At 57.7% G+C, this 53,655-nt stretch carries 43 protein-coding genes and 1 tRNA gene; 34 read left to right on the forward strand and 10 right to left on the reverse strand.

Features of this window, described 5'->3' with window-relative positions; translation table 11 throughout:
* The first annotated feature begins 488 nt into the window (after nucleotides 1–488).
* The 5 genes from QWJ34_RS25010 (at nucleotide 489) to QWJ34_RS25030 (ending at nucleotide 6,806) form a co-directional block, all read left to right on the forward strand.
* Complete coding sequence (locus QWJ34_RS25010) at nucleotides 489–2,261, forward strand: ABC transporter ATP-binding protein (protein WP_302731825.1); 1,773 nt, start codon at nucleotides 489–491, stop codon at nucleotides 2,259–2,261.
* Nucleotides 2,258–4,099, forward strand: coding sequence for an ABC transporter ATP-binding protein (locus QWJ34_RS25015; protein ID WP_483314303.1), 1,842 nt, complete (start codon nucleotides 2,258–2,260; stop codon nucleotides 4,097–4,099). Before QWJ34_RS25010 ends, QWJ34_RS25015 begins: the two co-directional genes overlap by 4 nt.
* Before the next feature lie 179 nt (nucleotides 4,100–4,278).
* Nucleotides 4,279–5,469 carry a formate-dependent phosphoribosylglycinamide formyltransferase gene (gene purT, locus QWJ34_RS25020; protein ID WP_302731826.1) on the forward strand — a complete coding sequence of 397 codons (1,191 nt, stop codon included), beginning with the start codon at nucleotides 4,279–4,281 and terminating at the stop codon, nucleotides 5,467–5,469.
* A complete protein-coding gene (locus tag QWJ34_RS25025) occupies nucleotides 5,459–5,914 on the forward strand; it encodes a GNAT family N-acetyltransferase (RefSeq protein ID WP_302731827.1) in 456 nt (151 codons plus the stop codon). The genes purT and QWJ34_RS25025 overlap by 11 nt, the downstream gene beginning before the upstream one ends.
* 361 nt (nucleotides 5,915–6,275) lie before the next feature.
* Nucleotides 6,276–6,806: a CAP domain-containing protein gene (locus tag QWJ34_RS25030; protein ID WP_483314304.1), complete on the forward strand. Its 531-nt coding sequence runs from the start codon at nucleotides 6,276–6,278 to the stop codon at nucleotides 6,804–6,806.
* Nucleotides 6,807–7,000: 194 nt separating this feature from the next.
* Here the strand turns inward: QWJ34_RS25030 and QWJ34_RS25035 are convergent.
* Nucleotides 7,001–7,073: transfer RNA gene (locus QWJ34_RS25035), tRNA-Lys, on the reverse strand.
* 205 nt (nucleotides 7,074–7,278) lie between these two features.
* On the opposite strand from QWJ34_RS25035, the gene QWJ34_RS25040 reads away from it, so the two are divergent.
* The 5 genes from QWJ34_RS25040 (at nucleotide 7,279) to gyrA (ending at nucleotide 14,672) form a co-directional block, all read left to right on the forward strand.
* On the forward strand, nucleotides 7,279–8,112 hold the full coding sequence (locus QWJ34_RS25040) for a GDSL-type esterase/lipase family protein (RefSeq protein ID WP_302731828.1): 834 nt from the start codon (nucleotides 7,279–7,281) through the stop codon (nucleotides 8,110–8,112).
* A 56-nt stretch (nucleotides 8,113–8,168) separates the two neighbouring features.
* A complete protein-coding gene (locus QWJ34_RS25045) occupies nucleotides 8,169–9,140 on the forward strand; it encodes an ABC transporter ATP-binding protein (protein ID WP_302731829.1) in 972 nt (323 codons plus the stop codon).
* 10 nt (nucleotides 9,141–9,150) lie between these two features.
* Nucleotides 9,151–10,122, forward strand: coding sequence for an ABC transporter permease (locus QWJ34_RS25050; RefSeq protein WP_302731866.1), 972 nt, complete (start codon nucleotides 9,151–9,153; stop codon nucleotides 10,120–10,122).
* Between the two features lie 95 nt (nucleotides 10,123–10,217).
* Nucleotides 10,218–12,191: a DNA topoisomerase IV subunit B gene (gene parE / locus QWJ34_RS25055; RefSeq protein WP_302731830.1), complete on the forward strand. Its 1,974-nt coding sequence runs from the start codon at nucleotides 10,218–10,220 to the stop codon at nucleotides 12,189–12,191.
* Between the two features lie 24 nt (nucleotides 12,192–12,215).
* Nucleotides 12,216–14,672 (forward strand): DNA gyrase subunit A, encoded by a 2,457-nt coding sequence (gyrA, locus tag QWJ34_RS25060; RefSeq protein ID WP_302731831.1) that lies wholly within the window; start codon nucleotides 12,216–12,218, stop codon nucleotides 14,670–14,672.
* A 207-nt stretch (nucleotides 14,673–14,879) separates the two neighbouring features.
* On the opposite strand, the gene QWJ34_RS25065 is transcribed toward gyrA, so the two are convergent.
* Both QWJ34_RS25065 and QWJ34_RS25070 read right to left on the reverse strand, forming a co-directional pair.
* Nucleotides 14,880–15,701, reverse strand: a complete 822-nt coding sequence (locus tag QWJ34_RS25065; RefSeq protein WP_302731832.1) for an RluA family pseudouridine synthase — start codon at nucleotides 15,699–15,701, stop codon at nucleotides 14,880–14,882.
* The gene (locus QWJ34_RS25070) at nucleotides 15,701–16,570 is read right to left on the reverse strand and encodes a class I SAM-dependent methyltransferase (protein ID WP_302731833.1); all 870 of its coding nucleotides are present in this window, start codon (nucleotides 16,568–16,570) and stop codon (nucleotides 15,701–15,703) included. Before QWJ34_RS25070 ends, QWJ34_RS25065 begins: the two co-directional genes overlap by 1 nt.
* Before the next feature lie 193 nt (nucleotides 16,571–16,763).
* Here QWJ34_RS25070 and QWJ34_RS25075 point away from each other — a divergent pair, with 193 nt between their 5' ends.
* Both QWJ34_RS25075 and QWJ34_RS25080 read left to right on the forward strand, forming a co-directional pair.
* Nucleotides 16,764–17,213 carry a flavodoxin gene (locus tag QWJ34_RS25075; protein ID WP_302731834.1) on the forward strand — a complete coding sequence of 150 codons (450 nt, stop codon included), beginning with the start codon at nucleotides 16,764–16,766 and terminating at the stop codon, nucleotides 17,211–17,213.
* The gene (locus tag QWJ34_RS25080) at nucleotides 17,210–18,037 is read left to right on the forward strand and encodes a hypothetical protein (RefSeq protein ID WP_302731835.1); all 828 of its coding nucleotides are present in this window, start codon (nucleotides 17,210–17,212) and stop codon (nucleotides 18,035–18,037) included. Before QWJ34_RS25075 ends, QWJ34_RS25080 begins: the two co-directional genes overlap by 4 nt.
* Nucleotides 18,038–18,137: 100 nt before the next feature.
* Here QWJ34_RS25080 and QWJ34_RS25085 read toward each other — a convergent pair whose 3' ends face one another.
* On the reverse strand, nucleotides 18,138–18,980 hold the full coding sequence (locus QWJ34_RS25085) for a GNAT family N-acetyltransferase (RefSeq protein WP_302731836.1): 843 nt from the start codon (nucleotides 18,978–18,980) through the stop codon (nucleotides 18,138–18,140).
* A 170-nt stretch (nucleotides 18,981–19,150) separates the two neighbouring features.
* Nucleotides 19,151–19,327, reverse strand: coding sequence for a YjfB family protein (locus QWJ34_RS25090; RefSeq protein ID WP_302731837.1), 177 nt, complete (start codon nucleotides 19,325–19,327; stop codon nucleotides 19,151–19,153).
* 693 nt (nucleotides 19,328–20,020) lie between these two features.
* Here QWJ34_RS25090 and QWJ34_RS25095 point away from each other — a divergent pair.
* The 3 genes from QWJ34_RS25095 (at nucleotide 20,021) to QWJ34_RS25105 (ending at nucleotide 22,840) form a co-directional block, all read left to right on the forward strand.
* Entirely contained in the window at nucleotides 20,021–20,416 is a 396-nt protein-coding gene (locus tag QWJ34_RS25095) for a Fur family transcriptional regulator (RefSeq protein WP_302731838.1), read from the forward strand.
* Nucleotides 20,392–21,165: a winged helix family transcriptional regulator gene (locus tag QWJ34_RS25100; RefSeq protein ID WP_302731839.1), complete on the forward strand. Its 774-nt coding sequence runs from the start codon at nucleotides 20,392–20,394 to the stop codon at nucleotides 21,163–21,165. The genes QWJ34_RS25095 and QWJ34_RS25100 overlap by 25 nt, the downstream gene beginning before the upstream one ends.
* Nucleotides 21,166–21,382: 217 nt before the next feature.
* Complete coding sequence (locus tag QWJ34_RS25105) at nucleotides 21,383–22,840, forward strand: catalase (protein WP_302731840.1); 1,458 nt, start codon at nucleotides 21,383–21,385, stop codon at nucleotides 22,838–22,840.
* 347 nt (nucleotides 22,841–23,187) lie between these two features.
* On the opposite strand, the gene QWJ34_RS25110 is transcribed toward QWJ34_RS25105, so the two are convergent.
* Together QWJ34_RS25110 and QWJ34_RS25115 are read right to left on the reverse strand one after the other, a co-directional pair.
* Nucleotides 23,188–24,174: a 3-oxoacyl-[acyl-carrier-protein] synthase III C-terminal domain-containing protein gene (locus QWJ34_RS25110; protein WP_302731841.1), complete on the reverse strand. Its 987-nt coding sequence runs from the start codon at nucleotides 24,172–24,174 to the stop codon at nucleotides 23,188–23,190.
* Between the two features lie 127 nt (nucleotides 24,175–24,301).
* Nucleotides 24,302–24,652 carry a hypothetical protein gene (locus QWJ34_RS25115; RefSeq protein ID WP_302731842.1) on the reverse strand — a complete coding sequence of 117 codons (351 nt, stop codon included), beginning with the start codon at nucleotides 24,650–24,652 and terminating at the stop codon, nucleotides 24,302–24,304.
* 253 nt (nucleotides 24,653–24,905) lie between these two features.
* On the opposite strand from QWJ34_RS25115, the gene QWJ34_RS25120 reads away from it, so the two are divergent.
* The 8 genes from QWJ34_RS25120 (at nucleotide 24,906) to QWJ34_RS25155 (ending at nucleotide 34,162) form a co-directional block, all read left to right on the forward strand.
* Nucleotides 24,906–25,814 carry an ArsR/SmtB family transcription factor gene (locus QWJ34_RS25120; protein ID WP_302731843.1) on the forward strand — a complete coding sequence of 303 codons (909 nt, stop codon included), beginning with the start codon at nucleotides 24,906–24,908 and terminating at the stop codon, nucleotides 25,812–25,814.
* Nucleotides 25,815–26,092: 278 nt separating this feature from the next.
* Entirely contained in the window at nucleotides 26,093–27,838 is a 1,746-nt protein-coding gene (locus QWJ34_RS25125; protein WP_302731844.1) for an ABC transporter substrate-binding protein, read from the forward strand.
* 89 nt (nucleotides 27,839–27,927) lie between these two features.
* Nucleotides 27,928–28,881 (forward strand): ABC transporter permease, encoded by a 954-nt coding sequence (locus tag QWJ34_RS25130; protein WP_302731845.1) that lies wholly within the window; start codon nucleotides 27,928–27,930, stop codon nucleotides 28,879–28,881.
* Nucleotides 28,882–28,896: 15 nt separating this feature from the next.
* Nucleotides 28,897–29,820 carry an oligopeptide ABC transporter permease gene (opp4C, locus tag QWJ34_RS25135; RefSeq protein ID WP_302731846.1) on the forward strand — a complete coding sequence of 308 codons (924 nt, stop codon included), beginning with the start codon at nucleotides 28,897–28,899 and terminating at the stop codon, nucleotides 29,818–29,820.
* A 13-nt stretch (nucleotides 29,821–29,833) separates the two neighbouring features.
* Nucleotides 29,834–30,820 carry an ABC transporter ATP-binding protein gene (locus QWJ34_RS25140; protein ID WP_302731847.1) on the forward strand — a complete coding sequence of 329 codons (987 nt, stop codon included), beginning with the start codon at nucleotides 29,834–29,836 and terminating at the stop codon, nucleotides 30,818–30,820.
* Entirely contained in the window at nucleotides 30,813–31,865 is a 1,053-nt protein-coding gene (locus tag QWJ34_RS25145) for an ABC transporter ATP-binding protein (protein ID WP_302731848.1), read from the forward strand. The genes QWJ34_RS25140 and QWJ34_RS25145 overlap by 8 nt, the downstream gene beginning before the upstream one ends.
* Before the next feature lie 307 nt (nucleotides 31,866–32,172).
* Nucleotides 32,173–33,516, forward strand: coding sequence for an MATE family efflux transporter (locus QWJ34_RS25150; protein WP_302731849.1), 1,344 nt, complete (start codon nucleotides 32,173–32,175; stop codon nucleotides 33,514–33,516).
* A gap of 16 nt (nucleotides 33,517–33,532) precedes the next feature.
* Nucleotides 33,533–34,162 (forward strand): DapH/DapD/GlmU-related protein, encoded by a 630-nt coding sequence (locus QWJ34_RS25155; RefSeq protein ID WP_302731850.1) that lies wholly within the window; start codon nucleotides 33,533–33,535, stop codon nucleotides 34,160–34,162.
* Between the two features lie 428 nt (nucleotides 34,163–34,590).
* Here the strand turns inward: QWJ34_RS25155 and QWJ34_RS25160 are convergent, their stop codons facing one another.
* Nucleotides 34,591–35,475: an AraC family transcriptional regulator gene (locus QWJ34_RS25160; protein ID WP_302731851.1), complete on the reverse strand. Its 885-nt coding sequence runs from the start codon at nucleotides 35,473–35,475 to the stop codon at nucleotides 34,591–34,593.
* A 190-nt stretch (nucleotides 35,476–35,665) separates the two neighbouring features.
* Between QWJ34_RS25160 and QWJ34_RS25165 the strand changes: the two genes are divergently transcribed.
* From QWJ34_RS25165 to QWJ34_RS25200, 8 genes are all read left to right on the forward strand, one after another.
* Nucleotides 35,666–37,510, forward strand: a complete 1,845-nt coding sequence (locus QWJ34_RS25165) for a UbiD family decarboxylase (protein ID WP_302731852.1) — start codon at nucleotides 35,666–35,668, stop codon at nucleotides 37,508–37,510.
* Nucleotides 37,511–37,824: 314 nt separating this feature from the next.
* Nucleotides 37,825–39,174, forward strand: coding sequence for an LLM class flavin-dependent oxidoreductase (locus QWJ34_RS25170; RefSeq protein ID WP_302731853.1), 1,350 nt, complete (start codon nucleotides 37,825–37,827; stop codon nucleotides 39,172–39,174).
* 85 nt (nucleotides 39,175–39,259) lie between these two features.
* Complete coding sequence (locus QWJ34_RS25175; RefSeq protein ID WP_302731854.1) at nucleotides 39,260–40,942, forward strand: ABC transporter substrate-binding protein; 1,683 nt, start codon at nucleotides 39,260–39,262, stop codon at nucleotides 40,940–40,942.
* Nucleotides 40,943–40,983: 41 nt separating this feature from the next.
* Nucleotides 40,984–41,913 carry an ABC transporter permease gene (locus QWJ34_RS25180; RefSeq protein ID WP_302731855.1) on the forward strand — a complete coding sequence of 310 codons (930 nt, stop codon included), beginning with the start codon at nucleotides 40,984–40,986 and terminating at the stop codon, nucleotides 41,911–41,913.
* A gap of 2 nt (nucleotides 41,914–41,915) precedes the next feature.
* Nucleotides 41,916–42,830: an ABC transporter permease gene (locus QWJ34_RS25185; RefSeq protein ID WP_302731856.1), complete on the forward strand. Its 915-nt coding sequence runs from the start codon at nucleotides 41,916–41,918 to the stop codon at nucleotides 42,828–42,830.
* Between the two features lie 62 nt (nucleotides 42,831–42,892).
* Nucleotides 42,893–44,971 carry an ABC transporter ATP-binding protein gene (locus QWJ34_RS25190; protein ID WP_302731857.1) on the forward strand — a complete coding sequence of 693 codons (2,079 nt, stop codon included), beginning with the start codon at nucleotides 42,893–42,895 and terminating at the stop codon, nucleotides 44,969–44,971.
* A gap of 71 nt (nucleotides 44,972–45,042) precedes the next feature.
* Entirely contained in the window at nucleotides 45,043–45,615 is a 573-nt protein-coding gene (ssuE, locus tag QWJ34_RS25195; protein WP_302731858.1) for an NADPH-dependent FMN reductase, read from the forward strand.
* Nucleotides 45,616–45,644: 29 nt separating this feature from the next.
* The gene (locus QWJ34_RS25200) at nucleotides 45,645–46,700 is read left to right on the forward strand and encodes an LLM class flavin-dependent oxidoreductase (RefSeq protein ID WP_302731859.1); all 1,056 of its coding nucleotides are present in this window, start codon (nucleotides 45,645–45,647) and stop codon (nucleotides 46,698–46,700) included.
* A gap of 1,003 nt (nucleotides 46,701–47,703) precedes the next feature.
* On the opposite strand, the gene QWJ34_RS25205 is transcribed toward QWJ34_RS25200, so the two are convergent.
* The gene (locus tag QWJ34_RS25205) at nucleotides 47,704–49,164 is read right to left on the reverse strand and encodes a HAMP domain-containing sensor histidine kinase (RefSeq protein ID WP_302731860.1); all 1,461 of its coding nucleotides are present in this window, start codon (nucleotides 49,162–49,164) and stop codon (nucleotides 47,704–47,706) included.
* On the reverse strand, nucleotides 49,149–49,832 hold the full coding sequence (locus QWJ34_RS25210) for a response regulator transcription factor (RefSeq protein ID WP_302731861.1): 684 nt from the start codon (nucleotides 49,830–49,832) through the stop codon (nucleotides 49,149–49,151). Before QWJ34_RS25210 ends, QWJ34_RS25205 begins: the two co-directional genes overlap by 16 nt.
* A 242-nt stretch (nucleotides 49,833–50,074) precedes the next feature.
* Between QWJ34_RS25210 and QWJ34_RS25215 the strand changes: the two genes are divergently transcribed.
* The 3 genes from QWJ34_RS25215 to QWJ34_RS25225 all read left to right on the forward strand — a co-directional run.
* Nucleotides 50,075–50,815, forward strand: coding sequence for a YceI family protein (locus QWJ34_RS25215; protein ID WP_302731862.1), 741 nt, complete (start codon nucleotides 50,075–50,077; stop codon nucleotides 50,813–50,815).
* A gap of 273 nt (nucleotides 50,816–51,088) precedes the next feature.
* Nucleotides 51,089–52,321 (forward strand): S-layer homology domain-containing protein, encoded by a 1,233-nt coding sequence (locus QWJ34_RS25220; protein ID WP_302731863.1) that lies wholly within the window; start codon nucleotides 51,089–51,091, stop codon nucleotides 52,319–52,321.
* A gap of 50 nt (nucleotides 52,322–52,371) precedes the next feature.
* On the forward strand, nucleotides 52,372–53,655 hold a 1,284-nt coding region (locus QWJ34_RS25225), incomplete at its 3' end, for a DUF5704 domain-containing protein (RefSeq protein ID WP_302731864.1).

Consider the following 53,655-nt stretch of genomic DNA (forward strand, 5'->3'; position numbering starts at 1 on the left):
CACCGGAAAGCCGTATGAGGGAAAACCTCACGTACGGTTTGATGAGGAGGGGCAGAAAAAAAATGGAGACGTTTTGATCTGCCTTTTACTCTAGTACGCTAACGAATTTCTTCCGCAGCTCTTAACCTGCTTTTCCGAATAGGAATTCTTTAAAAACCAGCCCCGGCGAATACAGCCCCGGGGCTTTTTCAACTGGCAAAAAGAAATATGCAACGTTTAAATTAAAGCGTTTTCGTATTTTTTTATAGCTAAAGTAGCAAAATCGTCCAAAATCGCCGAATACGGAAGGATACGCGACTATTTCATATGAACGATTGCGCTGACATCGTGAACGGATTGCTAAGCCGCTGCATTGCCTGAATACGCTTTTTTCCTCGCTTTGCCGGGATAAAGACAGGGTGATAAACTGCATTATGCTCAGGCTGTTGCTTCTTGAAAGGAAGAGGCGGCGCCCAAATTCGGCATCCCCGACAACAAGGAGGAAAGATATGAACGTTCTCAGGCGACTGCAGGACTATTACTGGGAGAAGAAGGCGTATATGTTCGTCTCGATTCTTTTTCTGGCAATCGCCACTGCCCTGGGGTTGGTGTACCCCAAACTGCTTCAAATCTTGATCGACGACGTCATTACACCCCGTCACTTCGAACGGGTACCGCAGCTTGCGCTGGCGGTAGTGGGCGTCGTGGCGCTCAAAGCGTGCATGCAGTTCCTGCACGGATTCTTCGGCGCGCGTCTTGGTAACTATCTCGCTTACCGGCTGCGCAACGCCTGTTACGAGAAACTGCAATTCCTGTCGTTCCGCTACTACGATACGGCCAAGACCGGCGACCTGATGTCCCGGCTGACGGGCGACCTCGAAGCGATCCGGAACTTTATCGGCTTCGGGTTCGCCCAGATCCTGAACGTGTTTATGATGGTGATCTTCGGCGCGATCATGATGCTGTCGATCAACTGGCAGCTGACGCTGTTTACCTTGATTACGATTCCGCCGCTCGTATTCGTGGCGCTGCGGTTCGAATCCCGGATTCATCCGGCTTTTCAGGAGATGCGTCTTGCCATGAGCTCGCTGACGACAGCCGTGCAGGAGAACGTAACCGGCGTGCGCACCGTCAAAGCTTTTGCGCGCGAACCGCACGAAGTCGGCAAATTCTCGCTTCGCAACGACCGCTACAAAGACAACCAGCTGCACGCTTCCGGGCTGTGGAGCCGCTACTTCCCGGCGATGGAACTGCTGGCTTCGGGCTGCGCGGTGCTGCTGCTCGGCGTCGGCGGCACGATGGTGGTCCGGGGCAGCCTGACGATCGGCGAGCTTGTCGCTTTTTTCAGCCTGATCTGGTACATTATCGGCCCGATGTGGGGCATGGGCTTCCATATCAACAACTATACGCAGTCTGAAGCCTCCGGCGAACGGGTGCTGCAAATCCTGAACCAGCCGATCGACGTGCGCGACAAAGAAAACGCCGTTTCGCTGACCGGGCAGGAGGCGCAGGGCCATGTAACGTTCGATAAAGTGTCGTTCGCCTACGGCAACAAACTGCGCGCCGTGCACGGAATCACGTTCGACGCGCCTCCGGGCAAAGTCGTCGGTTTCCTGGGCGGTACCGGTTCCGGCAAATCGACCATTATCCAGCTGCTGATGCGCGCCTACGATGTGACCGAAGGCTCGATCAAGCTGGACGGCGTCGATGTGCGCGATCTGCGGATCGAAGACCTGCGCGGACAGATCGCGACCGTGTTCCAGGAAACCTTCCTGTTTTCTTCGACGATCAAAGGCAATATCGCGTACGGCATCGGCGATGTGTCCATGGACGAGATTATCCGCGCGGCCAAGCTGGCCAAAGCGCACGATTTTATTATGGAAATGTCCGAAGGCTACGATACGATTGTCGGCGAGCGCGGAATGGGTCTCTCGGGCGGACAGAAGCAGCGGATCGCGATCGCGCGGGCGCTGCTCAAGAATCCGAAGATTCTGATTCTCGACGACGCCACCAGCGCCGTCGATATGGAGACCGAGCACGAGATCCAGGCCGGATTCCAGGAAGTCATGCGGGGGCGCACCACGTTTATTATCGCGCACCGGATCTCCTCGCTGCGCCATGCGGACGAAATCCTTGTGCTCGAAGAAGGAAAGATCGTCCAGCGCGGACGGCATGAAGAATTGACGCGGCAGTCCGGGCCTTACCGGGATGTGTACGAAATCCAGTACGCCGACCATATCGCCAAAAGGGAAGAAGAACGCGAAGGGGAGGCGAGACTGTGAGTACGCATACCGAAAAGCTGAAGTCGGATAAGCAGCAGCCGCAGGGCGGTCCCGGCAGCGAACGCTTTGTCTACAAAGACGACGACGTGATCGACAAAGCGTTTAACTGGAAGCAGTTTGCGCGGCTCTTCTCTTATATGAAGCCTTACGCGAAGCAGATGCTGCCGCTGATTATCGTCATGACGATTCTCGGCACCGTCACCAAGCTGACCGTGCCTTATCTGACCGGCGTGCTGGCGATCGACAAAGCGATCAAGCCCGGCAACCTGACACTGCTGTATATCGTAACCGCGGCCGTGCTCGGACTGTACGTGGTGCAGTGGGCGGCCAATGTATTCCGCATCAAGTACACCAATATTATCGGGCAGCGCGTTATCTACGATATCCGCTCCGCGCTGTTCACGCATATCCAGAAGCTGTCGTTCAATTTCTTCGACAAGCGTCCGGCGGGCTCCGTGCTGGTTCGGGTCACGAACGACGTCAACTCGCTGCAGGATCTGTTTACAAACGGCGCCGTCAACGTGATGATCGACTGCGTGCAGCTGGCCGGCATTATCGTTATTCTGCTGCTGATCAACTGGAAGCTGGGACTTGCCGTTATGCTGACGGTTCCCGTCATGTTCATTATTTCCACCAAGCTGCGCCAGAAGATCCGGATGGCCTGGCAGGACGTGCGGATGAAGAATTCGCGCATCAACTCCCACTTGAACGAAGCGATTCAGGGCATTCGGGTGACCCAGGCTTACACGCAGGAAAAAGAAAACATGAAGTTCTTCGACGGCATGAACGCCGACAGCCGCAAATCCTGGAACCGCGCTTCGACGATGAACCAATCGTTCGGTCCGATGATCGAAATCACCGGCGGCGTCGGATCGATGATCCTGTTCTGGTACGGCACGTTCCTGATCCAACAGGGAGAAGTAACCGTCGGCCTGCTGGTTACGTTCGCGAACTACGTCGGCAACTTCTGGGACCCGATCAACCGTTTGGGCCAGATGTACAACCAGCTGCTCGTCGCGATGGCTTCGTCCGAACGGATCTTCGAGTTTCTCGACGAGAAACCGAGCATCGACGACAAGCCGGGCGCGCAGCCGCTGCCGAAGATCGCAGGCAATGTCTCGCTGGAAAAAGTCGTTTTCGAATACGAGCCGGGACGACGCGCGCTGAAAGGCATCGATATCCAGGCGAACGCCGGACAGTCGATCGCGCTTGTCGGCCATACCGGTTCGGGCAAATCGACGATCATCAATCTGCTCAGCCGTTTCTACGACGTCACGGAAGGGGCGGTCAAGATCGACGGCATCGATGTGCGGGACGTCAAACTGGAAAGTTTGCGCTCGCAGATCGGCATCGTGCTGCAGGATACGTTTATATTCTCCGGCACGATTCGCGACAATATCCGCTTCGGGCGGCTCGGCGCGACGGACGGGGAGATCGAGGAAGTGGCGCGCGCGGTCAAAGCGCACGACTTCATCTCCGCCCTGCCGGGAGGCTACGATACCGAAGTCGAGGAACGCGGCAGCGCGTTGTCGATGGGGCAGCGCCAGCTGCTCTCGTTCGCCCGCGCTCTGCTGGCCGATCCGCGCATTCTGATCCTGGACGAAGCGACGGCCAGCATCGATACGGAGACCGAGCTCAGAATCCAGGAAGCGCTCAAAGTGCTGCTGCAGGGCCGGACTTCGTTTATCGTGGCGCACCGTTTGTCGACCATTCGCCATGCGGACAAGATCATCGTACTCGATCACGGCGAGATCAAAGAGCAGGGGACTCACGAAGAACTCGTCCGGCACGAAGGCATCTACAACGGACTGGTCGAAGCGCAATTCCGTTTTCTGTAAGAACGTCCTGTATTCGAAAGTTACTGAATAGGTAAGCTATGAATTCCGAAAACTCGCGACTTTTTTCGCGAGTTTTCGCCATTTTTTCATAAAAATTTGAGCGACCGGGGTTGCAATTCGGCGGCCGAGCACACAAAATAGAAAAGGACAAACCAAAAAGGCGTAGGAGTTGGTCAACGATGTGGGGGGCTCCATTATCCGCGGACGCGAGGAAGCTGATGCTTCTCGGAAGCGGGGAACTGGGCAAGGAAGTCGTGATTGAAGCGCAGCGCCTTGGAATCGAATGTATTGCGGTGGACCGCTACGAAGGCGCGCCGGCCATGCAGGTCGCGCATCGCAGCCATGTGATCGATATGCTGGACGCGCAGGCGCTGAGGGAATTGGTGCTGAGCGAACGGCCGGACCTGATTGTGCCGGAGATCGAAGCGATCGCAACGCCGATGCTGCAGCAGCTGGAGAAGGAAGGATTCCGCGTGATTCCGACCGCTACGGCGGCGCGGCTGACGATGGACCGCGAAGGCATCCGCCGTCTGGCGGCCGAAACGCTGGAGCTGCCGACGGCGGATTATCGCTTCGCGGACAGTCTGGACGAACTGAAATCGGCGGTGGCGGAGCTTGGCGCGCCGTGCGTAATCAAGCCGCTGATGAGTTCGTCGGGCAAAGGACAAAGCGTGCTGAAAACGGCGGAAGACGCGGACAAGTGCTGGCGGATCGCGCTGGAAGGCGCACGCGCCAAGAACAACACGCGAGTGATCGTGGAAGCGTTCGTGCCGTTCGAAAGCGAAATTACGCTGCTGACCGTCAGAAGCGTATCGGGAACGACGTTTTGTCCGCCGATCGGGCATATCCAGAAAGACGGGGATTATGTCGAATCGTGGCAGCCGCACGCTATGGACGAAGACAAGCTGGAAGAAGCCAAGCGCATCGCGGCGGCAATTACCGAGAAACTTGGCGGTTACGGGCTGTTCGGCGTCGAGCTGTTTCTGACAGCGGACGGCGTCGTATTCAGCGAAGTCTCGCCGCGTCCGCACGACACCGGCATGGTGACGATGGCGACGCAGGATCTGTCGGAGTTTGCGCTGCATGTCCGGGCGATCCTCGGACTGCCGGTGACCGGCGTCGAACTGCTGACGCCCGGCGCTTCCGCTACGCTGAAAGCGGGCCGGGCAAGCACGGCGTTCAAAGTCGGGGGCGTCGCGGAAGCGCTGCAAATTCCGCGCACGCAGGTACGGATATTCGGCAAGCCCGATTCGAAGCCGGGACGTAGAATGGCCGTCGCGCTCAGCGCGGCGGAAGATGTGGAAACTGCGCGCAGTCGCGCCCGTGAAGCGGCCGGCCTGCTAAAAGAGGAGTATTCGGATGACAACTAATGTACTGGAACGAACAGCCAATCTTCGCACAGCCACCTGCGGCGACGCCGCCGTTCTGACCGGGCTGATGCGTAAACTGTCGTATCCCACCACACCGAGCGTGATGCGGGAACAGCTGGAAACCCGCGAGAATAATCCGAATTACCGCACTTATTTGGCGGAGTGGGAAGGCCGGGCGGTCGGCATGATCGCGCTGCGCCTGATTCCCGCCCGCGGCAGCGAAGACAGCATGGTCCAGATTGCGGGACTGGTCGTCTCCGAAGAATGCCGGGGCCTGGGGCTGGGCAAGCAGCTGCTCGGCCGGGCGGAAGCCTGGGGCGCCGAATGCGGCAGCGGCCTGCTGTGCGTCACGAGCATCAACCGCGAAGAGCGGCTGCCCGCGCACGAATTCTATATGCATGCCGGATTCAAGAAATACGGCTGCCGGTTTATGAAGGCCCTGTAAATCTGCCGTTTCTGCCGTCCATAAGCTTTGCTTTCGGTTCCGCTCCCTGCGAGCGGGGCCTTTTTGTATGCTCTTCATTTGCGGGGTTTTTATACCGATAATGCTTATAGGAACGCAGCAGGCGGCGACTTGTTTCAATAATTGAGACAAGCTGCTGTATGACGTTTTTGTGAAAAGCAAAGGAATCCGGACGTGTCCGACGAAGCGATAGAGGGGGCTTTTTTGCCCGCAAGCTGGTTGTATGGTAAGATGGATAACGGTTCCATTTTGAATATTTATGCGTTTTGTAAACAGGCGGGAAGTCAAAAGGACTGACGGGGTTGGCTCCGGTCCATAATATGGGTGATCACAGGGGGATACTATGCGTAAATTGTACAATTCGGGGAAAATGGCAAAAAAAGCGGCGGCTATGGCTGTAGCCGTATCGCTTGCATTCGGTGGTGTATATGCGGGACTTCCGCCGGCATCTGCCCAGGCGGCGCAGACTTCTTATCAAACGGCTTATTCGACGGTGACGGTCGACAAAGCCAAGTTCAACGCTAAAGTCGTGTACCTGGTAAACCTGGAACGGCGTAAAGCCGGTCTCAAGCCGCTGACTATTAATACCCGGATTTCGAGTACGGCGAAACTCAAAGCGGCGGATATGTCGAAAAAAAATTATTTCGACCATACTTCGCCGACTTACGGATCGCCGTTTGCCATGATGAAGACGTATCAAATTACGTACCGCACGGCCGGCGAGAATATCGCCATGGGCCAGAAGTCGCCGGAAAGCGTAATGGTCGCCTGGATGAACAGCAATGGGCACCGGGCGAATATCCTGAATCCCGGGTTCAAATCGATCGGCGTCGCTTATTACAATGGATACTGGGTCCAGCAGTTTATCGGTTGAGCCTGCCGACGAACCGGCAGGAGCGATTCGGATACGGGCCGCCTTTGGCGGCCTGTCCGAGCCTGCGCGGTTGGCGGGAGCCGATGAACGGACGCATGGAGAATCCGGCGGAGGAGAGAAGGATGGAAACAGGGAAAAGGAACAGAAAACCCCATCCTCCCGGGAGGATGGGGTTTCTTCATTATATAAAGGAATGGGACATGTAGGAATCGAACCTACAACCTGTCGATTAAGAGTCGAATGCTCTGCCAATTGAGCTAATGTCCCATATTTACTCTAGCGGCCGCCCGGTTGTTAGAACATCTTGTCCCCGGCGACAAGAAATATCTTATCACATATCAGAACTATATGGCAAGCACTTTTTCGAAAAAAGTCCGAAAAAACTTTTAAGGCGTTTGCCAACAAGGCTATAGAACATGTATGTTAGTTAGTGCACGTTTTATAGAAGGAACTTTGCGGAAGCGGGGACTGAATGATGAATTCGTGGAAGTGGATATGGCGGCTCTCGGCTTCGCTGTCGGCCGCCGCGACGCTGGCGCTTGCGGCCGGCTTCGGGTACGGGGCGCGGGAAATGATGTTTCCCCGCTCGAACGGCATGGAGACCGCGTCTCCGGCCGAAGCTCCGCTTGCGCAGCGAGAGCCTTCGAAAGACGACGGCAGCTACCGGATCGCGGCGATCGGGGATTCGCTGGCCAAAGGCACCGGCGACGTGACGGGGCAAGGATTCGCCCGCCGCACGGCGGCGCTGCTGGAGCCTCAGAGCGATACCGAAAAGAACGGCAAAAACGTACATTTTCTGAACAATCTCGGTATCAACGGCATGACGACGCAGCAGCTGCTGGGCGAACTGGAAGAACCCGGCGTGCAGTATGTATTGAAAGAAGCCAACCTGATTCTGCTCTCGATCGGGGCGAACGATTTATTCCAGGGCGGGGCGGCGCTTCAGACGGGAACCGGCGCTCCCGCGGCGGATTCGATCGAGCGGGTGCTGCCGGAAGCGGAAAGCCGGTTGGAGCAGGCGCTGGATAAACTGCGGGAGATCAATCCTTCGGCCGATATCGTCTATGTGGGACTTTACAATCCGTTCGGCGATATCGACGCGCTGCGCGAGACCGGCAATGCGGGCATCTCGAAATGGAACGCCGCCGCCTCGGCTTTGATCGCCGTGCGCGCGGGCATGACGCTGACTCCGACATTCGATTTGTTCCAGCGCGATACCGCCGCTTATCTGTCGTTCGATCATTTTCACCCGAACGCGGCCGGCTACGAGCGCATCGCGGACCGGATCGTGCAGGGACTTCGGTAAAAAAGAACGCGGCCGGCCGCTTTTTACGGCACAGGGCATAGGGAGGCTGAACCAAGATGAAGCAGCAAACAAGCGGCTCCGTGCTGCACGTCCGCGATTTGAATAAACGGATCGGGCGCAAAACGATTATTCACAGCATCAGCTTCGATGTGCGCGAAGGCGAGATTTTCGGTTTTCTCGGCCCCAACGGAGCGGGCAAAACGACCACGATCCGCATGCTGGTCGGACTGATCAAGCCGACGGCCGGCACGGTGGAGATCTGCGGCTTCGACGTGCAGAAGCAGCCGGAGCAGGCGCTCAAGTACGTTGGTTCGATCGTGGAGAATCCGGAGATGTATCCGTATTTGACAGGCTGGGAGAACCTGATGCACTTTGCGCGCATGCAGGAAGAGATCGGGGAAGACCGTATTCGCGAAGTGACCGAACTGGTACATCTGGGCGGCCGGATTCATGAGAAAGTGCGCACATACTCGCTGGGCATGCGGCAGCGGCTGGGCATCGCCCAGGCGCTGCTGGCGCGGCCCAAGCTGCTTATTCTCGACGAGCCGACCAACGGTCTCGATCCGAAAGGAATCAAAGAAATGCGGGCTTTTATCCGGGAGCTTGCGGCGGGCGGGCTGGCCGTATTCGTATCGAGCCATCTGCTGAGCGAGATCCAGCTGCTGTGCGACCGGGTCGCCATCATCGGCGGCGGCCGCGAGCTTGCGGTCGGCTCCGTCGACGAACTGATGGGCGCCGGCCGGGGCATGGTGATCTGGGACGTCGAGCCCAGGGATAAAGCGCTGGACCTGCTGCGCGGATACGGCGATATCGTCGTGGTCGATTCGGCCGGGGCGGCTGCGCTGGAAGACGCGGCCGCGGCCATGATCAACGCGCGCAGCGTCGTGACCGAGACGCCGGAAGAACGGGTGCCGGAAGTGCTGGACCGCATGGTCCGTGAAGGCATCGCCGTACGGGGCGTGCACCGCGTCGCGCCGACGCTGGAGCGCCTGTTCCTGCAGATGACGGAGGGTGAGGGCATTGAATAGATTTTGGGCGATGGTGCAGAACGAAGTCGTCAAGATTGTCAAAAAGAAACGCTTCTATATCGTTCTGCTGATCCTGGCCGTGCTGGTGCCGATCTTCAGCTACGCCCAGATGCGCCAGTCGCTGGAGCGCCGCGAAAGCTACGGCAGCGACTGGCGGCTCGAAGTGCAGCAGGCGATTACCGATAACCAGAACTCGCTCAGCAGCGACAGGGTGCCGCAGGAATGGAAAGTCTACCGGCAGATTTATATCCAGCAGATGCAGTATTATCTCGATCACGACGTCAATCCGAACGAACCGGGCGGCGTGACGTTTACGCGCGAATTTATCGACAATTCGTCCACGCTGTTTATTCCGCTGATGATTATGACGATTGCGTCCGACCTGGTATCGTCCGAACGGACCGGGGGCACGATCAAGATGCTGCTGACGCGTCCCGTAAGGCGCTGGAAAGTGCTGCTCAGCAAAGTGACGGCGCTGCTGATGTTCGTGTCTTTGATCGTCGCAAGCGCTTATTTGATCTGCTATCTGATCTCCGGCCTCTTCTTCGGCTTCAAAGGCTGGACGATCCCGGTGTTTACCGGATTCGTGCTGAACGGCTCCGACGTCGATCTGAGCTTCGTGCAGGCGACGCCGCAGTGGCGGTATCTGCTGATGCAGGCGGGACTGGTCTGGTTCGTGGGCGTCGTCGTGGCGCTGCTGGCCTTTATGGTATCGGTGCTGGTGCGCAGCACGGCGGCGAGCATCGTCGTGATGATGGCCGCGCTGATCTCCGGCTCGATCCTGACCAATATGGCGTCCGCCTGGACCAGCGCCAAGTATCTTTTTATGGTCAATCTCGGACTCACCGAGTATCTGGCGGGCAATCCCGCGCCGATCCAGGGTATGACGCTGGGCTTTTCGCTGGCCGTTCTGGCGGCCTGGGCCGCGGTTTCGGTTATTATTTCGTTCCTGGTCTTTACGAGAAGGGACGTTTTGACTTAGAATAAAAAGAGCAAAAATGAAAACACTTGTTTGCATTTCGGCAAAAGAAAGATTCCGGAAGCAAAGAGCGAGCAAGAGAGAAAGAGGGAGAAATCATGGCCGAACAGATCGAGACGGCGGAACAAACGGCAGCCCTGGCAGCCGTCCAGGGATACGACGCGGACGACATTCAGGTGCTTGAGGGCCTTGTCGCCGTGCGCAAACGGCCCGGCATGTATATCGGCAGCACCAGCGCGTCGGGGCTGCACCATCTGGTATGGGAGATCGTCGACAACGCGGTCGACGAGCATCTGGCGAAATATTGCGACCGGATCGATGTGACATTGAACAAAGACGGATCGGTAACGGTCCGCGACAACGGCCGGGGCATTCCGACCGGCATGCACAAGAGCGGCGTGCCGACGCCGCAGGTCGTCTATACGGTCCTGCACGCGGGCGGCAAATTCGGCGGCGGGGGATACAAGAAATCCGGCGGCCTGCACGGCGTCGGCGCATCCGTGACCAACGCGCTGTCCGAATGGCTGGAAGTCGAGATTTACCGCGACGGCAAGATCCATCGTCAGCGGTTCGAATACCGCGTGGACAAGAAAGGCGCGGAGCATGTCGGCCAGCCGGTTACGGGACTGGAAGTGCTCGGCGGCACCCGGCAAAGCGGAACCAAAGTAACGTTCAAACCGGATATCCGCGTGTTCAAAGCGGGCATCTCGCTGAATTACAATACGCTGGCCGAGCGCCTGCAGGAGATCGCGTTCCTGAACTCCGGCCTGCGCATCGTGCTGACCGATCAGCGCACGGACGTGTCCGAAGAGTTTTATTATGAAGGCGGAGCCAAGCAGTTCGTGGAATTCCTGAACGAAGGCAAGGAAGTGCTGCACAGCGTGGTCCGCTTCTACGCCGAGAAAGAAGACATCGAAGTGGAAGTCGCGTTTCAATATAACGCCGGTTATACCGAAACGATCGCTTCGTTCGTCAACTCCATCCCGACCCGGGGCGGCGGTACGCACGAAACGGGCTTCAAAACGGCTTATACGCGCGTCTTGAACGAATATGCGCGCAAAACGGGCGTGCTGAAAGAAAAAGACAAAAACCTCGAAGGCGGCGATCTGCGCGAAGGCATGATGTCCGTCATCAGCGTCAAGATGGGCGACGTCGAATTCGTCGGCCAGACCAAAGACCAGCTCGGCAGCTCGTCCGCGCGCAGCGCCGTGGACGCGATCGTGTCCGACAAAACGGCGCAGTTCCTGGAAGAGAACCCGCAGGTGGCGCAGATCCTGATCCGCAAAGCGGTCCAGGCTTCCCGCGCGCGGGAAGCGGCCCGTAAAGCGCGCGACGAGATGCGCACCGGCAAGAAGCGCAGCGAAAGTTCCAACCTCGGCGGCAAGCTGACGCCGGCCCAGTCCAAAGACTTTACCAAGACCGAACTGTTTATCGTCGAAGGCGATTCCGCCGGCGGTTCGGCCAAGCAGGGCCGCGATTCGAAGATCCAGGCGATCCTGCCGCTCAAGGGCAAGCCGATGAATCCGGAGAAATCCAAGCTGGCCGATATCCTCAAGAACGAAGAATACCGGACGATCGTCTCGGCGATCGGCGCGGGCATCGGACCGGAATTCGCGGTCGAAGACAGCAACTTTTCGAAGATCGTCATTATGACGGACGCCGACACCGACGGCGCGCATATCCAGGTGCTGCTGCTGACGTTCTTTTACCGTTATATGAAGCCGCTGATCGACCAGGGGAAGGTCTATATCGCCCAGCCGCCGCTGTACAAGATTACGCGCAAAGGCTCGCGCAAAAGCGAGATCGTATACGCCTGGAGCGACGAGGAACTGGAGAAGCTGACCAAAGGCGGCAGGAACTTCGAGCTTCAGCGCTACAAAGGCCTGGGCGAGATGAATCCGGACCAGCTCTGGGAAACGACGATGGACCCGGCGACCCGCACGCTGCTCCAGGTGCAGATCGAAGACGCGGCCAAAGCCGAACGGCGCGTTTCCACGCTGATGGGCGACAAAGTCGATCCGCGCAAGCGCTGGATCGTGGAGCATGTGGACTTTACCGAGGTCGAAGAATAAGCGACAGAAGGGGATTTTGAAGCAATGAGCGTACCGGAAGAGAAATTTCAACCGGCTTTCCTTGAAGAAGTGGTCGGCGACCGCTTCGGCCGGTATTCCAAATATATTATCCAGGACCGGGCGATTCCCGATGTCCGCGACGGGCTGAAGCCCGTTCAGCGCCGGATTCTGTACGCGATGTACGAATCCGGCAACACGCCGGACAAAGGCTACCGCAAGTCGGCCAAAACGGTCGGCGACGTCATGGGCAACTACCATCCGCACGGCGACTCTTCGATCTACGAAGGCATGGTGCGGATGGCGCAGCCGTGGAAAATGGCGCATACGCTTGTGGACGGACACGGCAATTGGGGTTCGATCGACGACGATCCGGCCGCGGCGATGCGCTACACGGAAGCGCGGCTGTCGACGATCGCGATGGAGATGCTGCGCGATATCGACAAGCGTACCGTCCAGTTCAAAGACAACTTCGATAACACGGCCAAAGAACCGGTCGTGCTGCCGGCCCGCTATCCGAACCTGCTGGTTAACGGGGTCAGCGGGATTTCGTCCGGCTTTGCGACGGAAATTCCGACGCACAATCTGCGGGAAGTCATCGACGCCTGCATTGCGGTAATGGAGAATCCGGAGATCGACCTGGACGGCATTATGCAGCACATCAAAGGACCGGACTTCCCGACCGGCGGCATTGTGATGGGCGAAGCCGGCATCCGCGAAGCGTATGCGACGGGCCGGGGCAAGATCCAGGTCCGCTCCAAAACGGAGATCGAGAGCGTGCGCGGCGGCAAACAGCAGATCGTGATTACGGAAATCCCGTACCAGGTGGTCAAAGCCCGTCTGGTCACGGCGATGGAAAGCATCCGGCTGGAGAAAAAAGTCGAAGGCATCGCCGAAGTGCGGGACGAAAGCGGCCGCGAAGGCATGCGCATCGTCGTCGAGCTGAAGAAAGACGCCGACGCGACCGGCATTCTGGCTTATCTGCTCAAGAAGACCGATCTGCAGGTCAGCTACAATTTCAATATGGTCGCGATCGTTAACAAAGCGCCGCGCCAGCTTGGCGTCAAAGACATTCTCGAAGCCTACATCGGCCACCAGCGCGAAGTCATCACCAAGCGGACGACGCACGAGCTGGACAAAGCGCGCGACCGCGCCCATGTGCTCGAAGGTCTCGTCAAAGCGCTGAATATCCTCGACGATGTAGTCGCCGCGATCCGCGCTTCCAAGAACCGTCAGGATGCGCAGAACAATTTGCAGTGGATGTTCGGCTTCACCGAGCGCCAGGCGGATTCGATCCTGACCCTCCAGCTGTACCGGTTGACCAATCTGGAGATCACGCAGCTGGAGAAAGAGCACGCCGAGCTGGAGAAGCGCATCGTGACGCTCGAAGGGATTCTCGGCAGCAGCCGCAAGCTGGACAACGTGATCCGCAAAGAATTGACCGAGATCCGCGATAAATTCGGGATCGGCCGCCGTTCGGAACTCCAGAGCGAAGTCGAAGAAATCAAGCTCAACCTGGAGGTCATGGTGCCGCAGGAAGACGTGATGGTTTCGTTGTCGCAGGAAGGCTATATCAAGCGGACCGGCATGCCGTCGTTTACGCGCTCGGGTGGCGACCGCAGCGGCTCCGGCGCGCGCGAAGGCGACTATATCCGCCATCTGCTCGATGTGAGCACGCTCGACCGTCTGCTTGTGTTTACGCAAAAAGGCCAGTATTACCTGCTGCCGGTGCACCAGATTCCGGAGTTCAAATGGAAAGACAACGGCACGGCGATCGTCAACGTGATTCCGCTGGACCGCGAAGAGCGCATCGTATCGCTGATTCCGGTAAGAGAACTGGAAGAGTCGGAGCTGTCGCTGGTATTCACCACGCGCAAAGGCCAGGTCAAGCGCACAGCGCTGAAAGATTACGCCACCAAGCGGGCGGGCGGAGTCGCCGCCTGCAAACTGGGCGAAGGCGACGAAGTCGTTCAGGTCAATCTGAGCGACGGCGGCAAAGACATGCTGCTCGTTACGGCGCAGGGCATGAGCATCCGCTTCGGCGAACAGGAAGTATCCGCGATGGGCCGGGTATCGGCCGGCGTGCGCGGCATTCAGCTGAAAGAAGGCGACGAAGTAGCCGCGGCGCTGTTTGTCACCGGCGACGACGGGGAAGTGGTGGTCGTCAGCGACCTGGGCTACACGAAGCGCTCGATGCTGCTGGAATATCCGTCCCAGAGCCGGGGCGGCAAAGGCATCGCGACTTTCGAATTCAAGGAAGGCAAGCGGGTCAAGCCGAATGGAAACCGTCTGCTCGGCGCGTACAATACAAGCGGCGTCCTGCCGGCCGTAGCCGTGCTGTCGAGCGGCGAGCGGCTGGAATTCCCGGCGGCCAAAGCTCCGCTTACAGAGCGCAAACATATCGGCAAAGCGCTGGTGACGGTGGAGAAGCCGAATACCATCGCCGATCTGCTGCCGTCGTTTGTACGGGAATCCGGAGTTTAAGCCGGACCGGGGCAAGTTAAAACGAAGACGTTTCTTTCCGTGGTTCGCCGCGGAAAGAAACGTCTTTTTTTCTAGGGCAGCGGCGGCAAGAGCGCACGCCACGCCCAAAAAGCCGTTTGTCCGGCTGCGAAAGCAGCTTTCCAAACGGCTTTGTTATAGGTCCGATCCCGCGGCAATCTCCAGCGCCGAGCCGCGAAATCTCTTTATTTACTCCCCGTGTTCCAGCTCTTCGCGCAGCATCTTGTACACATGGCCCGACCACTGCGTCCAGGGCGCCGTATCCGGCGGCAGCGAGACCAGCAGCGTCGATTCTTTCGAGACCGGATGCGGAAAACGCAGCCGGACCGACCACAGCGCGATCTGCTCGCCGGGCCGGGTCTGCGATGCGCCGTACTTCTGGTCGCCGAACAGCGGGCAGCCGATCGTGCTCATCTGCACGCGGATCTGGTGCGAGCGGCCGGTATGCAGCTCGACCAGCACCAGCGCGCGCCGTCCGTCGTCCTCCAGCACCCGATAATCGAGAATCGCTTCTTTGGCGCCCGGCGTGCCTTTGCGCACCGAAGCGACGATGTTGGTGCGTTCGTTTTTGAGCAGGTAATGCACAAGCCGTCCTTCGCGTTCGCGCGGCACGCCGTTGGTGACGGCGGCGTACGTTTTGCGGATTGCATGCGTGCGTACGGAATCCGACAGGCGGGAAGCCGCTTTCGACGTTTTGGCGAAGATCATCGCGCCGCCGACGGGACGATCGAGCCGGTGCACCAGTCCAAGGAACACATTCCCGGGTTTGTCGTGCCGGATCTTGAGATCGCTTTTGAGCAGCGTCAGCATATCGGGATCGCCGCTGGCGTCTTCCTGTACCGGAATATTGACCGGCTTGACGACGCCGAGCAGATGGTTGTCCTCCAGCAGCACCGCAATACCCGAGAGGGACGCTTGAGCGGCCGCAGCCTCCGATTGGCGATCGGGCTCGCCGGACGCCGCGCTTCGTCTGGTCCGATCCGGGCGATCCGGTCCGCTGGGCCCGTTCATCAGTTCGACTCCCAGCGTCCGAGAATGCCGCACGGCAGCGTCAATTCGGAGCGCGTAATCGGCAGACCGATCTCGCCCGCGCTGATCTTGCCGCCGTAGCGCGGCTTCATCGTCATTTCCAGCATATTCGACAGCACAGTCGGCGAAATACCGGTCGTGTAGGAGTTGATCAGCAGGAACAGCGGATTGTCCGACAGGATTTGCAGGCACGATTCCAGGAACGGATACAGGCTGGATTCCAGCTTCCACGTCTCGCCGCTGGGTCCGCGTCCGTAGGAAGGCGGGTCCATGATAATCGCATCGTATTTGTTGCCCCGGCGCTGTTCGCGCTGCACGAATTTGAATACGTCGTCGGTCATAAAGCGGACATGGCGATCTTCGAGTCCCGACAGCTGGATATTTTCTTTCGCCCACTGCACCATGCCCTTGGCCGCGTCCACATGGACGACATCTGCGCCCGCGTAAGCGGAAGCGACTGTCGCGCCGCCCGTGTAGGCGAACAGGTTCAGTACTTTAATCGGCCGTCCGGCGTTTTGGATCTTCTCGATCATCCAGCTCCAGTTGGCCGCCTGCTCCGGAAACAGACCGGTATGCTTGAAGCTGGTCGGCTTGATGTAGAACTTCAATTTATCGTCGTACGTAATCGTCCAGCGTTCCGGCAGCTGCTTTTTCCACGACCAGCTTCCGCCGCCCGCCGAACTGCGGTGATAATGGCCGGCCGTATCGCGCCACGGTCCGCTTTCGTCGGCGATCGGCCAGATGATCTGCGGGTCCGGACGCCGCAGCAGTACGTCTCCCCAGCGCTCCAGCTTGTCGCCCGCGCCCGTATCGATCAGTTCGTAGTCTTTCCAGTTTTGAGCCATGTACATCAGTCTTAAACCACCCTTGTGTATAGTCGTTATGGTACCCGAATTTCACGAATCTCCAAGATTCAATTGTACCCGAGGACCGCGCAAAAATCCACAAATTCAAAAGAAGTTGACATTGATAATCATTATCATTTATGATGTGGCATAACGGTTTAACGAGTGGTTTTTCAAAACGAATCCTGGAGGTCTGATCATGAGCAAACTTGTTCTCATATATGCCAGCATGACCGGCAACACCGAAGAAATGTCCGAATTGATTACAAACGGCATCGAAGAAGCAGGCGGGGAAGTCACGATCAAGCTGGCCGAAGACTGCGAAGCGGATATTCTGCTCGATTACGACGGGATCATTCTGGGCGCGTATACCTGGGGAGACGGCGAACTTCCGGACGAATTCCTGGACTTTTACGAAGAGTTGGACGACCTGGATCTGGCGGGCAAAAAAGCGGCGGTATTCGGCAGCGGGGACACGGTGTACGAGCAGTTTGCGAAAGCGGTCGATCTCTTGCAGGAAAAGCTGGCCGAACGCGGCGCGGAAATGGTGCTGGAGCCGTTGAAGCTGGAGCTGAACCCGTCGGGCGACGAGCGCGAAGCGTGCCGGACATTCGGCAAAAGCTTTGTCGGCAGCACCGTCGGCGTATGAGCGAAGCCAGAGAACGCGAGACACCGGCGGAGGAGAGCAGACTGCTGGAAGACTTCCGGCTGGAACGCTGGCTGGCCTCGGCCCGAAGCGAGGGACGGCGTTACGGCGCGGCGGACACGGGGTTCGAAGATTGGACCGCAAACGGCGCGTCCGCCCGGTCCGGTGCAGGCACGGGGCATTTGTCCGCCGGAAGCGGTTATCATTGGACGCAGCGCGCACAGTATGCGGTCGGTCATGCGATCAACCGCTATTATGCGGCCGAACCCCGTTTTCGCGTCCACGCGGATATCGGGGAGCTGGTCGATTACCGCTGGCCGCGCCGGATCGAAGATTTCGATTCGGAAGAAAGCTACTGGGCGATCAAAGACCGCATTGCCGCAAATCTTGCGTCTTTTTTCGCTTCCAACGAATACGAAAGCGAACGGCCGGTCGTGCTGTACGAGCAGTTTGCCGTGCGCGTTCCGGAACTGGAAATGGATCTGTCGATGATTTTCCAGCTTGCCTGGCAGGGAAAAGACGGCGAAGGACTGCATCTGCAAAAATTCGTCGTCGAATACGATCCGGATGTGCTGGAAGGGTACCGCCATGCGGCCCGGGTATTCTGTTATCGCGCGTTCGGCGCGGAGCCGTCCCGGATCGAAGTGTATACCGTGCTCGGCGGAGAACGGATTCTGCTGGAGGCGGCGGAAGGTTCGTACGAGGACTCGCTGGATTATCTGCGGCTGGCTTACAGCGGCATGGAGGAAGCGGAGGAACAGCGTTCCTGCTCCTGCAGCCGCTGCCGGCAGGAATCGGAGCCGTCGCGCAGCGCCAATCTGTGCTGATCGAGCGGCGGGACGGACAAAGAACAACAGGTTTGCGAATTGAACAAACACCCCCGGCATAAACAGCGTTCGCCGGAGGTGTTTTTTTTAAAGTTCTTTTTCAAAGCTGGAGTTTGTAATAATCCTGTACCGCGTACGAGCGGAAGCCGCACGATTCGTAAAGATGCAGAGCGTTTTCGTTTTGCGTTTCGACGCCGATATAAATTTCCTGACCCCGTTCATGCTCGCTGCGGATAATCCGCTTCAGCATACTTCGCCCGATTCCCTGTCCGCGGCAGGATGGATCGACGACCAGACCGAATATTCCGCTTTGGCCGGCTGTATCGTAGTTCATGACAAGCGTTCCGACCGTCTCGCCTCGATGCACGATCATGCGGCGCGTATGGGCGGCTGTGCCGTTCTCTTCATCGAGCATCGCCAGCACGTCCGATTCGCTCATATCGAAGCCGTCCGCATACAGCCGAACGATCAATCCGCGGTCTTCCGGTTCAAACGGACGATACGAGACCGATATGTCCGATTCCCGTCGATTTTCTTGCGCTTCGTCTTCGTGCCATTTCATTTCGTGTTCGGAAAAAGAAAGCCGGCAGCGAATGGTTTTGAGCCACCGGGCCGCCGCGTTTGAATCCCTCGGAGCGTTCAGCAGAATCGACTCGGCATCGTTCAGCGCTCCCGAAGCGGCCGCTTCGTTCCATAAATTCGTGAAAATGCCCTGTCTGCGATAATCGGGATGCACCATGCCGCAGACTTCGAACTGGCTGCCGAAGCCGTAGAGCGCCAGGAATCCGACAAGCTTATCGTTTTTATGGCAAAAATAATTCAAGAGTTCCGAACGGTTGTCCATTTTGAGCAGTTCGTCGTTCAGCTTCAATTGGATGCCGTCCGTGCGCTCGCATAGACGCTGCAAATCTTTAATATCGTCGAGCTGCTTGGCGTTCAACAAAAAAATACCTCCGGATGTTGTATTGAAATGCGACATAACGCCATACAAAACCTCCAGCATTTTTCAAGTAGGCCTACTATAACATATCGAAAAGGAAGCGAGCAACGAATAGGCGCGCAAAAAAACCGGATAGGCGGCAGGCCGCGCTTCCGGTTTCTCGTCCGCGACGTTTACGCGCGAATATCGAGCGAACCGCCGAGGTGGGGCGAGACGCTCTGTTCCAGCATTTTGGCCAGCTGCTGACCCTGCTGCTCCGCCTGGTCTTTGGCGATGCTCATGACCTGAAGCGAAGCCTGCTGAGTCGTGGAAACCTGGCTCATTGCCACGGAGAGCGCAGCGATATCCATGATTATTTCCTCCTTTTCGGCTAAGGAATCTTTACATAGGCCTAAACGTGTTATCGGCCAGAGAACAAGCTGTTTCAATAGGGCTTTCGATGCCATTGACTTTATCAGGAAATTAAACTATACTAAAAGTTATGTGGACACTTGAATAACAATAATGCAGAACCAGCATACTTTGATTATCCGAATCGCACTGGCGCGGTCATCGGAGCCGCAAGGATGGAAGAGAGGTAGGGCTTTCGTTGTTTTAGATTTCAGAGAACGAAGCCTTTCACCGTAAAGTGACAGCTCGTAAAGTTTAACGATACGTTTTCGCCATAGAACGCTGCATGCAATCTGGCGGTTGCGCGCGGCGGGAGATTGACTTGGGAAGTGACAACGGACGATTCATCCATGAGAATCGGTTCCGGCTTAGCGGAATCGTTCGGTTTGGCAAGAGTGCCGACGAAGATCGTCGGCGAACGGTAAGAGGTTTCCCCGGTTATTCAAGTGAATTGCGGCGGCGGCGTACATCCATTACGCCCGGTAAGCCCGCGATAGAACGGTCGTCCTTCGGGACGGCCGTTTTTTTGTCGACTGCGTACTGAGAACGGTTCTTGATTCCTTCGACAAATAGATTTATACTTATTCTAAAATCAAACGTTCGACCGACCGCTGCGGCGGCCGGCATTCGACCCATAAATGAGGAATGACACCATGAAAACAATCAATTTAACGACCCAACGCCAAGCGGTATACGATATCGTCCGCGATTCCGAAGACCATCCGACGGCGGCGGACGTGATGAACCGGCTCGTCGAGCGCGGTCACAGCTTCGCTTACGGCACGGTATACAATTCGCTGCGCTATTTGAGCGACAAAGAGATGATCCGCGAGCTCAAACTGGGGGAAGCGGCCAGCCGTTACGACGCCAGAACCGACGACCACCAACATATCGTGTGCGAAGTCTGCGGCCGGGTCGACGAAGTCATGACGCCCGTTCCGGAAGAATGGATGTCGCGGATCGCGGAAGAGACGGGATACGAGGTGCACGGCGCCCATATCGTACTGGAAGGAGTGTGCGCGGAATGCCGAAGCAAGCGGAAGAAATAATGGCCGGAAGTTTATCCGGGACCATGCCCGAAGTGTGCGAAATGACGAAACGGATCATTATGGTCAGCCCGTTTCCCGGCCGGATGCACGAGCTGATGCGCACGCTGATGGAGTCTTGCTTCGACGTGCTCGTTTTCCATCGCTGGGAGCATACCGAAGCCGGGGCGCTGCAGGCCGATCTGCTAATCTTCGACGTGAGCGGTTCGGAAGCGGAAGACCCGGTAGGCGCGTTTCGCGAAAATTTGCATCCCGTACACGCGGAGGTACCGACGCTGTTCCTGGTGGACGAGCGGATGCTGGCCGGCGGAGTCGGAGACGGGGCGGAAGAACTGCTCGTCTGGCCGGCGCGGCCGCATGAAGGGCTGCATCATGTGCGGCGTATTCTGCGCAGCGTTTCGGCGCGGGAAGCGGAAGGACTCGAGTCTCCGCCGCCTGCCGAATCTTCGCGCGACCGGCTGATCTTCAAGGATCTGGGGATCGACCGCCGCCGGATGACCGTGCACCGCAGCGGCGCCCGAATCGATCTGACCAAGACGGAATATGAACTGCTGGTGCGGCTGATCGAAGGGCAGGGAGCCGTGCGCACGCGCGAAGATCTGCTGAATATCGTCTGGGGCACCCAGTATTTCGGCGGCAGCAACGTAGTCGATGTCCATGTCAAAAGTCTGCGCAAAAAACTGGGCGACAACGCGGCCAAGCCGCATTATGTGGCGACGGTGCGCGGCGTGGGCTACCGGCTGGCGGATTAATCCCTGCCGGAGAGTCCGGATGACGGCCCGGCTGTTCGCCGGGACCTTTTTTTTATTTCTGCCGCCGCTTCGCTTCATTCGATCTTCATCAAACGCTTATGCGCCGCTCATGATGTCGTCGTTTTTCGATGATAGAATGCTAATACAGATTTAGATAAAGTCTAAATTCAATTCTAAATCAGTTTGCATTCTTCTATTCGGAAAGGACGATCTTACGATGACAAACTCCAGAATGACAACCAACCAGGGGGCGCCGATAGGCGATAACCAGAATTCCAGAACGGCGGGCAGCGCAGGGCCGACTCTGCTGGAAGACTATCATCTGCTGGAAAAGTTGGCCCATTTCGACCGCGAACGCATTCCGGAACGCGTCGTACATGCCAGAGGCGCGGGCGCGCACGGCGTTTTCAAGACGGAATGCGGCATGTCCGATTATACGCGCGCCGCTTTCCTGCAGGAAGCCGGGCTCGAAACGCCGGTATTCGTCCGCTTCTCGACCGTGATTCACGGGACGGGTTCGCCGGAAACGGCTCGCGATCCGCGCGGGTTTGCCGTTAAATTCTATACGCAGGAAGGCAACTACGATCTGGTGGGCAACCACCTGCCGGTCTTCTTTATCCGCGACGCGATCAAGTTTGCGGATATGGTGCACTCGCTGAAGTCCGATCCGCGGTCCAACCGGCAGGAGCCGGGGCGGTACTGGGACTTTATGACGCGTATGCCGGAGTCGACGCATATGATGACCTGGCTGTTCTCCAACCACGGGACACCCGCCAATTATCGGGAAATGGACGGTTTCGGCGTGCATGCGTTCAAGTGGATCAACGCCGAAGGCAAAGCCGTTTACGTCAAAACCAAATGGGAATCGAAGCAGGGCGTGCGCACGCTGACCCCGGAGCAATCCAAAGAAATCCAGGGCGAAGACTTCGGCCACGCCACCCGCGATTTGTTCGACCGGATCGAAGAAGGGAATTTCCCGCAGTGGACGCTCAAAGTCCAGTTTATCGAGCCGCAGGAGCTGGACGCTTACGATTTCGATCCGCTCGATCCGACCAAAGTCTGGCCGGAAGAACAATTTCCGCTGCATACCGTGGGCACGATGACGCTGAACCGCAATCCGCAAAACTTTTTCGCCGAAGTCGAGCAGGCCGCTTTCTCGCCGAGCGCGCTGGTGCCGGGGATCGAGCCGTCGGAAGACAAGCTGCTGCAGGGCCGCCTGTTCTCGTACCCGGACACGCAGCGCCACCGCCTGGGAGCGAACTACCTGCAAATCCCGGTCAACTGCCCGTATGCGCCGGTGCGCAACCATCAGGAAGGCGGAGCGATGAATATACGCACCGATCTGCCGAGGGTCAACTACGAACCGAACGGCTATGCCGAAAGTCCGGCCGAAGATCCCGCTTACCGCGATTCCGAAAGCCCGCTCCAGGGGCCGGCGGTACGCCGAAAGATCGCGAAGACCGACGACTTCTCCCAGGCGGGCGCCCAGTATCGCTCGTATACGCCCGAAGAACGCGATCACCTGATCTCCAATATCGTCAGCGACCTGACCGGCCTGAGCGAAGATATCCAACTCCGCGCCGTTTGCAACTTTATCCGCGCCGACCGCGAATACGGCATGCGCTTGGCCCGGGGCCTTGGCGTGGATATTTCTTCTTTTATGGGCGGCCTCTGATTTCGATCACAGTCTTTCGATTCTTACAGCCGCTGCGCAAGAGAAAGATGTCCGAGGTTTTGAAGTCATGCCAAAAGCCGGACTCTGCATGAGCCAACATGCAGAGTCCGGCTTCTTCTCGCTCTCAACTCTCAAAGAGAGCATTGAATAAGCGAATGAGTGCTGTAAAAAGAGGCTAAGTAAAAGCAGAGGATAAAGTTCGTGTAGGAGTGGTAGCGTTCGCCTTTGAAACCGGGAATATTCCATAAAATATAATCAAATTCCTGGTTTCAACAAGCGACCGTAACGAACTTTATCCGGCGCGCTTCCAGCCTCGGTTTCAGAAACCAAGAGCTTATCGTAAGCTCTCAATACTTAAACAACATCGCAACCAGCTGGAACCCCGAGCCGATCGACCAGAACAGCACATGATCGCCGCGCTTTACGCGGCCCGTTTCCACCGCTTCGTGCAGCGCGATAAACGGACTGCTGGTGCCGGTGTAGCCGAAACGGTCGCCGACATACACCATCTGCTCGTCGCTCAGGCCGTACTGGCGCTGGATCTTGAGCACGTTCTCGAGCGAGAACTGCGACAGGCAGTAGCTGCCGATCTCCTGCGGCGTCAGGCCGTGGCGGCCGAGCAGCGTTTCGAACATTTCGAACGTCGGCGGCATCGCCGCATGCGCTTCGAACGGCAGCCAGAGGATGCCTTTGGATTCCGAGCCGTGCTTGACCGTTTTGGCGAGGCCTTCCGCCGGATAGCGGATAAAGTCCCGGTTGACCGGATCGGTGTGGTAGATGGAATCGATAAAACCGGTCTGCTCTTCGGTTCGTTCCAGAATAACGGCCGCGGCGGCGTCGCCGTAATTGGCGTACGTGATCGCGCTGTCCGGATCGCTGACCAGCGTATTGTAATCGGAGCCGACAATCAGGGCGCGGCGGATGTTCGGAGCGCTCAGCATATAACGGCTGGCATGATCCACGGCAACGACCATACCGGCGCAGTTGGCGTTGGAGTCGAGTACCATCGTATGGGCGTCCGCGCCGATTGCGGCGTGGATATACAGGGCGTTTACCGGGAACGTTGTTTCCGGAACCTGGGTGGAGAAGACGACCATATCGATGTCCGTACCCTGCAAACCGGCTTTGGCCAGTACTTTTCGCGCGGCTTCGATGCCCATGGTCAGTCCGTTTTCTTCGTCGCTGTCGATCACATACCGGGACTTGCGGCCCATATGTTCCAGAAAACGGCGGATATCGTTGTTTTGTTTGTCGAAATGATCGAAGTAAAACTCGTTGTCGACGGCATTGGCGGGATGATGGATTTCGACGGCTTCAATACGGATATGACTCATGCGAATTTCGCTCCTTTAGTTCTTTTCTCTATATCTGTGTTTGCATCGGCAGAGGAAAAAAAGACGCGCCGGGCGTGTCTGCGCAGCTTGGGGCGCAGCCGCTCTTCGCGTCTTTCGAACCTTTTTCTTATTGGGTGAGGATTTCCACGTTGGCCAGTCCGGCTTCGCGGGCTACGCGGCCGAGCTGCATTTTGATGATTGTTTGCGATTGGCTGATAATGAAGACCACTTTTTGAAAACCGGTTTCTTTATAGCTGACAAAAGAACCTTTCAGCTTCTCCACTTCTTCCGTCGCGAGCAGATCCATGTCCCGGCAATCCACTTCAAGCGTAAAAGAACCGGCGTCGATCGAGGATGCCATCTTGGCGTAATCGCGCACGAAATTTTGATAATCCTGGGGAGTAAAAGTACCGCTGACTTTCATTTCGACTTTCTTTGCCGCTTGATTGGTTTGAATACTGTAAGGAGCCTGTGCCATTTGTTATTTTCCTGCCTCTCGGTATGATTTTCTCTACACTCTATTTTATATCGGTCCTGCCCAATCGGAGTGAAGATTCCAAAACATTATTCTACATTTTTTTCATAACCGATACCGTGAAATCATAAATTTTTATTTATAAATGGTTCTTTGTACCTGGAATTGTTTTAACTGCAATCGGGAAGTTCCGCTTTAAAAAAGTTTTAAGGCGATGGTATAGTGAAAAGAAAGAAGAACAAGAGGGGGAAAAACGGTGTACGAAGCCGATGTGGAATTTCAGCCGCTGTACGAGCTGATGAACAGCCTGCACACTTATTTGTGCCGCAAGTTCTATAAGAAAATCGATCTGTCGCCGTCCTGGGCCGCCGGGGTCAAGCAGCGGCTTACCCCGGAATTTGCGCAGCTGCTGGACGCCTCGCTGCTCGACCGGGACTGGAAAGCCGCTTACCTGCTCGCTTATTTGTCGCCAAATCCCAAGACGCCGCAGCGCTTTATCGCCTGGCTGGACGCAACCGAGGCGGAAACGATTTATCGCAAAGCGTCCGCATACACCCTCGACCTGCCCGAAGACTTCGAAGGGCTGATCCGCCGCGTCCGTCATATGGTCGCCGAGTGGAACGAACAGTATTTTCGTCATGCGGAGCCGCAAATCCTGGGCGCGCTGGGCGAACATGCGGCGCGCGAAGCCAGACAGGGGCGGGGAGAAGACAAGCAGGCTTTCGTCGAACGCCTGACGCACGGGCTTCGATTCGAGCCGGTGGAAGGGCTGGAGCGCGTGCTGCTGATTCCGCAGTATCATTTCCAGCCGGTCAACGTGATCTATCATTACGGACGGCTGACGCTTTGCCATTACGCGTCGGGTATCCATTTCGGGGCCGAGGAGCTGCTGGATCACGGGACGTACCGCGTTCTGCGCAGTCTGGGCGAGCATAACCGGCTGAAAATTTTAAAGTATCTGAACGAGGGACCGAGAACGTTTATCGAAATTTTTCGCTATCTGGGGCTGTCCAAAGGGATTACCCACGACCACATCTCCAATCTGCGGCGCGCGGGCTTGACCCGCGCCCATTTCGAAGGCGAGACGCTGACCGTATACAGCCTGCGCACGCCGTCGATCGAACGGCTGAGCGAGGATCTGCTGGCGTATATCGGTTCCGACTGAAAAGAATACCGGACCGGTCCGGACAGAAACGTCAAAACGCCCGTTTTCCGCCGAAAGGCGGGAAGCGGGTTTTTGCGTCGACTAAAATTTATTTTGGTTTAAACGCGGTTCTCTCTTTACAGAACCGTTTTATCTTTCTATAATGGGGTCATTCGCTCGAATAACTGACTTAGTTAATCGGAATTATACATATTTTAAAATAGGACCGATTAAAAAAGCGGGGTTGGACGGGCCGCGTATAAATAAACGAGAAAATCGACACTGGGGGAGTAATGGAGATGAAAAAAGGATTCGTAATACTGTCCGGTATGGTACTCGCAAGTTCGCTGGCGCTTGCGGCATGCGGAAGCGACGAAGCCGCGCAGAATGCGGCGGCGCCAAGCGGCGCGGAAAGCGTAAGCAGCGGAGACGCCGGAAGCGGGGCCGAGGCGCAGCCCGCCGCCCAGACGACGGCGGACGCGATTCAGGCGAGCGATATGTCCAAGCTGCCGAGCGTCGCCCAGCAGCGCACCGATACGATCATTGTGGGATTGACCGATCCGAGCGGCGCGTTTACGCCGTACTTCCATCAAAGCGGCTACGACGGCAACGTCTCCTCGCTGCTGTACCAATCGCTGCTGACGGTAGACGACCAGGGACTGCCGGTCGGCAACCTGGCGGAAAGCTACGAAGTCTCCGACGACGAAAAAACGTATACGTTCCATCTGCCCAAAGACGCGGTGTTCAGCGACGGTTCGCCGCTGACGGCGGAAGACGTGGCATTCACCTGGACCATTTTGCACGATAAAGCTTACGACGGCGACTCGCAGATTCCGGAACTCGGCATCGTGGGCGGCGCGGATTACAAAGCGGGCAAAGCCGATTCCGTTTCCGGCATCAAGGTGATCGATCCGCAAACGGTGTCGGTTACGCTGGAAAACGTCGACGCTTCGGCGATTCTTCAACTGGGCGGCGACGTGCTGTCCAAAGCCTACTACGGCAAAGACTACAAATTCGGCGAGCTGGAATATATCAAGAAGCTGCACGAGAATCCGCTCGGCAACGGTCCTTACAAACTGGAGAAGTTTATCCCGGGGCAGGAAGTGCGGATGATCGCCAACGACAAATATGCCAAAGGCAAACCGGCGACGGAGCATTTCATCTATAAAACGTCCGAAGGCGATGCCTGGCAGTTCGTGGAAACCGGCGAAATCGACTATTCTTCGTTCGCGGCGACCCAGGAAAACTTGGACAAGATTAAGGGCCTCGGCTTCCTGAGCACCGTGCCTTACACGCCGAGCACCTACGGCTACCTGACGCTGAACCACGAGCACAAGCAGCTTCAGGACAAAGCGGTCCGTCAGGCGCTGACCTACGGTCTCGACCGCCAGAGTATTTACGTCGACGCCAACCAGGGCGCGGGAGAAGTCGCGAACATTCCGACTTCGCCGATCTCCTGGTCGTACACGACGGAGAATATCAACCCGTACGCTTACGATCCGGACAAAGCCAATCAGCTGCTCGACGAAGCGGGCTGGGTCGCAGGATCGGACGGCATCCGCGAGAAAGACGGCCAGAAGCTGACCATCCATTACCTGGGACGCAAAAGTCCGGATACCGACGTCTTTATCGCGCTGGCCGAAGAAAACTACAAAGCGATCGGCGTCGACTTCCAGCCGGAAGTACTGGCCGACTTCAACGCTCTCGTGTCCAAAGTCGAAGGCGGCGATTACGACATGGCGGCTTTCTCCACGGCGATGATGACCGATCCGTCGGAAGGCATCACCCAGTTTATCGACGGGGAAGTGCTGGGTTACGACAACCCGGAAGTCACCAAGCTGAACAAAGAAGCGCTGGCCGTAACCGATACCGCGAAACGCAAAGAAATCTACCAGAAGCTGTACGAAGTAGTAAACGACGATCTGCCGGTGATCTTCACCAACTACCGCAAGATCGTGTACGCGTATAACGGCCGCATCGAGAACGTAACCGTAAGTCCGTTTACCGGACTGGCCGACGGCCTGTCGGAATGGACGCTTAAATAATCCGGACGCCGCTGACCGCATTCCCGCCCCGCCATCAGGCGCGGGCGGGAATGCGCCGTCCGGCGTTTGTTTTCGGAGAGGAGATCCCGATGGGCGCTTATTTATCCAAAAGATTGTCTTATATCATGATTATTCTGGCGGCGGCTTCGCTGATGATTTTCTGTTTGTACGCGATGACGCCGGGCGACTTTATCAGCAGCAATATCAAGCTCAGCGCCGAACGCAAAGCGGAGCTGCGCGAGATCTACGGACTCAACCGGCCGGTGCTCGAACGCTACTGGACGTGGCTGACCCACGCGCTGCGGGGCGACCTGGGGTATTCGCTGGCCCAGCAAAGACCGGTGCTGGCGCTGTTCAATACGTATATCTGGAACTCGTTCCTGCTGGCGGTCGTCTCCACGTTCTTCACCTGGGTGATCGCCGTGATCGTCGGCGTCGTCGCGGCGTACCGGCAGTATTCGTGGTTCGATACGCTCGTCATGATCGTGATCTTCGGCGCGATGTCGATTCCTTCGTTCTTTATCGGGCTGTTCCTGATCAAGATCTTCGCCGTCGATCTGCATCTGCTGCCGCCGGGCGGCATTACGACCACCGGCAGCAACGCGGTCGGATGGGCGCATGTGCAGGAAGTGATCAAGCATATGACGCTGCCGGTAGCCGTCATGACGCTGCTCGGCACGGGTTCGCTGACCCGCTACTTCCGCAGCAATATGATCGATGTAATCCGCCAGGATTATATCCGCACGGCGCGCGCCAAAGGCGTCAAGGAAAGCAAAGTGCTGTTCGGCCACGCGCTGCGCAACGCCATGCTACCGGCGATCACGCTGGTCGGCTTCGAGCTTCCCGCGCTGTTCGGCGGCTCGCTCATTATCGAGAAAATCTTCAACTGGCCGGGCATCGGCCAGCTGTATATCCAATCGTTCGGCCAGCGCGATTATCCGCTGCTGATGGGCTTTACGATGCTGATCGCCATTCTGACCGTTATCGGAACGCTGCTGTCGGACGTGCTGTACCGCATCGCCGATCCGCGCGTCAAACTGTAAGGAGGGGAAGACCATATGTCATCCGTAAGCGGAGCGGCCGCTCCGGGCCGCGGGGCCAAGACGGCCGTCAAGTCTTCCATGTGGCGGCAGTCGGTGCGGCTGCTGCTCAAGAACAAGCTGGCGATCGCCGGTCTCGTCATCGTCGTGCTGATGTTCCTGGCCTGCTTTATCGGGCCGATGTTTTCGCCGTACGCGGACAATAAGACCAATATGCGCATCATGAACCGGGCGCCGAATCTTCAGCACTGGCTGGGAACGGACAAGCTCGGCCGCGACGTGCTGACCCGCGTGCTGCTGGCCGGACGGATCTCGCTGACGGTCGGCCTCGCTTCGATGGTGCTGTCCGTGACGCTGGGAACGCTGCTCGGCGCGCTGTCGGGATTTTTCCGCGGCGTGGTCGACCAGGTCATTATGCGCGTCGCGGACCTGCTGCTGACGATTCCGAGCCTGCCGCTGCTGTTTATCTTCGGCGCGCTGCTTTCCGATTGGAAAGTGCCGCCCGAGAACCGTATGTACATCGTGATGCTGATTCTCAGCCTGGTGAACTGGCCGAGCATGGCGCGGATGATCCGCGGCCAGATGCTGAGCCTGCGCGAACGCGAGTTTATGCAGGCGACGACGGTGCTCGGGCTGAACAACAAGCGCAAGCTGTTTCATCATCTGCTGCCCAATCTGATTCCGCTGATTATCGTCATCGCCACGCTGAATATCGGCGGCGCGATTCTGAGCGAATCGGTGCTGAGCTTTTTCGGTCTCGGCGTCACCGCCCCGACTCCGACATGGGGCAATATGATCGACGCGGCCAACAATCTGATCGATTTCCAGGAACGTCCGTGGCTGTGGATGCCGCCGGGCCTTTCCATTTTCATTACGGTCATCGCCATCAATATTTTCGGCGACGGACTGCGTGACGTACTCGATCCCAAACAAAAAAGGTAGGTGAACGACGACCGTGGAAAATTTGCTTCGCGTGAACCGTTTGAGCACGCATTTTCATACCGACGAAGGCACGGTCAAAGCGGTGGACGATATCAGCTTCCGTGTCGGCAAAGGCGAAACCGTCTGCATCGTCGGCGAATCCGGCTGCGGCAAAAGTATCACGGCCATGTCGATCATGGGGCTGATCCAGGCGCAGGGCGCAAGCGGCGTAACGGGGGGCACTATCGAATTTGGCGGGGAAGATCTGCTGAAGCTGGGCAAAAACGAACTGCGCACGCTGCGCGGCAGCGAGATCTCGATGATCTTCCAGGAGCCGATGTCTTCGCTCAATCCGGTCATGACGATCGGCGAGCAGCTGACCGAGCCGCTGCGCATCCACCGCAAGCTGAACCGCAAGGCAGCGGCGAAGCGGGCGGTCGAACTGATCGCCCAGGTCGGCATCTCCCGGCCCGAACAGATTATGGACAGCTATCCGCATGAGCTGAGCGGCGGCATGCTCCAGCGGATCATGATCGCAATCGCGATCTCGTGCGGGCCCAAGCTGCTGATCGCCGACGAGCCGACAACGGCGCTCGACGTCACGATCCAGGCGCAGATCCTCGATATGCTGCGCCGGTTCAAAGACGAATCGGAGATGTCCATCATGCTGATTACGCACGATCTGGGCGTCGTGGCGGAGATGGCGGATTACGTCATCGTCATGTATGCCGGCAAGATCGTGGAAGAAGGCGAAGTCGAGGTGCTGTTTGACGACCCCAAGCATCCGTATACGCGCGGTCTGCTGCGCTCCAAGCCGGTATTGGGCCAGCTCCAGGACGAACTGTATTCGATTCCGGGACAGGTGCCGGACCCGCTGGAGCTGACGGAATCGTGTTATTTCCACGACCGCTGCGAGTTCTGCATGGATATTTGCAGAGTGAAGGGACCGCCGCTGCGCGGCGTGGGCGAGCGGCAGAAAACGGCCTGCTGGCTGTATGAGGAGGCGAACGTTCATGCCTGAAACGGAGAACAAGATTCCGGCGGGCTCCGGCGCGGCCGCCGCGGCAAACGAGCCGCAGAAAGGGCCCGCGCCGGCAGCGTCGCCTGAACCGCTGCTCGAGATCGAGCATCTCAAAACGTATTTCCCGGTCAAGTCCGGCCTGTGGGGCCGGACCAAAGCGCATGTCAAAGCCGTCGACGATATCAGTCTGACGCTGCGCGCCGGCGAAACGTTCGGCCTGGTCGGCGAATCCGGCAGCGGCAAAAGCACCGTCGGCCGCTCGATCGTCCGCCTGACGGACAAGACCGCCGGCGAGATCCGCTACCGGGGGCAGGACCTGTATGCCATGCCGGAGCGGGAGCTGCGCAGGCTGCGGCCCAAGATTCAGCTGATCTTCCAGGACCCGTACAGCTCGCTCAATCCGCGCGTGCGCATCGGGGACGCCATCGGCGAAGCGATGCTCCAGCACGGACTGGCGTCGCCGGACAATGTGCGCGAGCAGGTGCTGGAAGTACTGGAACTGTGCGGGCTGCCGCGCTATCATATCGACCGCTTCCCGCACGAATTCTCCGGCGGCCAGCGCCAGCGCGTCGGCATCGCCCGGGCGCTGGCGATGAACCCGGACCTGATTATCGCCGACGAGCCGGTCTCCGCGCTCGACGTGTCGATCCAGGCGCAGATCATCAATTTGTTCCGCAAGCTCCAGCGCGAGCGCGGATTGACCTATCTGTTTATCTCGCACGACCTGAGCGTCGTCGAGCATCTGTGCTCGCGCATCGGCGTCATGTATCTGGGCTCGATGGTCGAAACGGCGCCGCGCGCCGAGCTGTTCGGCAATCCGCTGCATCCGTATACGAAAGCGCTGCTGTCGGCCGTGCCGGTGCCCGTGCCGAAGCTCAAGCGCGAGCGCATCGTGCTCCAGGGCGATATCCCGAGCCCGGTCAATCCGCCTTCGGGCTGCAAGTTCCATACCCGCTGCCCGCTGGCGTTCGACCGCTGCAAAGCCGAAGTGCCGGAGTTCCGCGATATGGGCGGCGAGCATTTCGTGGCGTGCCACCTGGCGTAAGCGCGAGTCTATCTGCCGGGGAGGCGGTTTATCCGGTCGTTTGCGGCATTCGCGCCCGCCAGGACTGTAAAAAAATCGTTCCAAGCCCGAAGCCGGTCTTTTTGACCGCTTCGGGCTTTTTGGTGCGGGCGCGCTTGAAACGCCGATAAATGCGTACGATTTTGATCGTTTAATAGCCGATTTTCGTAGAGGCTTCCGCATAGAAAAGATATATTTATCGAAGCACGGATCTGAATGGGAAAGGAGGAGGGCGCAGCTGTTAAAACGAATCGTGCGGCTTCGCCGCGCAGGAGGATTCGAACGCGAATTGCTGTCGCTGGTTATTCCCATAGCTGCGCAAAACCTGGTTTCGGCAATGGTGATTTCCGCGGATGTGCTCATGATGGGCGGAGTAAGCCAGGAAGCGATGTCGGCCGTATCCCTGGCGGGGCAAATTACGTTTGTGCTTACGCTGTTTTACATGGGATTATCGACGGGATCGGGCATACTCGCCGCGCAGTACTGGGGCAAACAAGATTTAGCGACGATACAGCGGGTGCTGGGCGTCTCCGGTTTGTTTGCGTTCGGGATCTCGGTCTTGTTTTTTGTATGTTCCTTTGTGTTCCCGGAAGTTCTGATGGGGTTTCTGACCGACGATCCCGAGTTGATCCGCTTCGGCGTACTGTTTTTGCGGCCTTTATCATTCTCTTATCTATTCATGGGAGCGTCGCAGATGTACCTGACCGTTATGAGAAGCATGGAAAAAGCGAGTTTTAGCGCCTGGGCCGCTTCCGCGTGTCTGATATTAAATATCGCGCTGAACGCGCTGTGCATCTTTGTCTGGTTCGACTGCAAGCCGGAGCGGGCCGTCGCGGCCGTTGCAATCGCCACCGTTTGCGCGCGCTTCGTCGAGCTGCTCTGCTGCGCTGCGCATTCGGTCTTCCGCGGCCCAATCCGCTTTCGATTGCCGCTGCCGGATGCCGCGCATCTGAGTCTGCTCAAAGATTTTCTTCGTTATACGCTGCCTGTACAGGGCAATTATATCGTCTGGGGAGGAGCTTTGACGGCGACGGCGGCGATAATCGGCCATGTGAGCGCGGATATGGTCGCCGCGAATTCGATTGCGTCGGTCGTCAAAAATCTGGCGATTGTGTTCTGCGGGGGAATTGCCGGCGGGGGAGCGGTGCTGATCGGCAAGTATCTGGGGAACGGCGATATCGAAAAAGCCCGGGAAGCGGGAACGCGAATACTGAGGTACGCGCTGCTTTTCGGCATACTGGCCGGACTGACGATTCTCGCAATCAAGCCTGTGGTGCTGGCAAGCGTTCGTCTGGACCGTGACGCTGCGCGATATTTGGACGGAATGCTGGAGATCTGCGCTTATTATTGTGTCGCCAAATCTCTGAATACCACGACCATAGGCGGTATCTTCCCGGCCGGAGGAGATGCCAAATTCGGATTCTGGTGCGACGCCGCGGTCATGTGGGGGATCATGCTGCCGCTGGTCTATGTCTGCGCGTTTGTCTGGAAAGTCCCTCCGATTCCGCTGTATGCCGCGATCAGCCTGGATGAATGGATCAAGCTTCCGGCGGCCGCAGCGCGGTACAGACAGCGCAGATGGCTGAACAACATCACAAGAAATTTTCATGAGATTCAAACCGACGAAGGATAAAAGGAGGCGGAAAACGATGAATATTCGGGAACGCATGGCCGCGCGCCAATTATTTACGGACCACGACGAGAACTATCCGCAGGAAGCCGCCGAACTTGCCCGTGCGCGCCAGCGCGGCAAAGCTCTATGTCACGAAATCAACCGCCTGCACCCCGACCGATTGCAGGAACGCCTCGATCTGATGAAGCAGCTGTTCGGCAGAATGGGGGAGAACGTTTGGCTGGAGCCGCCGATCCGCATGTCTTACGGTTCCAATACGACGGTGGGCGACAACGTCTATATCAACTTCAATCTGACGATTGTGGACGATTACCTCGTTACGATCGGCAGCGATGTTATGTTCGGTCCGAATGTGACCATTGCCGTAACCGCTCACCCCGTGCATGCCGAAATGCGCAGGCAAGGAGGAATGTACGCGCTCCCGGTTGTGATCGAAGACGGAGCGTGGATCGGGAGCGGAGCGATTATTCTGCCGGGCGTTACGGTCGGCGCGGGAAGCGTAGTGGGAGCCGGCAGCGTCGTGACCCGGGACGTCCCGGCCCATACGATTGCCGCCGGCAATCCGTGCAGGGTGCTGCGCTCCGTAACCGAGCGGGACCGGGACTATTACTACAAAGATATGCGTTTCGACGAAGTGGATTGGTAACAAAGCAGGAAGTACCGGTCCGGTTCGCGAAAAAAACAGCGGCGCGTTTGATATACGCCGCTGTTTTTTGTCTGCCGACTCAAAAAAAGTACATGTCGGGAGACCTGCGATGAAAGAAGAACGCATACTCGGCGGCATATTGTTTCACCCTCGGGGCGAAGGTCCGTCCGATATTGATACAACCATAGCTGATTTTGGAAGAGGAATAGCGGCAAACCCATTATCCTGGATGTAAACGAATTTACTTTCAGGAGGCCGCCTATTATGCTGGAATTTATTTTGCTTATTTTGCTTTTTTGCGTCGTCTGCGGAGTTGTATATATCGTTTCGTATTCCGGGCGCGTGCAGCGTATCGCCGCAACCCAGGAAAAGAAATTTGCCGAGCGCTTTAATCGGGAGACGGCCGACGGCCCGTCCGAAGATCGGGATTAAGCGGACGAACCACCGGACTGTTTGCGGAAATCCTGCGGGGACAGCCCGATTTGTTTGCGGAAAACGGAAGAAAAATAACTCGACGTTTGAAACCCGCACGCCAGCGCAATCTCCGACACGGGACGGGCGGTTTCTTTGAGCATCTCGCAGCTTTTCTGAATCCGGTACCGGATCAGGTAATTGTTCGGCGACTCGCCGATATGCTGTTTGAAAAGTTCGCTGCACCGGCTGCGGCAAACGGGGCCTGAGGCCGCGATCTCGTCCACCGTCAGTTTAGATTCGTAACATTGATGAATACGATGCGTCATCCGACGGATCAGCATCCATGCGTGCTCGTCGCCGCCGCTTTGCTGCTCGCGATGAAGGTGCGCCGAGACCGAAGCGCACAAAGAAGCGGTTTGCGACAGCAGAAGCAGCAGATTGTCCGTTCCGCCGTGCATTTCGCGGTACAGCGCATCGAGCGAGGACAAAACGTCCCGCTGCCAGGGAACGCTGTCCGACAATGTCAGAAAATCGGCGGCGGAAGGTCCGAATTTTTCTTCAAGATAGGCTTTACCCGCAAGCGTTTCCGCGCCGAGCAGAACGGGATGAACCGCGACTACGATAAAGCAGCAGTCCGTTTCGGTCGAAGAAAAGCCGTAGTGCAGCCGTTTGCTGTTTACGAAAATGCCGTCTCCCTGCTTCATATGAACAGTCTGCCCGTGGATAAAATAGTCCATGGCTCCGTCCAGAACCAAAATAAATTCTACGTCGGGGTGCCAGTGATAAGCGGCGGCATAGCGGTCGAACTGATGCAGCCAGCCTTTGCGGACATACAGCGGAAAGTTCGGCAGATTATAATTCAATCGTTCCGAGAGATCGGAAAATACTTCAAGCGCCATCATCGCAATCCCCTCTGTTTCTTATCGAATCTTCAACCTAATCATAGGCCACAATCCAAAGTTCTTCAAACGTCGCGTACCCGAATCCCCGCGCCGCCGTTCTTTCGTTTGCATTGGCGCCGCCCGGCGGCATCATGTAAAATAGGGAGGATAACGAGGATAACGCCAACCGGAAGAGGAGCCAGTACGCATGAGATATCGCAGTATGCAGGAATGTGTCGCCGATCTGGAGAAAAACGGGCATCTGGTCCGTATCACGGAAGAAGTCGATCCGGAGCTGGAGATGGCCGCGATCCATTTGAGAACGTTCGAGGCCGAAGGGCCCGCTTTATATTTTGAAAACGTCAAAGGCTCGAAGTACGGCGCCGTTTCGAATCTGTTCGGCACGGTCGAGCGCAGCAAATTTATTTTCCGCGATACGTGGGAGTCGACGCAGGAAGTGATCGGTCTGCGTAACGATCCGATGCAGGCGCTCAAACATCCGTTTCGCTATGTCGGCACGGGGCTTGCGGCGCGCAAAGCGCTGCCGATCAAGAAATCGGGCCTGCCTGCCGGCTTCGAAGAAATCCGCATCTCCGACCTGCCGATGGTCAAAAGCTGGCCCAAAGACGGCGGAGCGTTTGTCACGCTGCCGCAGGTGTACAGCGAAGACCCGGACAAGCCGGGCGTCATGAACGCCAATCTGGGCATGTACCGCATGCAGCTGAGCGGCAACGAATACGAGCAGGACCGCGAAGTCGGCCTGCATTACCAGATCCACCGCGGCATCGGCGTGCACCAGGCCAAAGCCGCCAAGCGCGGACAGCCGCTCAAAGTCAGCTGTTTTATCGGCGGCCCGCCCGCCCATACGCTGTCGGCGGTTATGCCGCTGCCGGAAGGATTGAGCGAGCTGATCTTCGCCGGACTGCTGGCGGGGCGGCATTTCCGCTACAGCTACGCGGACGGCTACTGCGTCAGCCACGACGCCGATTTCGTCATCACCGGCGAGATCTACCCGGACGAAACCAAGCCGGAAGGGCCGTTCGGCGACCATCTGGGCTATTACAGCCTGGTGCACGAATTTCCCGTGATGAGGGTGCACAAAGTCTATGCGCGCAAAGGCGCGCTGTTCCCGTTCACCGTCGTGGGACGTCCTCCGCAGGAAGATACCGCGTTCGGCGCGCTGATCCACGAGCTGACCGGCGGAGCGGTCAAGCAGGAGATTCCGGGCGTGAAAGAAGTGCACGCCGTCGACGCGGCGGGCGTGCACCCGCTGCTGCTGGCCGTCGGCAGCGAGCGCTATACGCCGTACCGGGCGGTCAAGCGTCCGGCGGAGCTGCTGACGATCGCCAACCGGATTCTCGGCACGGGGCAGCTCAGTCTGGCCAAATATTTGTGGATCACCGCCGAAGACGACGGACCGGTCGACGCGCACGATATCGCCGGATTGTTCACGCATATTCTGGAGCGGATCGATCTGCGGCGCGATCTGCATTTCCAGACCAATACGACGATCGACACGCTCGATTACTCCGGCACCGGCCTCAACAGCGGCAGCAAAGTGATCTTCGCCGCGGTCGGCAAACCGGCGCGCACGCTGTCCGCGGACGTTCCGGCGGGGCTGACGCAGCTGCCAGACGGCTTCGGCGCTCCGGCGATGGCGCTGCCCGGCATCGCTCTGCTGGAGGGGCCGGCATTTACGAACTATGCCCGCGCGGCGGAAGAGATCGGCGAATTGTCGGCGGCGCTCGCGCGGCAGGGTTCTCTGGACGGCTGCCCGCTGATCGTGCTGTGCGACGACAGTTCGTTTATGAGCGCCGCGTTCGACAACTTCCTGTGGGCGGCGTTTACCCGCAGCAATCCGTCGCACGATATCCACGGTGTAAACGCGTCCGTGGAATATAAGCACTGGGGCTGCGACAATATCATTATCGACGCGCGGACCAAGCCGCATCAGGCGCCGGCGCTTGTCCCCGATCCGGAAGTCGCGGAGCATATCGGCCGATTGTTCGCGCCGGGCGGCAGCCTGGAAAAGGTGGGGCGGCCGGTAAGATAACGTTCGCTTCGCCGCATAAAAAGGCTGCGGTACGCTTCGACAGATAAGCCGGACATCGGATGAAATCATTTGTTTTCAGCCCGTATCCTTTCCGTTTACAACGGTAAAGAATACGGGTTTTTTCGCGTTGACGCTTTATCGTTTTAACTCGATTAGTTTTCTTCTATATATGTATAGAAAACGTCTATTAGCAAAAGCGTTGACCGCTTTTCGGGAGAGTGATAAGCTTCTTTTCAACGCTAAAGCATACCAAGTTCATCGGAATTGTTGTTTTAAAGTTGAGGCAAATCGAGTCGAAGAGAGGCGGAGAGAAAATGGCGAACAAACGGAGTCTGAAATTCGGTGCATTGATTCATGGAGTAGGGGGCAGCGTCACAGGCTGGAGACATCCGGAGGTTCAGAGCGACGCCGGCGTCAACTTCGAATTCTACAAGCGTCAGGCGCGCACCGCCGAGGAAGGCAAGTTCGATCTGATCTTTATCGCCGACGGACTGTACATCAACGAGAAGTCGATTCCGCATTTTCTCAACCGGTTCGAACCGCTGACTATCCTGTCGGCGCTGGCCGCGGCTACGGAGCGGATCGGCCTGGTCGGCACATTGTCGACGTCGTACAGCGAACCGTTTACGGTCGCCCGGCAGTTCGGTTCGCTCGATCAGATCAGCGGAGGCCGCGCCGGCTGGAACGTCGTCACTTCGCCGCTCGAAGGCACTGCCCGCAACCATATTACCCGGCCGCATCCGGCGCACGCCGAGCGCTACCGGATCGCCGAAGAACATCTGGACGTGGTGCGCGGACTGTGGGATTCGTGGGAAGACGACGCGTTTGTGCGCGACAAGGAATCGGGCGTCTTTTTCGATCCGGACAAGCTGCACCGCCTCAATCATAAAGGACACTATTTCTCGGTCGAAGGCCCGCTGAATATTTCCCGTTCGAAGCAGGGGCAGCCCGTGGTGTTCCAGGCGGGATCGTCGGAAGACGGCAAGAGCCTGGCGGCACGCTCGGCGGACGCCGTATTTACCGGACACGAGAAGATCGAAGACGCGCAGGAATTCTACCGGGACGTGAAAAGCCGGGCGGCGGCCAACGGACGCGGAGCGGACGAGATCGTCATTCTGCCGGGCATCAACCCGATCGTCGGACGCACCCGGGAAGAAGCGGAACACAAATACGAAGAAATCGCGTCGCTGGTCACGATCGAGAAAGCGCTGGAATATCTGGGACGCTTTTTCGACCATCACGATTTCTCGCAGTATCCGCTCGACGAAGCGTTCCCGGACCTCGGCGATCTCGGCAGCAATACGTTCAAAAGCGGCACGGACAAGATCAAGCGCGACGCGCGGGAACAAAATCTGACGCTGCGCCAGGTGGCCCTGCGCTCGGCGACGCCGAAAACGTCGTTTATCGGCACGGCGGAAGAAGTGGCGGACCGGATTCAGGAGTGGTTCGAAGCGGAAGCGGCCGACGGATTCATTATTCACACGGACGTGCCGTCGGGACTGCGCGACTTTGTCGAGCAGGTCGTTCCGATCCTTCAGCAGCGCGGCCTGTACCGGCTGGATTACGAATCGGATACGCTGCGGGGCAACCTGGGACTGCCGATTCCGGAGAACCGGTATACGGCGGAGCGCCGTCGGGCGGTCGAAGTGAGCACGGGAGATTGAGCGGCCGGAAGCCTATAGACCATGTCGAAGCGGTCGAAGATCGGCGTCGGTAAATTAAGCTACATATAAAAGGGGGCCTGCCGTGATGTTCGGCATACAAGGTGGAAAGCAAAACGCAGAACAAAAGAAAAAAAGCCGTGCGGTTTATCCGCTTGCGGCGCTTGCGCTGGCCGTCGCGACGGCATTGTCGGGCTGCGGCGCGGCAGCCGAAGGAGGAACCGCGCAGGCGGCTCCGGGCGGCGCGCAGACGTCGGCTCCCGTTCAGGGCGGCGAGCTGACCTACGCGCTGGCGACGTCGCCGGATACGCTCGATCCGCGGCGCAGCGGACTGGCGGTGTCGGTCCGCGTATTCAGCGCGCTGTACGATACGCTGCTGGTGCGTCGGCAGGACGGTTCGCTCGCTCCGTCGCTGGCGACGGAATGGGAAGCGTCCGGCGACGGACTGAGCTATACGCTCAAGCTGAGACAGGACGTGAAGTTCCAGGACGGCACGCCGTTCAACGCGGAAGCGGTCAAATACAATTTCGACAGCATTATCGATCCCGATACCAAAGCGGCCAACGCGCTGGCGCTGCTGCGCCCCTACAAATCGTCGGAGGTGGTGGACGAGTACACGATCAAGCTCAATCTGGAAACGCCGTCGCAGGCTTTTCTCGGCAACCTGAGCCAGGGCATGCTGAGCATCGTATCAGAGGCGGCGGCCAAAGCGGAAGGCGAAGATTACGGCAAAAAGCCTGTCGGCACCGGCCCGTTCAAGTTTGCGAGCTGGACCGAGAACGCGGAGATCAAGCTGACGAAGAACCCCGATTACGCCTGGGGCTCCGCCGAAGCGAAAAATACCGGAGCGGCGTATCTCGACGCGCTGACGTTCAAGATCGTGCCGGAAGAAGCGACGCGGATCGGCGGCGTGCAGAGCGGGCAGGTGCTCGCTGCGGAGACGGTGCCGCCGCAGAACGTGGTCGCGCTGCAAAGCGATCCGAACGCGCAGCTGCTCCAGACGAATACCATCGGCTTCCCGTATACGCTCTTTTTCAACCTGGAGCATAAACCGTGGGACGAGCTGAAAGCGCGTCAGGCCGTCCAGTACGCGGTCGATATCGACGCGATCGTCAAAACGCTGTATCTGGGCACGTACGAACGGGCCTGGTCGTCGGTCACGCCGGGCATTCTGGGATACGACGAATCGCTCGAAGGCAAGCTCAAACCCGATCCGGCCAAAGCCAACGCGCTGCTGGACGAACTGGGCTGGACGAAGGGGGCCGACGGCATCCGCGTCAAAGACGGCAAAAAGCTGACGCTGCACTACGTCGACGGTTCGCCGAACCGCGAGAAGCGCAACGATATCGCCGCGATGATCCGCGAGCAGCTCAAAGCGGTCGGCATCGAAACGGAAGTGGAGATCACACAGGACGTCGCCACGGTCGTGTACCAGAACTGGGACTACGATCTGTACGGAAACAGCCAGGTTAACTCCGATCCGCACGGACTGACTTCGTTCTACCACTCGACCAAGGAAGGCGACCGGCGCACGCTGTCCGGGCTGTCCGATCCGGAAGTCGACAAATGGCTGGAAGAAGGCGCGGTCGAAAAAGACGAAGCCAAGCGGGCCGAGATCTACAAAAAGGTCCAGCAATACATCAGCGATCAGGCGCTGATTCTGCCGATTTACGTGTTCCCGTATACGGTGGCGGCGGGCAAGTCGGTTCAAGGCCTGGCATTCGATCCGTTCGGCTATCCGATCTTTAACGACGTGTATCTGCAAAAATAAATCGCGGGCCGGGATCGGGGCGGCGAAAGGAGGAAAGATTCATGCTTCAAGCGATAAGCTCGCGCGTGATAAGTTCGCTGCTTGTGATCGTAGGTTCGCTCACGCTCGTATTCTGTATTTTCTACCTGCTGCCGGGCGATCCGGTGCTGTCCATGGTCGATCCGACCTCCGTCAGCCCCGAGGTCATCGAGAATCTGCGGCACCAGCTGGGGTTGGACCGTCCGTTTCACGAACGTCTGCTGGCTTATTTCGGCGATATGCTCACAGGCGACTTCGGCCGTTCGATCGTCGGTTCGGAGCCGGTGCTGCCGAAGATTCTGGCGCAGGTGCCGGCGACGCTGCTGCTGACCGCGGCCAGCGCCCTGATCGCGGTCGCGGTCGGCGTCTCGCTGGGCGTGCTCTCGGCGGTGCGCAAAGGCGGGATTATCGACTTCGTCGCCCGTGTGGTCGGGCTGTTCGGCATCTCGATGCCGACGTTCTGGTCGGGCATCCTGCTGATCCTGATCTTCTCGGTGCAGCTCAGGCTGCTGCCGGCGATGGGTTCGGACGGTTTCGCGACGCTGATTCTGCCGGCGGTCGCGCTGGGCTTCGTCGGGGCGGGTTCGATCGTGCGCATGGTGCGCGGCAGCATGCTCGATGTGCTGAACGAACCTTTCGTGACGACGCTGCGCGCCAAAGGGCTGCGCGAAGGGTCCGTGAACTACAAGCACGCGCTGCGCAGCGCGCTGATTCCGGCGGTTACGCTGATCGGGATGCAGATCGGCGACATGCTGGCCGGCACGGTGATTATCGAAACGGTATTTTCCAGACAGGGCGTAGGCCGCATCCTGGCCGACGCGATTATGGCGAAAGACCTGCCGGTCGTGCAGGGAATCGTGTTCTTTACGGCTATTTTGTACGTGGGCATCAACCTGCTGGTCGATCTGTCGTATGCGGCGATCGATCCGCGGGTCAGACGGAAGGGGGCGTGAGCATGAAGAATTCGGCGGCAATCGCCAAGTCGGTAGCGGAACGCTCCGCCGCCGCGCCGCGCCGGGAGGGGCGCCGGAAAGCGGGAAGACGGTTCCGGTTCGGAGCGGCGGAGCTGCTGACGGGACTGGCCGTGCTGACGGTCGTTTTTCTCGCCGCGTGCGCGCTGTTTCCGCGGCTGATCGCGCCGTTCTCGCCGACGGACATGAATACGGCCGCTATTTTGCAGGCGCCGTCCAGTATCCATTTCTTCGGCACCGATTATTTCGGGCGCGACGTGTTCAGCCTGGTGGTGTACGGCACGCGGGATTCGCTGCTGATCGGCGTGAGCGCCGTCGCGGTCGGCGTGCTGATCGGCGGTACGATCGGAGCGTTGTCGGGCTATATCGGCGGCAGAACGGACACGGTCCTGATGCGGCTGATCGATGTGCTGCTGACCGTGCCGGGCATTCTGCTGGCGCTGGCCATCGCGGCGGCGCTCGGTCCCGGACTGCGCAATATCGTGCTGGCGATCGCCGTATCGTCGGTGCCGGGCTACGCCCGCGTGATGCGCGGGCAGATCATGACCATCCGCAAAAGAGGCTATGTGTTCGCTTCCCGCGCGCTCGGAGCCAGGCCGTCGGCCGTGCTGCTGAAGCATGTGCTGCCGAACTCGCTTGCGCCGCTGCTCGTCATGGCGACGCTCGGCCTCGGCACATCGATCCTCGCCGGCGCGGGACTGAGCTTTCTCGGTCTTGGCGTGATTAAGGAAATTCCCGACTGGGGCGCGCTGCTGTCGCAGGGACGCGGTTATCTGACCGTCGCCTGGTGGATTTGTACGTTCCCCGGGCTTGCGATCACGCTGTTCGTGCTGTCGGTCAACGTGATCGGCGACCACTGGCGCGACGCCGTCGATCCGAAGCGAAAAGGAAGGGGATAAGGAAAAGAAAACGACAAAGACGCAGCTCGGAAACCATCGGACGAGGAAAGGAGATCGTGTTCATGAAACCACTGCTCGACGTACAGGAATTGACGATCGACGTACATACGCCGCGGGGCACGCTGACGGCGGTCTCCGATATTTCGTTCTCGATCGCGCCCGGCGAAACGGTCTGCCTTGTCGGCGAATCGGGCAGCGGCAAAACGATCGCTTCGAAAGCGATCATGCGGCTGACCGATTACGAAAACGGCCGGATTGCCGGCGGTTCCATTACGCTCGGGGAAACGGCCCTGCAATCGCTGCCCGCATCCGTGATGCGCGGCATTCGCGGCAAACGGATCGCGATGATCTTCCAGGAGCCGATGGCCGCGTTCGATCCGGTGTTTACGATCGGGCATCAGATTGCGGAGACGATGCGCGCCCACCGCCATGGGCGCGGCGCAAAGCTGTGGAAAGAAGGCGCGGAGCTGCTGCGCCGCGTCGGCATTCCCGATCCGGAGCTGCGTATGAAGCAGTATCCGGGCGAATTGTCGGGCGGCATGCTCCAGCGCGCCATGATCGCGATGGCGCTGTCCGGCGAACCGGAGCTGCTGATCGCGGACGAGCCGACGACGGCGCTGGATGTCACGATCCAGGCACAGATCCTGGATCTGCTGAACGAACTCAAAGACAGCCTGGGCATGTCCATCCTGCTGATTACGCACGATCTGGGCGTCGCCGCCGAAATGGCGGACCGCATCGTCGTCTTGTACGCGGGCAAGATCGCCGAGCAGGGCCCGGCGTCCGAGCTGCTGCGCAGCCCGCGGCACCCGTATACCATCGGGCTGCTGAATTCGATCGCGGCGCTGGACAGCCGCCCCGGCGAACCGCTGCGGGCGATCGAAGGATCGCCGCCCGGCCTTTCGGACATGCCGTCCGGCTGCCGCTTCCACCCGCGCTGCGCATTCGCGACCGACCGCTGCCGCGAAAGCGTCCCGCCGCTGGAAGAACTCGGCGGCGGCCGCCTTGCCGCCTGCTGGAACCGCGGCGAGCCCGCGGTGCTCGCCGCCGCGGGCTCGATCGGCGGCCGGCGCGTCCCGGCCGCCCAAGCCGCCGCCGGCCGGGACACGCCGGCCGAGCAGCCGCCGAAGCCGCGCCTCGCCGCACTTCCCGGCGCGCCGCTCGAAGCCGCGCCGGCCCTTACGTCCCCGCTGCTCGAAGCGCGGGACCTGGTCAAGCATTACCCGCTCGGCGGCGGGTGGGGGCGTCCCAAACGCAAAGTCCACGCCGTGGACGGCGTCTCGCTGTCGATCGCCGAAGGCGAGACCTTCGGTCTCGTCGGCGAATCCGGCAGCGGTAAATCCACGCTCGGCCGCCTGCTGCTCCAGCTTGAGCCGCAGACGTCCGGACAGGTGCTTTATCGCGGCGAAGAACTGTCGCTCAAAGACAAAGCGCGCTGGCGGGCTTCGCGCCGCGACCTGCAGATCATCCACCAGGACCCTTACGGAACCGTCGATCCGCGCTGGAGCATCGGCGATATCATCGCCGAGCCGCTCGGCGTGCATACCGAGCTGTCGCCGTCCGCGCGCCGCGCAAAAGTCGGCGAGCTGCTCGAACAGGTGGGCCTCAGCGCTTCCTGGCAGAACCGCTATCCGCACGAATTCTCGGGCGGCCAGCGCCAGCGCATCGGTATCGCCAGAGCGATCGCGGTCAATCCCCGCTTTATTCTGGCCGACGAAGCGGTGTCCGCGCTCGACGTTTCCGTGCAGGCGCAGATCGTCAATCTGCTGCAGGATTTGCAGGGCCGGCTCGGCCTGACATCTGTTTTTATCGCGCACGGCCTCCAGGTCGTGCGTCATATCTCCACCCGGATCGGGGTCATGTATCTGGGCAAGCTGGTGGAAATCGCGCCTGGCGAAGAATTGTTCCGGAGCCCGGCCCATCCGTATACCCGAGCGCTGATTTCTTCCATTCCCGGCTCCGGCGCGGGCGTCCGCGAATCGTTTTCCGTTCGCGGCGAGATTCCGTCCCCGACCAGCCCGCCGTCCGGCTGCCGCTTTCACACCCGCTGCCCGCTGGCGACCGATCTGTGCCGCAAGCAGGAGCCGGCGTTCTCGGAGATCGGCGCAGCACGCGCCGTCGCCTGCCACTATCCGCTTTAAACCGATCGCTCCCCGCGCGAACCGCCAGGTGCACGCCGAGTTTGGATTTTAACGAAAACGGAGGAACCGCCATGCCGCAAAAACTGCTGATCGTTTCGGGAAGCCCGAATTTAACGTCCCGTTTGTACGGCCCCGTCCAGTATCTGGAGGGCCGACTCGACGAAGAAGGATTGCAACACGAGCTGCTGCATATCGCCGAGCTGCCGCATACCGATCTCATCACCGCGAACTTTGCGGGCGAAGAGATCAAGGAAGCGCTGCGCAAAGTGGAGCAGGCCGACGCCGTCGTGTTCGCCAGTCCGGTGTATAAAGCGTCGTATTCCGGCGTGCTCAAAACGTTCCTCGACCTGATTCCCCAGGAAGGACTGCGCGACAAGCCGGTGCTGCCGCTGCTTGTGGGCGGCACCATCGCGCATCTGCTCGCAATCGATTACGCGCTCAAGCCGGTATTGAACGCGCTGTCCGCCCGCAATATTCTCGGCGGCGTCTACGCGGTGGACCGCGAGATCGAACGCCGCCCCGAAGGCGGTTATACGCTGTCGGAAGAGATCGTATCCCGGCTGGAACGCTCGCTGGCCGAGATTCGGATCGAATTGAAACGCCGGGAGAACGAACCGGCTTCGCTGCCGGAACTGCACGTCTGAACCACTTCAACCCGAAAGAGAGGACCGCCATGAGTATTCGTTTAAGCATTCTCGATCAAACGCCGGTATTCGAAGAAGAAAGCGCCCGGACGGCGTTTCGGCACAGCGTGGAACTGGCCCGTCTGGCGGACCGTCTCGGGTATCACCGGTACTGGGTGTCCGAGCATCACGATTCCAAAGGCGTAGCGGGTTCTTCGCCCGAAGTGCTGATTGCGTATCTGCTGGCGTCCACCGATCGCATTCGGATCGGCTCCGGCGGCGTGATGCTCCAGCATTACAGTCCGTATAAAGTAGCGGAGAATTTCAATGTGCTCGCGAACCTCGCGCCCGGACGGGTCGATCTGGGAATCGGCCGCGCGCCGGGCGGTTTGCCCCGGTCGTCGCTTGCTCTGCGGCGCGGCGCGCCGGAAGAAGCGCAGCTGGACGACAAGCTGGAGGAGTTGAACGTTTATTTGCGCGGCGGCAGTCCTGGCGGGGAAGAAAGCCCGCTGGACGGGCTGCGCGCCGAACCGCTGCCGGAGCAGACCGTGCCCGCGTACCTGCTGGGCGCAAGCCTCGACAGCGCGGAGCTGGCGGCGCGGCTTGGGCTCCCGTACGTGTTTTCCGTGTTTATCAACGGGAGCCTGGAACAGGCCGAAGCCGCTTTGACGCTGTATCGCGAGCGCTTCGTATCGGTGGACGGAAGCCGTCCCGAAGCGATTCTTGCGCTGTCCGCCGCGGCGGCGGATACGGACGAAGAAGCCGAAGGCATTGCCGACGCTTCGGATCTGTATCGCATTCTGCTCGATAACGGCAGGAAGCTTACGGTCGGCGACCCGGAGCGGGCCGAACAGTTCGGCCGGGAATCGGGCGCGGGCTACCGGATCGAGCATATTCCTTCTCCGCTGATTCGAGGTTCCAAACGCACGGTGGGTTTAAAACTCCGGGAAGCGGCCGCGCGCTGCGCCGTCGACGAGCTGATCGTAACCAGTCCGATCCGCGAATTCGCCAAGCGCCTGCATTCGTACGAACTGCTCCAGCAATTTTTTAACGAAGATGCGGAGCAGGAATCGGGAAAATTCGAGCAGATCGCTTCCAAAGTATAGGTCCAAAGACTTGCTTCGCTTCATCGCGGAACCAATCCGTTTGTTTAATCGATCGTTTGTCAAAAAGAGCCGTCTCCAACACGCCCAAACAGGCGCAGGACGGTTTTTTTTGCGTGCAAAGTTCGAAAAGAACTATAGATTCTGCGAATAGGCTTTTTGAACAACATGCAAAAAGAGCCCCGCTGCCGGGACTCTTTAAATTCGGAACATGGATGGGTAGGGTAAATAAATAAAATTCGTTTAACGGTTGCGCGACGTATACATAACTCTGGCCGTCGTTTTAATAATCACCTGACGGTTTGTCTCGGCTTTCGCAGGGCCCGCCGCTGCGCGGAAAACGCCGCTGCACGAATGGCAAAGCCGGCCGCTTCGGGTCTGGGTACCGCACGATTCGCACGGGTAGGTCAAGTTCGGATAAGCGCTGGACAACCGTCCGGATTTAACCAGTACGTAAAGCTCCTGCAGCGGAACGCCGGTTGCTTGAGCTAGGTCTTCGGTCGTGCTTTTTGGATAAGACCACAAGCGATCCAAACACAGCTTGAGTCCATTATCCGCTTGACTGCTGCAGGAGGCGCACAAGTTCCGGAAATTCTTCTGAAAAACATTCCCACACTTAGGACAATAGTCCACTAACAGGCTCATTTGGATCACCTCTATCTTTTATAGTAGTCTTTAAGTTGTAGTTCGATAATACTACTAGAAAGCGGAGGAAGCAATAGAGAAAATCAAATATAGTTAAAAATAAAGATGAAAATTGTCGACCGAAGCAGATCCGGATATTTAAAAAGCAAATTTCGACGAATTTTTATGGCGAACGGCGAGTGTTTTTGAAACTTCGAAGAGAATGGATCTGAAGACTCAGTCCAGAAGTTTTTCGTAATTAAGGCGAGACCGCTGCCTGAAATCTGTGGGAAAAACGCAAAAAAGCCTGAAAGCCGCAGCAAGCGGTTTTCGGGCTTTTTTGAATAAATAGTGCAAGCGATGAAGAGATCGGGCGGCGGATTCAAAGCAGCGGCAGTTCCAGCGAAAACGCCGTCCCGGCGGGTCCGCTGCGGCGCAGCATCAGCTCGCCGCCCTGCGCGCGCGCCAGCAGCTGGCTGTACGTCAGGCCGAGGCCGAGACCGCGCGTGCGCCGCTTTTTATCCTCGCCGCGGTAGAAACGATCGAAGATATAAGCTTGTTCCTTGTCGCTGATCCCGGCTCCGTTGTCGGCGATCTCGACATCGATCCGTCCGCTGCGCTCCCGGATCGAGATCAGCAGCCGCAGCGGTCGGTCGGGATGGGCGGCCTGCATCCCGTTGTTGAGCAGATTGACGACGATCTGCTGGATGCGCATGGCGTCCCCGGTCGTATAGATCATTTCTTCCGGGAAGTCGTAATCGATCTCGATCGAATCGTGTTCGTGCGGCAGCTTCCACTGGTACACGATCTCGGACACCAGCAGTTTGAGGTCGAGCCGGTCTTTGCGCACGGCGACATTGCCCGAAGAGAATGCGTTGTAGTCGAGCAGATCGGCGACCATGCGCTCCATCCGTTCCGATTCCTTCAGCGCGATATCGAGAAATTCTTTCGCTTCGTCGCCGGCGACCACATCGTCGCGCACGGCCATCACCAGCCCTTTGATCGACGTCACCGGCGTTTTCAGCTCGTGGGTGACGCCGGCCAGCGACAGCGCCCGCCATTCTTCGAGCTGGTGCAGCCGTCCCGCCATGCTGCGGAACGAATCGACCAGCTCGCCCAGTTCGCGTTCGCCGCTTTCCACCTCCAGATCCACATCGTACCGTCCCGAGCGGATCTGCCGCGCGCTTTCGGCGACGCGGCGGATCGGGCGGGACAGTTTGCGCGAAAGCAGGTAGATCGTGAACCAGCCCGACAGCACGACGATCCCGAGCACCGAAGCGAACAGGATCAGCTCGTGAGAGCTGTACGCCGGCGTTTTGCGATACTGGCTGATATACACGGTGCCGATTTCTTGACTGCCGCTGACGATCGGCGTTTTGATCATCTGGTATTCCGGTCCGGACGATCCGCTGCGGCCGAGCCCGAGCTTTTGTCGAATCTGCTCCTGCGTCATCTGCGGCCGCGTAAAGACGGGATTGCCTTCCGCGTCGGTGACCAGCAGGCAGACATCCAGGTTGATATTGAACAGCCTCATCCGGTTGTCGAGAATCGGGCCCAGATTGGCCGGCACTTCAAGTTTCCCGTCGGCGTCGGTGACGCGGTCCGCGACTTCCTGGCCGAGCATGGCGGCGGTGCGGGAGCGGTTGTCCATCGCGGTTTCGCGAATTCCGTAAAGCGCGACGGCGGCGATCACGGCGAGGCCGGCGCACATAATCAGAAAGTAGCGCAGCGTCCAGTAGGACAGGATGGAGGTCGATCGGCGGCTGCGCGGCTTTTTCGCGCGCGAAGCGGCGGTTTTATTCAAGTCCGGTTTGTGGGTTGGGTCGTTCAGTCGGCTATCCAAAATTGATACCCCGTTCCCCGTAAAGTGCGAATCTCGCCGATCTCCGGCGGCCAGTGCGACAGCGCCTGACGCAGTCTTTTGATCGACAGGTCGACGGCGCGGTCGCTTCCTTCATAATCGATGCCCCATACATGTTCGATCAGCTGCTCGCGTGTAAACATCCGGTTGGGATGCTCCGACAGAAACATCAGCAGGGACAAGTCCCGGGGCGTCAGCGGAATCTCCGCGCCGTTCAGCGATACCTGCTGCGCATGATGATCGATGACAAGCGCTCCGAAACTTGTGCAGGTGTCGGCGCCGCTGTATACGGGCCGTCTGCGCAGGACGGCGTTTACCCGGGCAATCACTTCTTCCGGCACGAACGGTTTGGTCATATAATCGTCGGCTCCGCCGTTCAGCCCGTTCAGCCGGTAGTCGATATCGCCGAGCGCGGTCAGCATGATGACGGGACAGGAGCCGCGCCGGCGAATATCGGCCAGCAGCTCCCAACCGTCGACGCCGGGCAGCATGACGTCGAGCAGGACGAGCGCGGGATCGGTTTCTTTGAATCTTTGCATCGCCGTCGTTCCGTCGGCCGCCCGCTCGACGCCGAAACCGGCTTTTTTGAGATAAGCGGCAAGCACCCGGGCAATCGCTTCTTCGTCTTCGATAATCAGGATCGTGGTCACGTCGAGTTTCTCCTTTCGTCGGCTTTGTTCATCTTATGCTTTTGCGTCTGAAATGTTGGTGTTTAGGGAAAGGAGTTTCTGTTCGTTGATTCCTATTCTTACGCACAAAAAGGCGCACGGCAAGGGTTTTTGGACAGTTTTGTTTGAAATAAAGCATTTTTTTACAGAACCGCTTCCCTGACATTTTCCCGACACATTGGGCTGTTATGCTGGCAAAAAAACAGCATCTGGAGGAGAATATCATGACCAAAAAAACAAGAACCTGGCTGATCGCCGCGCTCGCGGCCGTAATCGTAATCGGAATCGGAACCTATGCCTGGATGAAAAATTACATGGGCAACAACGTGGAAATCGAAAGCGTGCTGCCGACGCAGGCGGAAGCCAATACGGCGTCCGGCGGGGAATCAACGGCGGAAGCCGCGGAAACGAACGGGTCGGACGCCTCCGGCGCGGCGGTAGCGGCGGACGACTTGAACGGAACGTGGAATATCGCGGACGCGTCGAAAGTGTATTTCTCGGTGACAACGTCGCAGGAAACGGTTAATTTCGTCGACGACCAGGTCAGCGGAACATGGGATGTGAACGTGAACGAAGCTTCGCAGATGAAAGGCAGCGGCGCGATCGAGATCGACGCGGTCGATTCCGGCAACGCCAAGCGCGACGAGCATATCAAAAGCGACGACTATTTCCAGATGGGACAGTATCCGCAGGCGACGTTTACGGCGGAGTCGTTCGACGGGCTGCCGACGGAATGGAAAGAAGGCGAAGTCTACGACTTCAAGCTTGACGGAACCCTGACGGTCAAAGGCATTGAAAAGCCGGTAACGTTCGAAGCCAAAGCTTCTTACCAGGGCGGCCAGCTGCTGCTGTCGGGCACGACGACCGTGACGTTCGAAGATTTCGGTATGGAAAACCCGCATTCGGTCGTCCTGAGCACGGAAAACGATATCAATGTGCAGCTGGAACTCACACTGGATAAATAAATTTAATTTTCGCACGGTCTCTTGCTTTTTCCCGCTCTGGAGATTAAAGTAAGAAACATATCTGAATCACGGCAGATTGACGCAAAGCATGCGGACGCCTTTTCTTCCAACAGGGAGGAGACGTCCGCTTTTTCGCGTGAATTTGATTAAAAAGTTGACGTTTAGGGATAGACAGGAAAAAATGGGACTTCCCCAATTGCGGCAAGCAAGCGACAATAGAGAAGAAGATTTCTCGGGAAAAAGGTCCGAAGAAATAAGGGGGAGTGTTGAAAAATGAAAAAAAGATTGACGAGGCTGGCAGGATTGGCATTGGCTGGGGTATTGACGGTCGGCGGCGTATGGGGAGCGGCGCCGACGGTTCATGCGGCAGGGTCCGGTTTCTCCGACGTCAAATCGAGCCATTGGGCAGCCGGCAGTATCGCGGCGGGCGTCGCCAAAGGCTATGTTGAAGGTTACGCCAACGGCACCTTCAAACCCGACGCCAGCGTCACACGCGCCGAATTTGTCAAGATGGTCGTCGCCGCCATGAAGCTTGAAGTGGGCAGCGAGTCGGGCAAGTGGTATACCCCCTACATAACTGCAGCGACAAAAGCCGGGTTGTACGAAAGCGGCGACTTCGCAAACAATGAGGCAGGCTGGAACAAGACGATGACGCGGGAAGAGATGGCGCGGATCGCAGCACGGGCAGCCGGCGAAACGTCGAAAGAAGACGACAAATGGATGTACCTGGCGACAAAAAAAGGACTGATCACCGGCGTTGGCAAAGGCGAGATTGCACTTGACGGATTGAGTACAAGGGCGCAGTCCATCGTGATCATCGAGCGGATTCTGTCGGCGAACGCCGGGAAGAAATTGTCCGTCGACAAGTACGCCGTCGGCAGCGCGGAGATTGCCTGGCACGGGACGAATATTTTTACGGTGATGCCGGAGATGTGGGTGACAACAGAATCGGATGTCAAACAAGCCGGTAAATCTTCGGTAGAGGAGATGTGGAACGAAAGTAAAATGACGATCATATCTAAAGATGGGCTCTATCAAGGCAAGTTGGAGGCTCTGGTTGCTATAGACCTAGCCGATCCAAACGATCCGAATCTGAAGCTGCTGCCGAATATCAATACGTTGAAATGGTATAATAATCGTCCGTCAGTTGATAATTTGTTGATCAAAGATCAGAAAAACAGCTATATTTTGTTCTTTAAAGGTGGTGTTACTTATAACAAAGACACTAAAAAGTATACGCCTTACAAAAAATATAACAGTCAAACTATGCTGACATTCCGCATTGATGGTTTTAATAGCCCGGATCGTGAGGCGTTCTTTAATGGCAAACTTAACAAAACAGCCAGTGTATACCGAGAGAGTTGGCCAGATGTTCCAGCTATCATCATTCCTAAAAAAGGAACAATTCAACTCAGCAATGACTTAGTTGTCCGACTTGAAACACCAACTGGTGGTACACGTTTCAGTGACAGCGAGATTCTTCGGCTTAGAGGAATCCAACCGTGAATCGAATCCGACAATGCATAACGTTCGTCGGACTCAGCATACTGCTTGTTATGAGCAGTATGCTGAGGTTTTTCTTTCCGCTACAGGGAACGCTTCAAGCGGCTCCGGTTAAAAAAGAAGTAATGTACAACGCTGAAGCCGGCGTCATCAAGCATCCAAACAAAACTTCACTAAAATTCGGGAAATTGCCAACTGCAACGACGACTATCAACGAGAATGCCGGTAATGGAAATAAGATTGAAAAAATCGTCTTTTACAAGGGTTCAGATGAAGTGAAAACGATTGAAGTGAACGCTCAAACGTTCAATCAAACTATTCCGTTTAATGGCGAAGCGATCGAAGTCGTTTCCAACGAGAATGGATCAAACGGATCGTGGTTTGCATGGACGCGTGGCTACACTACCGGTTGGACGGCTGGTGGCTCAGGTGAAACATGGTGGCATGTGGCAGATTTGCCCACAAGTTCAGCGGATTATGAAACTATGTCAACGCCCGTAGGAACCAAAACGTTACTAAAGTATCCGAATCGTAAAATCAAGATGACGGTAAAGTATGGGAGAACCGAGCCCTTTTACGGAATAGTTGGCGGAACAAAACTTCAGTTTGACACAACTATGATCGATAATCGCTCCAGTACTATTCACCAAAAAAATCCGACTATCCCATCACACGGCTACGTTGACGTAGTAGATGACAAAGATGTTCCAACCGGTGATCTGGACATCACTGGACGATCACACTATTCTACGGAAATTATTGAAATTTTAGCAGGATTGGAACCAGGTCAAAGTAGTAATTCAGTTCGAAGTCTCGATTTTGCTACGATCACTTTTACGCAAGAGCACAATGCTGATGGATATAAGTACTACACTCGTCAAAGCCCGAATGATCCGATGCGTGAATATAAAGATAATGAAAAAGATGCGCAGGCCATGATCTACTATTACGCTGCATATAGCTACACTTATACGTCATATTCGTATCAGTATCCGGATCACTACCGAGTATACACCGAAGAAACCCCACCGAAAAATCCTGAATCGGAATGCATCATCAGTGACGGCCGCACGATTACTTCGCCTTCCGCCGCTATGCAGCCCAATGCGAGCGCCATGATCAAAGCGGATCAGCGAGACCGGGAAATCTTCGATGTACTGCAGGGTATCCCGACTTCGGAGAGTCTATACGGAAGTGTTCTAGCTAATAATTATCTTTATAAAGATAAATTCCAGGAAAAAGTCGGTGTTTGTACATATAACTTGACCGTTTCGCAAACTTATCATTTCACATGGACGCCTAAAAAGGAAGCGCCCGAGCCCGATGAAGAGAATCCG

The sequence above is a fragment of the Saccharibacillus sp. CPCC 101409 genome, assembly GCF_030518235.1.
GTDB lineage: Bacteria > Bacillota > Bacilli > Paenibacillales > Paenibacillaceae > Saccharibacillus.

Coding starts and splice junctions, on each gene's coding strand:
- QWJ34_RS25010 (WP_302731825.1), top strand. CDS start 489: ATGAACGTTCTCAGGCGACTGCAGGACTATTACTGGGAGAAGAAGGCG.
- purT (WP_302731826.1), top strand. CDS start 4,279: ATGTGGGGGGCTCCATTATCCGCGGACGCGAGGAAGCTGATGCTTCTC.
- QWJ34_RS25025 (WP_302731827.1), top strand. CDS start 5,459: ATGACAACTAATGTACTGGAACGAACAGCCAATCTTCGCACAGCCACC.
- QWJ34_RS25030 (WP_483314304.1), top strand. CDS start 6,276: ATGCGTAAATTGTACAATTCGGGGAAAATGGCAAAAAAAGCGGCGGCT.
- QWJ34_RS25040 (WP_302731828.1), top strand. CDS start 7,279: ATGATGAATTCGTGGAAGTGGATATGGCGGCTCTCGGCTTCGCTGTCG.
- QWJ34_RS25045 (WP_302731829.1), top strand. CDS start 8,169: ATGAAGCAGCAAACAAGCGGCTCCGTGCTGCACGTCCGCGATTTGAAT.
- QWJ34_RS25050 (WP_302731866.1), top strand. CDS start 9,151: ATGGTGCAGAACGAAGTCGTCAAGATTGTCAAAAAGAAACGCTTCTAT.
- parE (WP_302731830.1), top strand. CDS start 10,218: ATGGCCGAACAGATCGAGACGGCGGAACAAACGGCAGCCCTGGCAGCC.
- gyrA (WP_302731831.1), top strand. CDS start 12,216: ATGAGCGTACCGGAAGAGAAATTTCAACCGGCTTTCCTTGAAGAAGTG.
- QWJ34_RS25065 (WP_302731832.1), bottom strand. CDS start 15,701: ATGAACGGGCCCAGCGGACCGGATCGCCCGGATCGGACCAGACGAAGC.
- QWJ34_RS25070 (WP_302731833.1), bottom strand. CDS start 16,570: ATGTACATGGCTCAAAACTGGAAAGACTACGAACTGATCGATACGGGC.
- QWJ34_RS25075 (WP_302731834.1), top strand. CDS start 16,764: ATGAGCAAACTTGTTCTCATATATGCCAGCATGACCGGCAACACCGAA.
- QWJ34_RS25080 (WP_302731835.1), top strand. CDS start 17,210: ATGAGCGAAGCCAGAGAACGCGAGACACCGGCGGAGGAGAGCAGACTG.
- QWJ34_RS25090 (WP_302731837.1), bottom strand. CDS start 19,327: ATGGATATCGCTGCGCTCTCCGTGGCAATGAGCCAGGTTTCCACGACT.
- QWJ34_RS25095 (WP_302731838.1), top strand. CDS start 20,021: ATGAAAACAATCAATTTAACGACCCAACGCCAAGCGGTATACGATATC.
- QWJ34_RS25100 (WP_302731839.1), top strand. CDS start 20,392: ATGCCGAAGCAAGCGGAAGAAATAATGGCCGGAAGTTTATCCGGGACC.
- QWJ34_RS25105 (WP_302731840.1), top strand. CDS start 21,383: ATGACAAACTCCAGAATGACAACCAACCAGGGGGCGCCGATAGGCGAT.
- QWJ34_RS25110 (WP_302731841.1), bottom strand. CDS start 24,174: ATGAGTCATATCCGTATTGAAGCCGTCGAAATCCATCATCCCGCCAAT.
- QWJ34_RS25115 (WP_302731842.1), bottom strand. CDS start 24,652: ATGGCACAGGCTCCTTACAGTATTCAAACCAATCAAGCGGCAAAGAAA.
- QWJ34_RS25125 (WP_302731844.1), top strand. CDS start 26,093: ATGAAAAAAGGATTCGTAATACTGTCCGGTATGGTACTCGCAAGTTCG.
- QWJ34_RS25130 (WP_302731845.1), top strand. CDS start 27,928: ATGGGCGCTTATTTATCCAAAAGATTGTCTTATATCATGATTATTCTG.
- opp4C (WP_302731846.1), top strand. CDS start 28,897: ATGTCATCCGTAAGCGGAGCGGCCGCTCCGGGCCGCGGGGCCAAGACG.
- QWJ34_RS25145 (WP_302731848.1), top strand. CDS start 30,813: ATGCCTGAAACGGAGAACAAGATTCCGGCGGGCTCCGGCGCGGCCGCC.
- QWJ34_RS25155 (WP_302731850.1), top strand. CDS start 33,533: ATGAATATTCGGGAACGCATGGCCGCGCGCCAATTATTTACGGACCAC.
- QWJ34_RS25160 (WP_302731851.1), bottom strand. CDS start 35,475: ATGGCGCTTGAAGTATTTTCCGATCTCTCGGAACGATTGAATTATAAT.
- QWJ34_RS25165 (WP_302731852.1), top strand. CDS start 35,666: ATGAGATATCGCAGTATGCAGGAATGTGTCGCCGATCTGGAGAAAAAC.
- QWJ34_RS25170 (WP_302731853.1), top strand. CDS start 37,825: ATGGCGAACAAACGGAGTCTGAAATTCGGTGCATTGATTCATGGAGTA.
- QWJ34_RS25175 (WP_302731854.1), top strand. CDS start 39,260: ATGTTCGGCATACAAGGTGGAAAGCAAAACGCAGAACAAAAGAAAAAA.
- QWJ34_RS25180 (WP_302731855.1), top strand. CDS start 40,984: ATGCTTCAAGCGATAAGCTCGCGCGTGATAAGTTCGCTGCTTGTGATC.
- QWJ34_RS25185 (WP_302731856.1), top strand. CDS start 41,916: ATGAAGAATTCGGCGGCAATCGCCAAGTCGGTAGCGGAACGCTCCGCC.
- QWJ34_RS25190 (WP_302731857.1), top strand. CDS start 42,893: ATGAAACCACTGCTCGACGTACAGGAATTGACGATCGACGTACATACG.
- ssuE (WP_302731858.1), top strand. CDS start 45,043: ATGCCGCAAAAACTGCTGATCGTTTCGGGAAGCCCGAATTTAACGTCC.
- QWJ34_RS25200 (WP_302731859.1), top strand. CDS start 45,645: ATGAGTATTCGTTTAAGCATTCTCGATCAAACGCCGGTATTCGAAGAA.
- QWJ34_RS25215 (WP_302731862.1), top strand. CDS start 50,075: ATGACCAAAAAAACAAGAACCTGGCTGATCGCCGCGCTCGCGGCCGTA.
- QWJ34_RS25220 (WP_302731863.1), top strand. CDS start 51,089: ATGAAAAAAAGATTGACGAGGCTGGCAGGATTGGCATTGGCTGGGGTA.